This window comes from Bradyrhizobium sp. HKCCYLRH3073 (assembly GCF_051167995.1).
In the GTDB taxonomy this organism is placed as follows: domain Bacteria; phylum Pseudomonadota; class Alphaproteobacteria; order Rhizobiales; family Xanthobacteraceae; genus Bradyrhizobium.
The window spans coordinates 113,494-168,924 of sequence record NZ_JBNPUD010000006.1; the positions used below are offsets into that span (position 1 = coordinate 113,494).

The 55,431-nt window shown below is 65.3% G+C and carries 52 protein-coding genes, 3 tRNA genes and 1 pseudogene (2 of these 56 cut by a window edge); 39 read left to right on the plus strand and 17 right to left on the minus strand.

The features are described 5' to 3' along the window. Together ACQR1X_RS16275 and ACQR1X_RS16280 are read right to left on the minus strand one after the other, a co-directional pair. Positions 1–1,835 carry the 5' portion of a glycosyltransferase gene (locus tag ACQR1X_RS16275; RefSeq protein WP_434899204.1) on the minus strand. Its footprint begins 136 nt before the window's first position, so 1,835 of the gene's 1,971 nt are visible here — the first part of the coding sequence; it begins with the start codon at positions 1,833–1,835; its stop codon lies beyond the left edge, outside the window. Continuing rightward, entirely contained in the window at positions 1,835–3,040 is a 1,206-nt protein-coding gene (locus tag ACQR1X_RS16280; RefSeq protein ID WP_434899205.1) for an HlyD family secretion protein, read from the minus strand. The genes ACQR1X_RS16275 and ACQR1X_RS16280 overlap by 1 nt, the downstream gene beginning before the upstream one ends. Positions 3,041–3,125: 85 nt before the next feature. Here ACQR1X_RS16280 and ACQR1X_RS16285 point away from each other — a divergent pair, with 85 nt between their 5' ends. Together ACQR1X_RS16285 and ACQR1X_RS16290 are read left to right on the plus strand one after the other, a co-directional pair. After that, complete coding sequence (locus tag ACQR1X_RS16285; protein WP_315801139.1) at positions 3,126–3,395, plus strand: hypothetical protein; 270 nt, start codon at positions 3,126–3,128, stop codon at positions 3,393–3,395. 173 nt (positions 3,396–3,568) lie between these two features. Further along, positions 3,569–4,117 (plus strand): hypothetical protein, encoded by a 549-nt coding sequence (locus tag ACQR1X_RS16290; protein WP_316215957.1) that lies wholly within the window; start codon positions 3,569–3,571, stop codon positions 4,115–4,117. A gap of 22 nt (positions 4,118–4,139) precedes the next feature. On the opposite strand, the gene pcaD is transcribed toward ACQR1X_RS16290, so the two are convergent. After that, positions 4,140–4,922 (minus strand): 3-oxoadipate enol-lactonase, encoded by a 783-nt coding sequence (pcaD, locus tag ACQR1X_RS16295; RefSeq protein ID WP_434899206.1) that lies wholly within the window; start codon positions 4,920–4,922, stop codon positions 4,140–4,142. Between the two features lie 232 nt (positions 4,923–5,154). Between pcaD and ACQR1X_RS16300 the strand changes: the two genes are divergently transcribed. The 18 genes from ACQR1X_RS16300 to ACQR1X_RS16385 all read left to right on the plus strand — a co-directional run bounded on the left by ACQR1X_RS16300 (position 5,155) and on the right by ACQR1X_RS16385 (position 22,435). Continuing rightward, on the plus strand, positions 5,155–5,601 hold the full coding sequence (locus ACQR1X_RS16300; RefSeq protein ID WP_315801136.1) for an SRPBCC family protein: 447 nt from the start codon (positions 5,155–5,157) through the stop codon (positions 5,599–5,601). A gap of 131 nt (positions 5,602–5,732) precedes the next feature. Beyond that, entirely contained in the window at positions 5,733–6,218 is a 486-nt protein-coding gene (locus tag ACQR1X_RS16305) for a (2Fe-2S)-binding protein (RefSeq protein WP_006612357.1), read from the plus strand. A 48-nt stretch (positions 6,219–6,266) separates the two neighbouring features. Beyond that, on the plus strand, positions 6,267–7,124 hold the full coding sequence (locus ACQR1X_RS16310; protein WP_316176900.1) for an FAD binding domain-containing protein: 858 nt from the start codon (positions 6,267–6,269) through the stop codon (positions 7,122–7,124). Between the two features lie 31 nt (positions 7,125–7,155). Then, positions 7,156–8,064, plus strand: coding sequence for an AAA family ATPase (locus ACQR1X_RS16315; protein WP_434899207.1), 909 nt, complete (start codon positions 7,156–7,158; stop codon positions 8,062–8,064). 169 nt (positions 8,065–8,233) lie between these two features. After that, positions 8,234–9,439 (plus strand): vWA domain-containing protein, encoded by a 1,206-nt coding sequence (locus tag ACQR1X_RS16320; RefSeq protein WP_315801133.1) that lies wholly within the window; start codon positions 8,234–8,236, stop codon positions 9,437–9,439. Positions 9,440–9,452: 13 nt separating this feature from the next. Continuing rightward, positions 9,453–9,776 carry an XdhC family protein gene (locus ACQR1X_RS16325; RefSeq protein WP_315750017.1) on the plus strand — a complete coding sequence of 108 codons (324 nt, stop codon included), beginning with the start codon at positions 9,453–9,455 and terminating at the stop codon, positions 9,774–9,776. Positions 9,777–9,779: 3 nt separating this feature from the next. Then, positions 9,780–10,481, plus strand: coding sequence for an XdhC family protein (locus ACQR1X_RS16330; protein ID WP_315801132.1), 702 nt, complete (start codon positions 9,780–9,782; stop codon positions 10,479–10,481). Then, the gene (locus ACQR1X_RS16335; protein ID WP_434899208.1) at positions 10,478–12,082 is read left to right on the plus strand and encodes an NTP transferase domain-containing protein; all 1,605 of its coding nucleotides are present in this window, start codon (positions 10,478–10,480) and stop codon (positions 12,080–12,082) included. Before ACQR1X_RS16330 ends, ACQR1X_RS16335 begins: the two co-directional genes overlap by 4 nt. Before the next feature lie 90 nt (positions 12,083–12,172). Continuing rightward, positions 12,173–12,577, plus strand: coding sequence for a DUF4189 domain-containing protein (locus ACQR1X_RS16340; RefSeq protein WP_434899209.1), 405 nt, complete (start codon positions 12,173–12,175; stop codon positions 12,575–12,577). 124 nt (positions 12,578–12,701) lie between these two features. Then, positions 12,702–13,115: a DUF2000 family protein gene (locus ACQR1X_RS16345; RefSeq protein ID WP_434899210.1), complete on the plus strand. Its 414-nt coding sequence runs from the start codon at positions 12,702–12,704 to the stop codon at positions 13,113–13,115. 122 nt (positions 13,116–13,237) lie between these two features. Continuing rightward, complete coding sequence (adhP, locus tag ACQR1X_RS16350) at positions 13,238–14,263, plus strand: alcohol dehydrogenase AdhP (RefSeq protein WP_315801129.1); 1,026 nt, start codon at positions 13,238–13,240, stop codon at positions 14,261–14,263. A 96-nt stretch (positions 14,264–14,359) separates the two neighbouring features. Further along, a complete protein-coding gene (locus ACQR1X_RS16355) occupies positions 14,360–15,640 on the plus strand; it encodes an alpha-glucosidase/alpha-galactosidase (protein WP_434899211.1) in 1,281 nt (426 codons plus the stop codon). Between the two features lie 121 nt (positions 15,641–15,761). Beyond that, complete coding sequence (locus tag ACQR1X_RS16360) at positions 15,762–16,430, plus strand: TetR/AcrR family transcriptional regulator (protein WP_315801127.1); 669 nt, start codon at positions 15,762–15,764, stop codon at positions 16,428–16,430. Then, on the plus strand, positions 16,427–17,218 hold the full coding sequence (locus tag ACQR1X_RS16365) for an HlyD family secretion protein (protein WP_315801126.1): 792 nt from the start codon (positions 16,427–16,429) through the stop codon (positions 17,216–17,218). The genes ACQR1X_RS16360 and ACQR1X_RS16365 overlap by 4 nt, the downstream gene beginning before the upstream one ends. After that, positions 17,215–18,153: an ABC transporter ATP-binding protein gene (locus tag ACQR1X_RS16370; RefSeq protein WP_434899212.1), complete on the plus strand. Its 939-nt coding sequence runs from the start codon at positions 17,215–17,217 to the stop codon at positions 18,151–18,153. The genes ACQR1X_RS16365 and ACQR1X_RS16370 overlap by 4 nt, the downstream gene beginning before the upstream one ends. Then, positions 18,150–19,307 (plus strand): ABC transporter permease, encoded by a 1,158-nt coding sequence (locus tag ACQR1X_RS16375; RefSeq protein WP_315801124.1) that lies wholly within the window; start codon positions 18,150–18,152, stop codon positions 19,305–19,307. Before ACQR1X_RS16370 ends, ACQR1X_RS16375 begins: the two co-directional genes overlap by 4 nt. Before the next feature lie 40 nt (positions 19,308–19,347). Next, positions 19,348–20,658 (plus strand): adenylate/guanylate cyclase domain-containing protein, encoded by a 1,311-nt coding sequence (locus tag ACQR1X_RS16380; protein WP_434892374.1) that lies wholly within the window; start codon positions 19,348–19,350, stop codon positions 20,656–20,658. 91 nt (positions 20,659–20,749) lie between these two features. Next, the gene (locus ACQR1X_RS16385) at positions 20,750–22,435 is read left to right on the plus strand and encodes a tannase/feruloyl esterase family alpha/beta hydrolase (protein ID WP_434890922.1); all 1,686 of its coding nucleotides are present in this window, start codon (positions 20,750–20,752) and stop codon (positions 22,433–22,435) included. Positions 22,436–22,439: 4 nt separating this feature from the next. On the opposite strand, the gene ACQR1X_RS16390 is transcribed toward ACQR1X_RS16385, so the two are convergent. After that, a complete protein-coding gene (locus ACQR1X_RS16390; RefSeq protein WP_316176918.1) occupies positions 22,440–22,901 on the minus strand; it encodes a DUF488 domain-containing protein in 462 nt (153 codons plus the stop codon). Between the two features lie 16 nt (positions 22,902–22,917). Beyond that, positions 22,918–23,742 (minus strand): DUF72 domain-containing protein, encoded by an 825-nt coding sequence (locus tag ACQR1X_RS16395; protein WP_434899213.1) that lies wholly within the window; start codon positions 23,740–23,742, stop codon positions 22,918–22,920. A gap of 157 nt (positions 23,743–23,899) precedes the next feature. Here ACQR1X_RS16395 and ACQR1X_RS16400 point away from each other — a divergent pair, with 157 nt between their 5' ends. The 3 genes from ACQR1X_RS16400 (at position 23,900) to ACQR1X_RS16410 (ending at position 27,099) form a co-directional block, all read left to right on the plus strand. Beyond that, entirely contained in the window at positions 23,900–24,100 is a 201-nt protein-coding gene (locus ACQR1X_RS16400) for a hypothetical protein (protein WP_315801119.1), read from the plus strand. A 351-nt stretch (positions 24,101–24,451) separates the two neighbouring features. Next, the gene (locus tag ACQR1X_RS16405; RefSeq protein ID WP_315801118.1) at positions 24,452–25,585 is read left to right on the plus strand and encodes a glycosyltransferase family 2 protein; all 1,134 of its coding nucleotides are present in this window, start codon (positions 24,452–24,454) and stop codon (positions 25,583–25,585) included. Next, complete coding sequence (locus ACQR1X_RS16410; RefSeq protein WP_434899214.1) at positions 25,582–27,099, plus strand: glycosyltransferase family 39 protein; 1,518 nt, start codon at positions 25,582–25,584, stop codon at positions 27,097–27,099. The genes ACQR1X_RS16405 and ACQR1X_RS16410 overlap by 4 nt, the downstream gene beginning before the upstream one ends. Before the next feature lie 8 nt (positions 27,100–27,107). On the opposite strand, the gene ACQR1X_RS16415 is transcribed toward ACQR1X_RS16410, so the two are convergent. Further along, the gene (locus ACQR1X_RS16415) at positions 27,108–27,905 is read right to left on the minus strand and encodes an FkbM family methyltransferase (RefSeq protein WP_315801116.1); all 798 of its coding nucleotides are present in this window, start codon (positions 27,903–27,905) and stop codon (positions 27,108–27,110) included. A 540-nt stretch (positions 27,906–28,445) separates the two neighbouring features. Between ACQR1X_RS16415 and ACQR1X_RS16420 the strand changes: the two genes are divergently transcribed. The 7 genes from ACQR1X_RS16420 to ACQR1X_RS16450 all read left to right on the plus strand — a co-directional run bounded on the left by ACQR1X_RS16420 (position 28,446) and on the right by ACQR1X_RS16450 (position 33,802). Continuing rightward, a complete protein-coding gene (locus ACQR1X_RS16420) occupies positions 28,446–29,633 on the plus strand; it encodes a tlde1 domain-containing protein (protein ID WP_316176924.1) in 1,188 nt (395 codons plus the stop codon). Between the two features lie 1,197 nt (positions 29,634–30,830). Continuing rightward, complete coding sequence (locus ACQR1X_RS16425; RefSeq protein WP_315801114.1) at positions 30,831–31,019, plus strand: hypothetical protein; 189 nt, start codon at positions 30,831–30,833, stop codon at positions 31,017–31,019. A 42-nt stretch (positions 31,020–31,061) separates the two neighbouring features. After that, a tRNA-Asp gene (locus tag ACQR1X_RS16430) sits at positions 31,062–31,136 on the plus strand. A 42-nt stretch (positions 31,137–31,178) separates the two neighbouring features. Then, positions 31,179–31,715: an HNH endonuclease gene (locus ACQR1X_RS16435; RefSeq protein ID WP_315801113.1), complete on the plus strand. Its 537-nt coding sequence runs from the start codon at positions 31,179–31,181 to the stop codon at positions 31,713–31,715. A gap of 438 nt (positions 31,716–32,153) precedes the next feature. Beyond that, positions 32,154–32,226 (plus strand) — tRNA-Phe (locus ACQR1X_RS16440). A 2-nt stretch (positions 32,227–32,228) separates the two neighbouring features. Further along, positions 32,229–32,294, plus strand: a tRNA-His gene (locus tag ACQR1X_RS16445). A gap of 356 nt (positions 32,295–32,650) precedes the next feature. After that, positions 32,651–33,802, plus strand: a complete 1,152-nt coding sequence (locus tag ACQR1X_RS16450; RefSeq protein ID WP_434895337.1) for a slipin family protein — start codon at positions 32,651–32,653, stop codon at positions 33,800–33,802. Positions 33,803–33,868: 66 nt separating this feature from the next. Here the strand turns inward: ACQR1X_RS16450 and ACQR1X_RS16455 are convergent, their stop codons facing one another. Further along, on the minus strand, positions 33,869–34,849 hold the full coding sequence (locus ACQR1X_RS16455; protein WP_434895338.1) for an invasion associated locus B family protein: 981 nt from the start codon (positions 34,847–34,849) through the stop codon (positions 33,869–33,871). A gap of 100 nt (positions 34,850–34,949) precedes the next feature. Further along, positions 34,950–35,996: an alpha/beta hydrolase gene (locus ACQR1X_RS16460; protein WP_434895339.1), complete on the minus strand. Its 1,047-nt coding sequence runs from the start codon at positions 35,994–35,996 to the stop codon at positions 34,950–34,952. A gap of 299 nt (positions 35,997–36,295) precedes the next feature. On the opposite strand from ACQR1X_RS16460, the pseudogene ACQR1X_RS16465 reads away from it, so the two are divergent. Both ACQR1X_RS16465 and lepB read left to right on the plus strand, forming a co-directional pair. Further along, positions 36,296–36,802, plus strand: a pseudogene (locus tag ACQR1X_RS16465) (RtcB family protein); the annotation flags it as partial. A gap of 158 nt (positions 36,803–36,960) precedes the next feature. Next, a complete protein-coding gene (lepB, locus tag ACQR1X_RS16470) occupies positions 36,961–37,743 on the plus strand; it encodes a signal peptidase I (RefSeq protein WP_315801109.1) in 783 nt (260 codons plus the stop codon). Positions 37,744–37,908: 165 nt separating this feature from the next. Here the strand turns inward: lepB and groL are convergent, their stop codons facing one another. Both groL and groES read right to left on the minus strand, forming a co-directional pair. Next, positions 37,909–39,549 carry a chaperonin GroEL gene (groL, locus tag ACQR1X_RS16475; RefSeq protein ID WP_315719441.1) on the minus strand — a complete coding sequence of 547 codons (1,641 nt, stop codon included), beginning with the start codon at positions 39,547–39,549 and terminating at the stop codon, positions 37,909–37,911. Between the two features lie 147 nt (positions 39,550–39,696). Beyond that, positions 39,697–40,011, minus strand: a complete 315-nt coding sequence (gene groES / locus ACQR1X_RS16480) for a co-chaperone GroES (protein ID WP_315801108.1) — start codon at positions 40,009–40,011, stop codon at positions 39,697–39,699. Positions 40,012–40,391: 380 nt separating this feature from the next. Between groES and ACQR1X_RS16485 the strand changes: the two genes are divergently transcribed. The 3 genes from ACQR1X_RS16485 (at position 40,392) to ACQR1X_RS16495 (ending at position 43,632) form a co-directional block, all read left to right on the plus strand. Beyond that, entirely contained in the window at positions 40,392–40,676 is a 285-nt protein-coding gene (locus tag ACQR1X_RS16485; RefSeq protein ID WP_315801107.1) for an usg protein, read from the plus strand. Between the two features lie 133 nt (positions 40,677–40,809). Continuing rightward, positions 40,810–41,388 (plus strand): cupin domain-containing protein, encoded by a 579-nt coding sequence (locus tag ACQR1X_RS16490; protein WP_434846342.1) that lies wholly within the window; start codon positions 40,810–40,812, stop codon positions 41,386–41,388. A 222-nt stretch (positions 41,389–41,610) separates the two neighbouring features. Beyond that, positions 41,611–43,632 (plus strand): acyltransferase family protein, encoded by a 2,022-nt coding sequence (locus tag ACQR1X_RS16495; protein ID WP_434899215.1) that lies wholly within the window; start codon positions 41,611–41,613, stop codon positions 43,630–43,632. On the opposite strand, the gene ACQR1X_RS16500 is transcribed toward ACQR1X_RS16495, so the two are convergent. Then, complete coding sequence (locus ACQR1X_RS16500) at positions 43,570–44,820, minus strand: NupC/NupG family nucleoside CNT transporter (RefSeq protein WP_434899216.1); 1,251 nt, start codon at positions 44,818–44,820, stop codon at positions 43,570–43,572. The two genes, ACQR1X_RS16495 and ACQR1X_RS16500, sit on opposite strands and share 63 nt — an antisense overlap. A gap of 116 nt (positions 44,821–44,936) precedes the next feature. Between ACQR1X_RS16500 and ACQR1X_RS16505 the strand changes: the two genes are divergently transcribed. Next, positions 44,937–46,163, plus strand: a complete 1,227-nt coding sequence (locus ACQR1X_RS16505) for an MFS transporter (protein ID WP_315801103.1) — start codon at positions 44,937–44,939, stop codon at positions 46,161–46,163. Positions 46,164–46,404: 241 nt separating this feature from the next. On the opposite strand, the gene ACQR1X_RS16510 is transcribed toward ACQR1X_RS16505, so the two are convergent. From ACQR1X_RS16510 to ACQR1X_RS16530, 5 genes are all read right to left on the minus strand, one after another. Beyond that, positions 46,405–47,160, minus strand: a complete 756-nt coding sequence (locus ACQR1X_RS16510) for an SDR family oxidoreductase (protein WP_315801102.1) — start codon at positions 47,158–47,160, stop codon at positions 46,405–46,407. A 34-nt stretch (positions 47,161–47,194) separates the two neighbouring features. Beyond that, positions 47,195–47,953 carry a peptidase gene (locus ACQR1X_RS16515; protein ID WP_434899217.1) on the minus strand — a complete coding sequence of 253 codons (759 nt, stop codon included), beginning with the start codon at positions 47,951–47,953 and terminating at the stop codon, positions 47,195–47,197. Positions 47,954–48,158: 205 nt separating this feature from the next. Beyond that, positions 48,159–49,007 (minus strand): transglutaminase family protein, encoded by an 849-nt coding sequence (locus tag ACQR1X_RS16520; protein WP_315801101.1) that lies wholly within the window; start codon positions 49,005–49,007, stop codon positions 48,159–48,161. 163 nt (positions 49,008–49,170) lie between these two features. Further along, on the minus strand, positions 49,171–50,115 hold the full coding sequence (locus ACQR1X_RS16525) for an alpha-E domain-containing protein (protein WP_315801100.1): 945 nt from the start codon (positions 50,113–50,115) through the stop codon (positions 49,171–49,173). 236 nt (positions 50,116–50,351) lie between these two features. Then, the gene (locus ACQR1X_RS16530) at positions 50,352–51,770 is read right to left on the minus strand and encodes a circularly permuted type 2 ATP-grasp protein (protein ID WP_315801099.1); all 1,419 of its coding nucleotides are present in this window, start codon (positions 51,768–51,770) and stop codon (positions 50,352–50,354) included. Positions 51,771–51,998: 228 nt separating this feature from the next. Here ACQR1X_RS16530 and ACQR1X_RS16535 point away from each other — a divergent pair, with 228 nt between their 5' ends. From ACQR1X_RS16535 to ACQR1X_RS16545, 3 genes are all read left to right on the plus strand, one after another. Continuing rightward, positions 51,999–52,736: a competence/damage-inducible protein A gene (locus tag ACQR1X_RS16535; protein ID WP_434899218.1), complete on the plus strand. Its 738-nt coding sequence runs from the start codon at positions 51,999–52,001 to the stop codon at positions 52,734–52,736. A 37-nt stretch (positions 52,737–52,773) separates the two neighbouring features. After that, the gene (gene gpt, locus ACQR1X_RS16540; protein ID WP_172113853.1) at positions 52,774–53,295 is read left to right on the plus strand and encodes a xanthine phosphoribosyltransferase; all 522 of its coding nucleotides are present in this window, start codon (positions 52,774–52,776) and stop codon (positions 53,293–53,295) included. A gap of 110 nt (positions 53,296–53,405) precedes the next feature. Continuing rightward, positions 53,406–54,023, plus strand: a complete 618-nt coding sequence (locus ACQR1X_RS16545; protein WP_316215975.1) for a hypothetical protein — start codon at positions 53,406–53,408, stop codon at positions 54,021–54,023. Positions 54,024–54,074: 51 nt separating this feature from the next. On the opposite strand, the gene ACQR1X_RS16550 is transcribed toward ACQR1X_RS16545, so the two are convergent. Next, a protein-coding gene (locus ACQR1X_RS16550) for an autotransporter outer membrane beta-barrel domain-containing protein (RefSeq protein ID WP_434899219.1) crosses the window boundary here: on the minus strand, positions 54,075–55,431 show its end. The gene runs 1,880 nt beyond the window's last position; 1,357 of the gene's 3,237 nt are visible here — the last part of the coding sequence; its start codon lies beyond the right edge, outside the window; its stop codon occupies positions 54,075–54,077.

The following is a 55,431-nucleotide window of genomic DNA, read 5'->3' on the forward strand; positions in this document are numbered from 1 at the left end:
CGGTAGCCGTCGTTTGTCGGAGCCGCGACCTTGGTCTGGATATCGCCGATCAGGGGCAGGGTGAGCGTGCCGGTGGTGCCGGTCGCAAGGCCGACGGGACCGCTGACCCGCGCGCCGCCGGGACCGAGATTGACGATCCAGCCGCGTTGCGCCTTGCCGTCGACCGTCAGGGTTATCGGCTCGACGATCTGACGTTGCGGCCGGTTGTAGCGTGGACGATCGATGCAAACGGCGATCGCCACCGACAGCACCAGAATGTTGTAGACCGTCCAGAACATCACGATGATGACGCCGTCTCCCGCGGTCCCCGTGGTATTGAAGACGAAATCGGACGTCAGCGACACGATCAGGCCACCGACCGTCAGCGTCATCAGGATCAGGAAGGGCCGCATCAGCGGCCATTGGACGATGATCTTGGCGCGGTCGCCGCCCTTGGCGGTGACCGAGAATTTGTGTGGGCCGGGGGAGAGAAGGCCGAGAGCGGCGGCACGGAGCACGGGCCAGGCTGCGACGATCTGCGAGACATCGTTGACGATCGGAATGAACAGTCCCTTGGACAGCCAGTTCAGCGTGTACATGATCGAGAGATAATATGGGCCGTAGTACCGGATGATGTCGGCGATCGAGGCATTCACCACGGTCACGCCGCCCCACCAGTAAAGCAGCGGACAGATCAGCGCGACGAGGCGGAACGGATAGGTCGACGTCCAGTAGAGCAGCGAGTCGAGCACGCTGAGCCGGTGGAAGACATCGAGACCATGGGAGCCGAACGGATTGTAGACGTTGCGCGCGATCTGCATGAGGCCGAGGCACCAGCGGCCGCGCTGCACGACGTATTCCGCAAGGCCTTCCGGCGCCAATCCCTCCGACAACGCCTCGTTCAGGTACACGGTCTGATAGCCGTGTGCAGACAGGCGCAGCGTGAGCAGGAAATCCTCGGTGACGCTCTCGGTCGGGACGCCGCCAATCTCCTCCACGGCGGAGACGCGGAATATCGAGGAGGTCCCGCAGCACATGGCGATGCCCCAGGCGTCGCGCGCCGGCTCGACGTTGTCGAAGAAGTGGCGCTGCTCGTCGGGGTAGGCTGCGCCGATGCCGAGATTGTGCTGGATCGGGTCCGGGTTGAAGAAGTGTTGCGGCGTCTGTACGAGGCCGACAGCCGGGTCGTGAAACAGCGCCATCGTCCGCTCGATGAAGTCGACATGAGGCACGAAGTCGGCGTCGAGAACGGCGACGAAGTCCGGCCGGTCCGCATCCGCCGCGCGCAGCCGCAAGGCATTGTTGATGTTGCCGGCCTTGGCGTGCGACTTGTCGGTACGGGCGACATAGCCGATGCCGTGCTCGGCGCAGTAATTCTGGAGCCAGGCCCGGCTGCCGTCGTCGAGGACGAAAACGCGTAATGCCGCATAAGTGATGGCCTTGGCGCCGACGATGGTTCGCTCCAGGACTTCGAGCTGCTCGTTATAGGTTGTGATGAAGATGTCGACCCGAGGCGGCGGCCTCGGAAGCCACCAGCCGGCATGGCGATCAGCTTCCGTCGTCCGCTCCTTGGTCCGGGTCAGGATCAGGAAGGCGAAGGACGACGACACGACGGTGAGCGCTTCGAGAATGGCGAAGCCCCAGCTGAGGATCCCATCCGGCGTAAGGCCAAGCGGGGCAAGAGTCTCCGTGAAGCGCCAGGCGACATAGCGCCAGGCCAGCAGGATCGAGCCGCTCAGGAGCAGGGCCCGCCAGTACCATTTCCTCGGGTCCAGGAGGGGCAACACCAGGAGGCGCAGTCCGATGACGACTGCAATGACTGCGAACGCGGACAGAAATGGTGACAGCGTCGGCATCAGTAGCCGTACCGGGCGACGAAGCGGCGGAATGCCGCGACCGGTCCGCTGGTGAAGATCACCCGGCCGGTGCGCCCGATGGCGCAGGACAGGTCCGGCTGCTTGGCGAGATCTGGCACCGCCACGGTGACGTCGAAGCGCTGCAAGTGCTGCGGCGTCGGGCCGACGGCGAGATTGGCGTAGAGCTGCGAGGCGCCCGAGCCGCCGAGACGTGTCACCGTTCCATCGAATATCCGGTCGTCGCCGAACAGACGGAACTGCACCGGGACACCGATCGACAGGCTGTCGTAGAGCCTTTCGGGAACGCTCGCGGTCACCACGAGACTGTTGCAGTCCACCAGCTTGACGAGATCCTGACCTCGACGGGCATACTCGCCATCGTCGACGAGGAAGTCCCAAGCCATGCCCGGCACGCGGGCCCTCAGCGTCGCCGAGGTCAGTCGATTGATCCGGACGCGCTCGGCGTTGATCTGCTGCTCGTACTGGAGCTGGCGGGATTGGATCTGCTGCTCGTCCACGTCAAGTTCGGCGAGACGCAGGTCGAGCTCGTGGATGCGCTGCATCGAGAACGGCACGTCATTGTAGGAGTCGCCGATGAAGACCCCCGATTGCGCGGAGCCCAGCTCGGTCTCGAAATAGTTGGTGCGCTGCTTCGCGCTTTCGACATCCTGCTTGGCGATGTCGAGCGACACGCTGGCCTGGTCGAGGCTGGCAATCGTCTGGACCCCGCGTTCCTTCAGCTCGTTGGCCCGCGTGAAGGTGAGATCCGCGAGCTTCAGCCGGGCGGCCGCGGCATCTTCTGCCGCCTTTGCCTCGGCGATGCGTGCCGCGATCTGCCGGACGCGGCCGGTCTTGTAGTTGGCCGACTGGGTCGCGAAGGCGGCCCGGGCCTGCTCGAGCGCCGAACGCTGCGCTGGAACCCGCTTGAGCGCGATCTTCTGCTCGTCACGTTCGCGCTCGAGATTGAGCAGGCGCGTGGTGTCGAATCGGTCATCGACGATCTCGGCCATGAGTTCCCCGGCATTGACCCTGGCGCCGATATTGCTCACCCCCAGCGTCACGCGGCCTTCGATCGGCGCGCGCACGACGTACAGCCGGGCATTGACGGTCGCGTCGCCTGAAGTTCCCGCGAAATGCTCGCCGATCAGGATGTAAAGGCCGCCGGCGAGCAGGAGGATGCCGACGAAGATCCGAGCTACTCTCATGCGGTACTCCCGCTCGGCAGCTGCCTGCCGCATCACCATCCCGCTGTGCGAAACGCAGTGGCGCTCGTGTTAAGATAGTATTTAATTGTCCGGCTACTTTGACGCTAGTCAAGAACACCGATGGGGCGGCACAGAATTGCGAGGCGCCTGGGCGATATCAGCGGCTGTTGCCGCGATCGGGCTGCCGGCGCATCGATCGTGCCCTGATGCAGGCGTCGGCGACGGCGGTCTTTCGCCGGAGGAGCCGCATCGCGGGGGTGAAGACCGAGCGGGCGCAATGTTCGATGCGATGCAGATGTTCGAGGACGCGTCGATGGTCGGAAAGGCCGCTGTCACGCGGATATTCGAGGCCTGACCGGCGAGGTCATCAGCACCGTCTCCACGGCGATTGGACGGTGGACTCTCGCGCCCGTCGCCCCCCTGTTAAGGTAAACGAATGGTTTAAATTGCCGTGCGGGTTTGCCGGGCGTTAGCTCGTCTGGAAATCGGCCGGACGGGCGGTTTGTGGGATGCAAAGGTGGGCGTGACATGATCAAGGATTGCGTGATCAGGAATTGGCGGCTCAGCTGCGTCAACGGTGTGCTGCTGGCGCTCTATTTCGTGCCCGCCTGGACCATCATCGCGTTTCAGATCATGGTTTCGCCGATCCAGGGGTTGTTCGCGCGGCCGAATATCGCGGTGGCGCTGTTCATCAGCGACCATCTGCAGCTGTCGGGCATCGAGACGGTCCGTGCCGCCTGGCTGCTTGCGCTGGCGCGACTGACGGTCGCAGGCTTCTTCGCGATGTTCCTGGTGCTGATCCTGGTTCCGCGGGTGCGAAAGGTGGCCGGCTATGTCGAGGCGCTGTCGATCGGGCTCGGCTTCGGCAGCATGCTCGCCTTCTTCAGCATGATCATGGCCGCCAAAGTCGGGGAGCCCCAGGCGTTGCGTCTGCATGCCACGGAACTCCTGATGCTGCTCGGCACGGCCATCGTCATGCTCGTGGAGAAGCCGTCGACGCAGGCCTCGCCGTCCTCCGCATCCGCTCCGCCGAAGATGATGGAGCCCACGGCGACGCCGTCGCCGCAGCAGGCATGACGCCCCGATCCGTCGCGGTGCATCAGCGCTGGGTCAGAAAGCCCAGCACGGCATCGTTGAACTGGCCTGCCGCTTCGACATTCGAGATGTGCGCGGCATCGACGATGGTCATGCTGGCGCCGGCGATCCGGCTGCGGATCGCTTCCGCCATCGCGATCGGCGTCGACTTGTCGTAGCGGCCGGCCACGACGAGGGTAGGGCTCTTGATGGCCGGCAGATCCTCGCGCAGATCCAAGGCGCGCAGTGCCGCGCAGCAGGCAAGATAGCCCTCGACGGGCGTGGCCACGAGCATCGCCTTCATCCGATCGGCGACATCAGGATTGTGATCGCGAAACTCCTGTGTCAGCCAGCCGGCGATGACGGTGTCGGCGATTCCAGCGAGTCCGCTGTCCTCGACCGCCTTGATGCGGGCGTCCCAGATTGCCGGATCGGGGTAGTAGCAGGTGGTGTTGGCGAGCACGAGCTTGCCGACGCGTTCAGGGGCATGGGCGGCGAGCCACTGCCCGACCATGCCGCCCATCGACACGCCGCACCAGTGCACCTTCTCGATGTTGAGGTCATCGAGAATCGCCAGCGCATCGCGGCCGAATCGCTCGATCGAGTAGGGCCCGGGCGGCACTTGCGATTTGCCATGACCGCGCCGGTCATAGCGGATCACGCGGAACACCTGCGTGAAGGCGCGCATCTGCGGCTTCCACATCTGCAGGGTCGAGCCGAGCGAGTTCGACAGCATCAGGGTCGGCCCGCCGTCGCGGCCCTCGACGGTGACATTCAACAGACAGCCGTCGGCATCGATCATCGGCATGGGCGGAATCCTTGTCGCAGGCGGTCGCGCCGCCGGAGGAATCGTGCAGATTTGATGGCGAACTAAGCACCGCCGCCGCCGTCTGCCAATCAAAACCCGACGGCGGCGAGGTCCGGAATGCTGCGGTGCTCCGGCTTTTCTGCAACGCTTCCGGGCGCTGCCCGCCCTTCCTTTTGGGCGTTCGGTGCTTTACTTGAATGCCTCTAACCGCGCCAATCGGGGGGAGATGCACATGGCAATGACGATGACGGGCGAGGTCCAGCTGGCCGCTTCGCGAGAGCAGGTCTGGGACAAGCTGAATGATCCGGAGGTGCTCAAGACCTGCATTCCCGGCTGCGAGGAGCTGGAGAGGACCGAGGATGGCGGCCTCCGCGCCGTCGCCAAGATGAAGGTCGGACCGGTCTCCGCGCGCTTCAAGGGCAAGGTGACCTTGAGCGATCTCGATCCGCCGAACGGCTACAAGATCTCAGGCGAAGGCGAGGGCGGTGTCGCCGGATTCGCCAAGGGCGGCGCGGTCGTCGCGCTGGCGGACAAGGACGGCGGCACGCTGCTGACCTACAATGTCGAAGCGCAGATCGGCGGCAAGCTGGCGCAGCTCGGGCAGCGGCTGATCAACGGCACTGCCAAGAAACTCGCCGACGAATTCTTCGCCAACTTCGCCAAGGCGGTTCAAGGCTGATCGCAACCGACCCATGCGCGGCCGGGGGCGAGGTTGCCCGCCGCCGGGAGCGCCCATATGATGGTTTTCGACTGATTTTGCTGGGCTGCGCTGCAGTGCAACGCTGTGGCGCGGATAATAGAGAGTCCTGAATGGCCAAGATTTCCATGATTGTGAACGGTAATCCCGTCACGGCGAATGTCGACCCGCGGACGCTGCTGGTGCAGTTCCTGCGCGAGAATCTGCGCCTCACCGGCACCCATGTCGGCTGCGACACGTCGCAATGCGGCGCCTGCGTCGTCCATCTCGATGGCAAGGCGGTCAAGTCCTGCACGACCTTGGCCGTGATGGCGGATGGTCACGAGGTCAGGACGATCGAGGGACTCGCTGCCGACGGCGCGCCGCTGCATCCGATGCAGGAGGCGTTTCGCGAGCACCATGGCCTGCAGTGCGGCTTCTGCACGCCGGGCATGATCATGACCGCGGTCGATCTCGTCCATCGCAAGGGACATGAGCTCAGCGAAGAGACCATCCGCGAGGAGCTGGAAGGCAATCTCTGCCGCTGCACCGGCTATCAGAACATCGTGCAATCGATCGCCGCCGGCGCCAAGGCGATGGCCAAATCGGACCTCGCCTAAACGTCTGACCTCGCCTTAGTCGGCCCGCTGCGCACAGGACATTTCCCCATGTACGAATTCAAATATCATCGGCCGGCGACCGTGCGCCAGGCCGCCAATCTCCTCACCAAGAACGAAGACGCCAAGCTGGTCGCCGGCGGCCACACGCTGGTGCCGGTCATGAAGCAGCGGCTGGCCAGCCCGCCGCATCTGGTCGATCTCTCCCATGTCGAGGGGCTGGATACGATCGAGGTCAAGGGCCGCAACCTCGTGATCGGTGCGATGGCGCGTCATGCCGATGTCGCCAACTCCGCAACGGTCGGCGAGGCGATTCCGGCGCTGGCGCATCTGGCGAGCCTGATCGGGGATCCCGCGGTGCGCCATCGCGGCACCATCGGCGGCTCGATCGCCAACAACGATCCGACCGCGGACTATCCGGCGGCGTGCCTTGCGCTCGGCGCAACCATCGTCACCAACAAGCGCAAGCTGAAGGCCGAGGAGTTCTTCCTCGGGCTGTTCACCACCGCGCTGGAGCCGGACGAGATCATCACCAAGGTGAGCTTTCCGCTGGCGAAGAAGGCGGCCTACGTCAAGTTCCGCAACCAGGCCTCGCGCTACGCGCTGGTCGGCGTGTTCGTCGCCCGCCGTCCGTCGGACGTGCGGGTCGCCGTGACCGGAGCCGGCGGCAACGGCGTGTTCCGCGTACCCGCCTTCGAGGAGGCGCTGCAGAAGCGGTTCTCGCCGAAGGTGCTGGAAGGCATTCCGGTCTCGGCCGAAGGCCTCAACAGCGACATTCACGGTAGCGCCGAATATCGTGCTCATCTGATCGGCGTGCTGGCGCGCCGTGCGGTCGATGCGGCCAATACCGGCGCCAAGGCCTCAACCGCGTCGGAGGGAGCCGCCGAACCCGAGGCTCCGGCTTCGTGACGGACGCGTGAAGAAGGAAGCGGTCTCGCCCATGAGTGCTCCGGCCCTGCCAGCATCGGTCGACGCGATGCTCGAATTGTTGTCCTCGCGCGGCTATCTGGCCGAGCGATCGCTGGCGACGGTAACCTATCTGTCGCTGCGCATGGGCCGGCCGCTGTTCCTCGAAGGCGAGGCCGGCGTCGGCAAGACCGAGATCGCCAAGGTCCTGTCGGCGGCGCTCGGCCGCAAGCTGATCCGGCTGCAGTGCTACGAGGGTCTCGACGTCGCCTCCGCCGTCTACGAATGGAACTCGGCGGCGCAGATGATCGCGATCCGGCTGGCGGAAGCGGGCGGCGAGGTCGACCGCGATCAATTGACGTCGGACATCTTCGCCGACCGCTACCTGATCAAGCGCCCGCTGCTGCAGGCGCTGGAGCCGGATGTTGCCGGCGCGCCGGTTCTGCTCATTGACGAGCTCGACCGCGCGGACGAGGCGTTCGAGGCCTATCTGCTCGAGATCCTCTCCGACTTCCAGGTCACGATCCCGGAGTTCGGCACCGTCAAGGCGCCGCATCCGCCGATCGTCATCATCACCTCGAACCGGACCCGCGAGATCCATGACGCGCTGAAGCGGCGCTGCCTGTATCACTGGGTCGACTATCCCTCCGCCGAGCGCGAGCTCGCCATCGTCAAGACCCGGCTGCCCGGCATCTCGCAGCGGCTGTCGCAGCAGATCGTGCGCTTCGTCCAGGCTTTGCGCGACCAGGATTTCTACAAGTCGCCGGGGGTCGCCGAGACGCTCGACTGGGCGACCGCGCTGACCGAGCTCGATGCGCGCTCGCTGAATGCCGAGGTCGTCGGCGACACGCTGGGTGCGCTGTTGAAGTATCAGGACGACATCGCCCGCATGCAGGGCGACCAGTTGCAGAAGGTGATCAAGGACGCGACCAGCGAGACGTAGTTCACGCTGGTGCCTCTAACAAAGGTCGTCATTCCGGAATGCGTGCGCAGCACGCAGGCCCGGAATCCATAACCACGATCGTGAGTATGGATTCCGGGCTCGCCCTTCGGGCGCAACGGAATGACGGTTTCAAGTTGAGGTGTGTCTGGAATGACGAGGGGATAGAGCCATGCCCACCAGCATCAATCACCTCGCGCCGCCGACTGGCGGCATCGCCGACAACATCGCCGGCTTTGCGCGGGCGCTGCGCGCCGCGGGCCTGCCCGTCGGGCCCGGCGCCGTCATCGATGCCATGACCGCGCTCGAGGTCATCGACATCGGCAAGCGGCCGGATGTCTTCACCACGCTCGAATCGATCTTCGTCAAGCGCCACGAGCATGCGCTGATCTTCGCCCAGGCCTTCGACCTGTTCTTCCGTCCCGCCGAGGAATGGAAGTCGATGCTCGATTCGGTGCCGCTGCCGGATCACGCCAAGAAGAAGCCGCCGCCGGCCTCGCGCCGGGTCCAGGAGGCGATGTCGCAGCCGCAGACGCACGAGGAGCCGCAGGCGCAGGAGCAGGACCTGCGGCTGTCGGTGTCCGACCGCGAGGTGCTGCAGAAGAAGGACTTTGCGCAGATGAGCGCGGCGGAGATCGCCGAGGTCACCAGGGCGATCGCCAAGATGCGGCTGCCGCAGGCCGAGCTGAAGACGCGCCGCCACACCACCGATCCGCGCGGCCACCGCATCGACATGCGCAAGACGCTGCGCCAGGCGCTGCGCACCGAGGGCGAGATCATCAATTTCCATCGCCTGGGGCGGATCGAGAAGCCGGCGCCGATCGTGGCGCTGCTCGACATCTCGGGGTCGATGAGCGAGTACACCCGCCTGTTCCTGCATTTCCTCCACGCCATCACCGATGCGCGCAAGCGCGTCTCGGTGTTCCTGTTCGGCACGCGGCTCACCAACGTGACGCGGGCGCTGCGGCAGCGCGATCCCGACGAGGCGCTGGCGAGCTGCTCGGCCAATGTCGAGGACTGGGCCGGCGGCACAAGGATCGCCACCTCGCTGCAGACCTTCAACAAGCAGTGGGCGCGGCGCGTGCTCGGGCAGGGCGCCATCGTGCTGTTGATCTCCGACGGGCTGGAGCGCGAGGCCGACAGCAAGCTCGCCTTCGAGATGGACCGGCTGCACCGCTCCTGCCGGCGGCTGATCTGGCTCAATCCGCTGCTGCGCTATTCCGGCTTCGAGGCGAAGGCGCAGGGCATCAAAACCATGCTGCCCCACGTTGACGAATTCCGCCCGGTGCATAACTTGACCTCGATCGAGACGCTGATCTCGGCGCTGTCGTCGCCGCTGCCGCCGCATCAGCGCAGCGCGATCCGGCCCGCCGCCTGAGAGGGAGATGACCATGCTCAATCGCGACGAAGACATCCTCAGGGCCGCAGAGGACTGGCACAAATCCGGTCACGGCGTGGCCCTGGCCACGGTGGTCGAGACCTGGGGCTCGGCGCCGCGCCCGGTCGGCTCCAACCTCGTGATCAACGACGAGGGTACGTTCCTGGGCTCGGTGTCCGGCGGCTGTGTCGAGGGCGCCGTTGTCACCGAGGCGCTCGACGTCATCTCCAGCGGCCAGCCCAAGATGCTGGAGTTCGGCGTCGCCGACGAGACGGCCTGGAACGTCGGGCTGTCATGCGGCGGCACCATCCGCGTGTTCGTCGAGAAAGTGGGCTGACCGATGCAACTTGCAACGCTGGCAGAACTGAACGCCGAGCGTGCCGCGCGCCGTCCGGCCATCCTCGTCACCGACGTCGCCTCCGGCGCGCAGCGCTTGGTCAAGGCCGCCGCCATCGCCACTGACCCGCTGCGCAACGAGCTGTCGACCCATCTGCGCATGGGCAAGAGCGGCATGGTCGAGGTGGACGGGAAGCGGCTGTTCCTCAATGTCTACGCGCCGACGGCCAAGCTCGTGATCATCGGCGCCGTCCATATCAGTCAGGCGCTGGCGCCGATCGCCAAGTCGCTGGGCTATGACGTCACCGTCGTCGACCCGCGCACAGCCTTCGCCAGCCCCGAACGCTTCCCCGACGTGCCGCTGATCGCGGAATGGCCCGACGTGGCCCTGCCGCCGCTCAACGTCGATCACTACACGGCCTTCGTCGCGCTGACGCATGATCCCAAGATCGACGATCCGGCGCTGCTGCACGCGTTCTCGCGCGACTGCTTCTACATCGGCGCGCTCGGCTCGCGGAAGACGCATGCCAAGCGCGGCGACCGGCTGCGCGCGCAAGGCGCCAGCGATGCCGACATCGCCCGCATCCATGCGCCGATCGGGCTCGCCATCGGCGCGGTGTCGCCGTCGGAGATCGCGGTCTCGATCATGGCCGAGATCACCGCCACGTTGCGGCTGCCGGCCAAGGAGAAAGAGCAGGCGGCATGAAGTTCGGTCCTGCCAGTCCGGCCGATGCGATCGGCGGGGTGACGGTGCACACCCTGCGCAAGGGATCATTGGTGCTGAAGAAGGGCACGTTGATCGGTCCCGCGGAGGTCGAGGCGCTTGCTCGGGAAGGGGTCAAGGAGATCGTCGTCGTCCGGCTCGAGACCGGCGACGTCTCCGAGGACGAGGCGGCCGCCGATGTCGCCAAGGTCGTCGCCGGCACGGGCATTCACGTCGATCGCGCCTTCACCGGGCGCGCCAATCTGTTCGCGGCGCAGGCCGGCGTGCTGATGATCGACCGCGCCGCGGTCGAGCGCATCAACGGCGTCGACGAGGCCATCACCTTTGCGACCCTGCCGGCGTTCAAGCCGGTGGTCGAAGGCGAGATGGTCGGCACCGTCAAGCTGATCCCGTTCGGCGTCGAAGGCCGCCTGCGAGATGCCGCCGTCGCTGCGGCGGGCAGGGGCGCGCTCAGCATCGCCTCCTATGTGATCAAGCGCGTCGGCGTGGTCTCGACGCTTCTTCCTGGGCTCGCGCCCAAGGTCATCGACAAGACGCTGCGCGTCACCGCAGAGCGGCTCGCACCGGCCGGCGCCACCATCATCGCCGAGCGCCGCGTGCCGCATGAGCAGGCCGCGCTGGCGGCTGCGATCAGGGAGCTGCTGGCGCTGGGCGCCGAGCTCGTCATCGTGTTCGGCGCGTCCGCGATCGCCGACCGCCGCGACGTCATTCCCGCCGCGATCACCGGCATCGGCGGGGCCATCGAGCATTTCGGCATGCCGGTCGATCCCGGCAATCTGCTCTTGATCGGCAATGCCGGCGGTGTGCCGGTGCTCGGCGCGCCCGGTTGCGCCCGCTCGCCGGCCGAAAACGGTTTCGACTGGGTGCTGATGCGGCTGCTCGCCGGCATCAAGGTCACCCGCGCCGAGCTGACCGCAATGGGCGTCGGCGGCCTGCTGATGGAAATCGTGACGCGGCCGCAGCCACGCGCCAAGCCGGAGGCCGAGGGCGAACGCAAGGTCGCCGCGATCGTGCTCGCGGCCGGGCGCTCGACCCGGATGGGAGGGCCGAACAAGCTGCTGGCCGAGCTGGACGGCAAGAAGCTGGTGCGGATCGTGACCGAGCAGGCGTTGGCCTCCAAGGCTTGTGAGGTCATCGTCGTCACCGGTCATCAGGCCGAGCTGGTCGAACAGGCGCTGTCCGACCTGAAGGTCCGCTTCGTCCGCAATCCCGATTTCGCCGGCGGCCTCGCCAGCTCGGTGAAATCAGGCATTGCCGCGGTGCCTGAGGGCGTCGATGGCGCGGTCGTGTGCCTCGGCGACATGCCGATGGTTTCCTCGGATCTGCTCGACCGTCTGATCGCCGCGTTCGCGCCCGATCGCGGCAATTTGATCGTGGTGCCCGTGTCCGAAGGACGCCGCGGCAACCCCGTGCTGTGGTCGCGCCGCTTCTTCGCCGAGCTGATGACGCTGGACGGCGACGTCGGCGCGCGGCACCTGATCGCCAAGCACACCGAGGCCGTCGCCGAGGTGCCGGTCGATGGTGACAGTGCGTTTCTCGACATCGACACGCCGCAGGCGCTGGAAGCCGCGCGGCGTGGCTGAGCCCACGTAGCCCGCCCTCAACCTCCCATTCACCAAGTCTCAACGACCCCCGGCTAGATTTGCCGACATTGGGCCTCGGGGGAGGAGAGAGTGATCATTTCGACCGCTGCGCGCCGTGTCGCGCTGTTTGCATTTGGACTGACCGTGATCGTTGCTGCCGCGCGCATCGCGAGCACCAGCGCCATCAGCCCGGCCCACGCCGCCGGCGCCTTCGCCATGGGCCGGTGCGCCGCCTACGGCCAGGCGTTCGACTATCCGGCGGAGCATCTCGCCAAGGCCGCCGCGCTCAAGCAGTGCAAGGGCGACTGCACCGCGGTGACGATGAAGAAGGCCTGCGCCGCGTTCGCGGTCGATCTCACCAATCCCTGCGGCGCCCACGGCTATGCTGTTCGGCCGACGATCTCGACCTCGCTCAACGAGGCGACCCGGGAATGCTACAAATATGGCGGCAAGGAATGCGTCATCCGCGCCTGGGTCTGCGACGCCAAGGGTTGATTCAAGTCTGATGATCTCAACGGCTCGGCTGCCGGGGTTCCACGTCCGCTTTCATTTCGATGCTTCACCCCGAGAACGGCTCGGCTATTCTCGGCGTTCGATGACATCGAACCCCGGAAGTGACATGCAATTCGACACCAAGATCGCGCTGATCATCCGCAACGATCTCGAAGCCTGGCAGAAGCTCAACGTCGCGGCGTTTCTTTCCAGCGGCATCGCCGCCGCGTTCCCCGAATGCATTGGCGCACCTTATGAGGACGGCTCGGCAACCCTGTATCACGCGTTGATCGGGCAGCCGATCCTGATCTACGGCGCGCCGGATCGTGCCGCGTTGGCGCGTGCCCTGGATCGGGCGCTGTCGCGCAGCGTGAAGCCTGCGCTCTACACCGAGGACATGTTCAAGACCACCCATGACGAGGCCAACCGTGATGCCGTGAAGGCGGTGACGCGCGCCGATCTCAATCTGGTGGGATTGGCGTTTCGTGCGGAGCGCAAGGTGGTCGACAAGGTCGTCGACGGACTCAAATTTCACGCCTGACAGAAACGGGCACATTGCGCTGTCATCAAACTGTTACTTCATGCGGCGGCGCGGCTTGATGCCGATCAAGATCGGAATACGCCGACGTCGTTAGTTTGCGCCGCGACATGAGGAGCAGACAGATGCAGACCATGAAAGCCGCCGTCGTCAAAGCCTTTGGCAAGCCGCTGGTCATCGAGGACGTTCCAATTCCTGCGCCGGGACCCGGCGAGATTCTGGTCAGGGTGAAGGCCTGCGGCGTCTGCCACACCGATCTTCACGCCGCCTCCGGCGATTGGCCGGTGAAGCCGGTGCCGCCGTTCATCCCGGGTCACGAGGCGGCCGGCATCGTCGCGGCGCTCGGGCCAGGGGTCACCGACTTCAAGGTCGGCGACGCCGTGGGCGTGGCTTGGCTGCACGATGCCTGCCTGCGCTGCGAGTATTGCGAGACCGGCTGGGAGACACTGTGCGAGCACCAGCACAACACCGGCTACAGCGTGAATGGCGGCTTTGCCGAATACGTGATCGCATCCGCGGCGTTCGCCGCGCGTCTGCCGGCCAATGTGGACTTCGCCAGGATCGCCCCGATCCTCTGCGCCGGCGTCACCACCTACAAGGGCTTGAAGGAGACCGACACGCGGCCCGGCGAGTGGGTGGTGGTCTCCGGCGTCGGTGGCCTCGGTCATGTCGCCATCCAGTACGCGAAGGCGATGGGGCTGAAGGCGATCGGTCTCGATATCGCCGATGACAAGCTGAAACTCGCGCTGGAGGCGGGCGCCGAACATGCCGTCAACGCGCTCGACAAGGATGCCGTGGAGCAGGTGATCCGGATCACCGGCGGCGGCGCTCATGGCGTGCTGGTCACCGCGGTGTCGACGCCGGCTTTTGCCCAGGCGCTGCACATGGTCCGCCGCAAGGGGACGGTCAGCCTTGTCGGCTTGCCGCCGGGCGAATTCCCGACGCCGATCTTCGATGTCGTGCTGAAGCGCATCACCGTGCGCGGCTCGATCGTCGGCACCAGGCGTGACCTCGACGAAGCCATTGCGTTTGCCGCGGACGGCAAGGTGACGGCCGAGGTGACCACGGCGCCGTTGTCGGAGATCAACACCGTCTTCGACCGCATGAAGGCCGGCAAGATCGACGGTCGCGTGGTGCTCGACTTCGGCTGATCAGCATGACCGATTGGTGCGCCGCCGCGCCGAACACTTCGCGGCGGTTTGATCTGGATCAGGAAGGGGGACGCGCGGCGCTGGCACAAATTGTTCATGGCAGCCGTCACCAAGATCGTCTTCCTCGGCGCGAGCAGCGCGTCCTTCGGACTCAGCGTTTTCCGAGACCTGTTCTCGACGCATGATCTCGCCGGTTCGACGCTCGTGCTGATCGGCCGCGATCCGGTCCGGCTTGCCCGGTCGGAAGCACTCGCCCGGCTGCTCAACGACCTCTCCGGCGCCGGCCTCAAGATCGAGGCGACCACGGATTGGCGCGCGGCGCTCGACGGCGCCGGCTTCGTGATCCATGCCACCGCGATCGACCGCAACCGCCTGTGGAAGCTCGATTTCGAGGTGCCGCGCAAATACGGCATCCGACACACGCTGGGTGAGAATGGCGGGCCTGGTGGATTGTTCTTCACGCTCCGTACCCTGCCGGTCGTCTTCGACTTCGTGCGCGAGATGGAGCGGCGCTGTCCGGACGCGCTGTTCATCAACTTCTCCAATCCCGAGAGCCGCATCATCCTCGCGCTCGGGCTTCACAGCCGCGTCGCGCATATCGGCCTGTGCCATGGCATCTTCATCGCGCGCAGCCAGGTGGCCTCCATTCTGGGACTCGCCGAGGAGCGCGTGGACGTGTGGGGCGCCGGGCTCAATCATTTCCAATGCCTCGTGCAGATCCGGGATCGCGACACCGGGGCCGATCTCTATCCACTGCTTCGCGAAAAGGCCGGGAGCCACGACCCCAAGGTCGCGCCGCTGACGCGGGCGCTGTTGCGCGACTTCGGCTTCTGGCTGGGCTGCGGCGACAGCCATGTCGGCGAGTATCTCGCGTATGGCTGGGAAGCGGGCGAGAGCGGGTACGACTTTGCGTGGGACGAGGCGGAGCGGGCCAAGCTGATTCGGCAGATCGACGAGGTCCTGGCGGGCAAAGCCGGCATGCCGGACTGGTGGCGAATGCCATCCGGAGAGCGCGCGGTCACCGTGATCGGTTCGGTGCTGCACGATCGCAAGCAGGTCATCGAGTCCGGCGTCGTTCTGAACCGTCACGTCATTCCCAACCTGGCTGCCGAGGCCGCGGTCGAAGTGCCCGTTGTCGCGGATCGCGTCGGCATTCATCCGGTTTCGCTGGGCCCGCTTCCAGATGCCGTCGCCAAGCTGATGTCGGTGCAGGTCCAGGTACAGCAGCTTTCGGTGCAGGCGGCCATGACGGCCTCCAAGGATCTCGCCTTGCAGGCGCTGCTGATCGATCCCGTCGTCAACTCGGCCGTCGCCGCGCGCCAGATCGTGGACGAGCTTTGGGAGATCAATCGGCCTTACATCAGGTCCTGCGCGTGATCGCGCTGACTTCGTCTGATGAGGGGCCGCGCGCGGTCGGGTCGGGCTCCTGACCCGCGCCGACGGCTCAGCCTTCTCGGGGCCTCTTTACAATGACTGACTAGTCAGTCATAATTGTTCAATGTCGAAGCCGTCGAAATTGTCCGAGCGCAGAGTTGAGCCCGTCAAGCCGGCGGCAGCCGGCGCCTCGCGCCGGGCGGATCGCTCCGCCGAGCGCCGCGCGGCGATCGTGCAGGCGGCGATGGACGAGTTCATCGCCCGAGGCTTCGCGGCGACGCGGCTGGACGACGTCGCCAAGCGGGCAGGGGTCGCCAAGGGGACGATCTATCTGCACTTCAAGGACAAGGAATCGATGTTCGAGGAATTGATCCGGACCGCGATCGTGCCCTTCGTCGGCCGTCTTGCGGCGCCGCCGCCGGCCGGCGGCTCGGTGCGCGACATGGTCGAGGCGTTGGCGCGCATGTTCCTGCAGGAAATCGCCGGCACCCGGCGGGCCGATCTCGTCCGGCTCATCATCGCGGAAGGGCCGCGCTTTCCGTCCATTGCCGATTTCTACTATCGCGAGGTCGTCTCCCGCGGTCTCGCGGCCATGCGTGCGCTGATCCAGTTGGCGATCACGCGCGGCGAGATCCGCGAGCCCAAGCTGGCGCAACATCCGCAACTGATGATCGCGCCGATGATGGTCGCGGTGATCTGGAAGAGCCTGTTCGAGCGTCATGCGCCGCTCGATGCGGAAGCGATGCTGCAGACGCATCTCGATCTGATCTTTGGCGCGAGGAGGCCGACATGAGTCTGCTGCACTGCCTCGCCGTGCTGGTCACGGCCTTCACGTTCAACGGTTGCAAGGAGACGCGCGATCCCGGCTATCAGGGCTGGGTCGAGGCCGACATGATCTTCGTCAGCCCGGACGAAGCGGGCCGGATCACGAAGCTCAACGTGCATGAGGGGGACGTGGTAAAGATCGGCGATCCGCTCTATTCGGTCGACGACGATCTGCAGCAGGCCGATCTCAACCAGACCAAGGCGACGCTGGCCAATGCGCAGCAGACCTATGACCGCGCCGCCGCCTTGAGCAAGACGGGCGCGGGGACGCAGGCGACGCTCGACTCCGCCGTTTCGGCGCTGCGCGTCGCCGAGGCCCATCTCGTGACCTCACAGACGCGGCTGGCAAGGCGCAAAGGTGTGGCGCCCGTCGCGGGGACCGTCCAGCAGATCTACTTCCGCGAGGGCGAGATGGTCGCGGCGCAGCGGCCGGTGCTGTCGATCATGCCGCCGGGCAACATGAAGCTGCGCTTCTACGTGCCCGAGCCTGATCTGCCGAAACTCGCCATCGGCGACGAGGTCCGCGTCACCTGTGACAATTGCGCTGATGATCTGACCGCCAGAATCTATTTCCTCGCGACCTCGGCGGAATACACGCCGCCGGTGATCTACAGCCTCGATGAGCGCAACAAGCTCGTCTATCTGATCCAGGCGCGGCCGTCGCGGCCGGACGCGCTGCGCGTCGGCCAGCCGGTCAGCATCTATCCAAACCTCAAGACTCCCGATCGGAAGACTCCGGTGGCGGACAAGCAATGAACGGGGCGGGACCGGCCGAGATCGCGATCGACGTCCAGGGACTGACCAAGTCCTTCGACGGCCGCGAGGTCGTGCATGATCTGTCGATGCAGGTGAAGCGCGGCTCGATCTACGGCTTTCTCGGCCCGAACGGCTCGGGCAAGACCACGACCATCCGGATGCTGTGCGGCCTGCTGACACCCGACGGCGGCGAGGGCACCTGCCTCGGCTTCGACATCCGTCGCGACGCCGACAAGATCAAGCGCCGGGTCGGCTACATGACGCAGCGCTTCAGCCTCTATCAGGACCTCTCGGTGCGGGAGAACCTCGAATTCGTGGCGCGCCTCTATGGCATGTCCGATCCGCGCCGGGCTGCGCGCGACATGGTGCAGCGGCTCGGGCTTGCCGGCCGCGAGCGGCAGCTCGCCGGCGAGCTGTCGGGCGGCTGGAAGCAGAGGCTGGCGCTCGGCGCCTGCACCCTGCCGAATCCGCAACTGTTGCTGCTCGACGAGCCCACCGCCGGCGTCGATCCCAAGGCGCGGCGCGATTTCTGGAACGAGATCCATGCGCTCGCCGGCGAAGGGCTGACCGTGCTCGTCTCGACCCACTACATGGATGAGGCCGAGCGCTGTCACGAGATTGCCTACATCGCCTATGGTCATCTGCTGGCGCACGGCACCGTCGCCGAGGTGATCGCGCAATCGGCGCTCACGACCTACACGGTCAGCGGCGACGATCTGCGCGAGCTCACGGCTGACCTCACCGGCAAGCCGGGTGTCGACATGGTGGCGCCGTTCGGCACCAGCCTGCACGTGTCCGGCCGCGACCGCAACGCGCTGGACGCGGCGATCGCGTCCTGGCGCGACAAGGCCGGTCTGCACTGGCAGCCCGCCGCGCCCTCGCTCGAGGACGTCTTCATCGACCTGATGAACCGTTCGCGGGACAACTTCCAATGAGCGATGCGGCCGTCCATCCCACGTCTTCCGAGCCGCGCTTCGGCTTCTGGCGGCGCACCTATGCGATGCTCGTCAAGGAGTTCATCCAGCTCAAGCGCGATCGGGTCTCGTTTGCGATGATCGTGATGATCCCGGTGATGCAGTTGATGCTGTTCGGCTACGCCATCAACACCACGCCGCATCATCTGCCGGCGGCGGTGCTGCTGCAGGAGGACAGCGACCTCGGCCGCTCGATCCTGAAGGCGATGGAGAACACCGCCTATTTCCGCTTCACCCGGGAAGTCAGCAGCGTCGCTGAGTTCGACGATCTCCTGCTGTCCGGCAAGGTCCTGTTCGGCGTCGAGATCCCCCGCGGCTTCGAGCGCGCGGTCCGCCGCGGCGACCGGCCGGCCTTGCTCGTCGCGGCCGACGCGACCGATCCGGTCGCGGCGTCCTCGGCACTGTCCTCGCTCGGCATGATCGTGCAGACCGCGCTGGCGCATGATCTCTACACCGGCAATCCCGTCACCACGCCGTTCGAAATCAGGGCCCATGCCCGTTACAATCCGGCGGCCTCGTCGCGGCTCAACATCGTGCCGGGCCTGGTCGGCACCATCCTGACCATGACCATGCTGATCTTCACCGCGCTCTCGGTGACGCGCGAGATCGAGCGCGGCACGATGGAGAGCCTGCTGTCGATGCCGATCAAGCCGGTCGAGGTCATGCTCGGCAAGATCATCCCCTATGTGATGGTCGGCTTCCTGCAGGCGACGATCATCATCGGAATCGGCGTGCTGCTGTTCGGCGTTCCCATCATGGGCAGCTTATTGCTGCTGGCGCTGCTGTCGACGCTGTTCATCGCGACCAACCTCTCGATCGGCTACACCTTCTCGACGCTGGCGCAGAACCAATTGCAGGCGATGCAGCTGTCGATGATGTTCTTCCTGCCTAGCATCCTGTTGTCGGGATTCATGTTCCCGTTTCTCGGCATGCCGCAATGGGCGCAGGTGCTCGGTGAATGCCTGCCGCTGACGCACTATCTGCGCATCGTGCGCGCCATCATGCTCAAGGGCTCGACGCTCCAGAACCTGCAGCATGACACGATCGCCCTGTTCGGCCTCATGCTGTTCGCCATGACGGTCGCCGTCTTGCGCTTCCGCCGCACCCTCGATTGAGGCACAATGGCGGCCGGGCTCAGAAGACGGCTGGGGCAGGATGACGATCTCGTGGGAAGGGCAGGCCGGCAAGGAGCCGGCGGCGTCGGCTACGTTCAACCAGGCGCTGATGCGCCAGACGTTGAACACCGAGCTGTTGCGCGTGAGGGTGCTGATCAGCACTGCGGCGCTGTTTCTCGTGATATCGGTGCTGGTCGAAACCTTCGAACCCAAGATCTCGGAGTGGATCTGGCCGAGCCGGATCGGGGTCCTCTACGTCTACGCGATCATCGTGGTCTTCATCGGCTTCGAGACTCTCATCCTGTTCAGGATCAAGTCGGACATCCGCCACGGCCGTGACGTGCCGGTGATCTGGCGCTATGTCAGCGCGCTGGTCGAGACCTCGCTGCCAACGTTCGTCCTCGTTCTGCAGATCGAGGGCATCGGTCACGACAAGGCACTGGGCTTCGGCGCGCCACTTGTCTATTTCATCTTCATCGTTCTCTCGACGCTTCGTCTCGATTTCTGGCTGTCGAGCTTCACCGGTCTGGTTGCCGCGGTAGAGCTGCTGGTGGTGGCGCTGTTCGACCGGCCTTCGATCGATCTCAGCCAGAATCCGGAGATCTACTATCACGGTGAGCGCAGCTTCATCATCCTGCTGTGCGGGATGCTCGCTGGTGCTGTCAGCGTGCAGCTGCGACGCCAGTTCGCGGCGAGCATCGAGGCCGCGTCGGCGCGCGACCGCGTCACCGATCTGTTTGGCCAGCACGTCTCGCCCCAGGTCGTCGAGCGCCTGATGAAGGAGGGGACGGCGGAGGCACGCGACATCCACGAGGTCGCGGTGATGTTCGTCGACTTCCGCGGCTTCACCGCGGCGGCGCGGTCGAAGACGCCGCAGGAGGTCGTTGACCGGCTCGACGGCGCATTTGCTGTTCTCGTCGAGATTCTCGAGCGCCATGGCGGCATCGTGAACAAGTTCCTCGGCGATGGCTTCCTGGCGCTGTTCGGCGCGCCGTTCGAGTCGCGCGATGCGGCCCCGCAGGCAGTCGCGGCGGCCCGCGAGATGGTCGCCGCCATGGACCGCGTCAATGCGATGTCGTCCTGGCCGCTGCGGATCGGGATCGGTGTTCATCTCGGCGAGGTCGTTGCCGGCAGCATCGGGTCGCCGCGGCGGAAGGAATACACCGTCATCGGCGATACCGTGAACTTCGCCTCCCGCCTCGAGGCGCTGAACAAGGAGCTCGATTCGCGCCTCCTGATCTCGAGCGCGGTGCGGCAGGCCGCCGGCGACGGGGCGCGCGACGCCGTCTTCCACGGCGCGGTGTCGGTGCGCGGCTACGATCGGCCGTTCGAGGTCTGGCAATTGCACTGACTGGCAACCCGTCGCTCGCTGTCGGAGATTTACATTGCACGGTCTCCGCGTTTAACTGACCCCAATGAGAAGCATCATCAGGGGGGAATGCATGATCCGAACCGGGGCGCTGTTTTTGGCTGGGGTAAGCCTCGCGTGCGCAGCCGGCGGGGGGCCAGCGGGAGCCGAGGATGTTGCCTGCAGCAAGGTGACGGCAGAGGCGCTGAAGGTCCCAGGGCTGACCCTGACGGGATCGAAGCTGCAGGAGGCCGCCGACGGGTTGCCGCGGCATTGCATCCTCTCCGGCAAGGTCAATGAGCGCACCGGCGTCGACGGCCATGCCTATGCGATCCAGTTCGAGATCCGGCTGCCGGAGAATTGGAACGGCCGCTTCCTGCATCAGGTCAATGGCGGCAATGACGGCGTCGTGGTGCCGGCGCTCGGCGACAAGGCCGATGGTCTCGTCAGCGGTGGCATCACGCCGCTGGCCCGCGGCTTCGCGGTGCTGTCGTCCGACAGCGGCCACTCCGGCAACGATCCCGCCAACAAGCCGCGCGGGCTTGCGTCCGGCTCCGCCTTCGGCCTCGATCCGCAAGCACGCCGCGACTACGGCTATTCGGCCGACATCACGCTGGCGCCGATCGCGAAGGCGATCATCTCGGCGCATTACGGCAGGAAGCCGGATTATTCCTACATCGCCGGCTGCTCCAATGGCGGTCGCCACACCATGGTCGCTGCCGAGCGCATGCCCGAGCAGTATGACGGCTTCCTGGTCGGCAACCCCGGCTTCAACCTGCCGCGCGCGGCCGTGCAGCACGCCTGGGACGTGCAGGCGCTGACCAAGGCCGATGCCGATATTCGCAAGTCGATCACGCGGGACGATGCCAAGCTGATTGCCTCCAGGATCACGGAGGTCTGCGACGGGCTCGACGGCGCCAAGGACGGCCTCACGGCCAACCTGAAAGCCTGCCAGAAGGCGTTCAATTTCGACAGCCTCCGCTGCGCCGCCGGCGCGACCGACGCCTGCCTGCCGGCCGCCAAGGTCGATGCTTTGAAGAAAGTGTTCGCTGGCCCACACAATTCCAAGGGCGAGCCGCTGTATTCCGACTGGCCGGTGGATGGTGGCGTCGGCACCGGCAATTGGCGCGCCTGGAAGGTCGAGAGCCCGGTGGCGCCCTGGAACAACCTTCCGATCATCGCCACCATGGGCGGCGCCTCGCTCAACTACATCTTCTCCACGCCGCCGGTCGAGATCGAGGGCTCGCCCGACAAGCTCGTCGAGAAGCTGCAGACCTTCGACTTCGACAAGGACGCGCCGAAGATCTACGCCAAGGAAGGCCCGTTCACGGAGTCGGCGATGGACTTCATGGCGCCGCCCGCGGTCGATAACCCGACCTTGCCGGCGTTCCAAAATGGGGCCCGCAAGATGCTGATCTACCACGGTCAGGCCGATCCGGTGTTCTCGATCAACGACACGATCCGCTGGTACGAGAAGCTCGATGCCAACGTGCAGGGCAAGGCCGAAACGTTTGCGCGCCTGTTTGCATTGCCCGGCGAGACCCATTGCGGCGGCGGCGTCACGCTGGAGAAATTCGATGCGCTGGGCGCGCTGATGGACTGGGTCGAGAAGGGCAAGGCGCCGGAGGCGATCACGGCCTCGGTCAATGCGGCCAACAAGGAGCTGCCATCGACATGGAGCCCGCAGCGAACGCGGCCGCTGTGCCCGTGGCCGACATTCGCCAAATATGTCAGCGGCGACGTCGAGCAGGCGTCATCCTTCACCTGTGCGGCGGAGTGAGGCGTCAGACCTGCGGCGCGACCAGGTTCTTCACCTTGACCTGGTCGCGGTCCTCGATGATCTCGGCGATCCATTGCCGGTGGCAATGAGCGTGGTCGCGCTCGTAGCAGAGCAGGCAGACGGGACCGGCGCTCTTCACCAGCGCGGCCAGCTCGTCCATCTGCTCCTTCGCCTGCGGCGTCTTCAGGTGCGCGCTGTAGATCTTGTGCAGCGTGTCGTAATGGCCGCTGCGCGCGGCTTCGCGGCCCTCTTTCGGCGTGCCGAGCCCGCGCAGATGGACGTAGCCGATGCCGCGCTCGTCGAGCCCGGCGGCGAGCTGGCTCTTGGAGAAGCCCGGCCGGCGCGAGGCCGCCACCGCGCGCACGTCAACCAGCAGCTTGACGCCGGCCGATTGCAGCTCGTCGAGCACGGCTTTGGCCGGCGTGTGCTCGTAGCCGATGGTGAACAGGGTCTTGCTCTTGGCCATCGTGCGTCCTCTCGCGTCAGCTCACGCGCTCGATGAGCTCCATCGCCCCGGCTGGCGCGCGCACCTTGCCCTCGTGAATGACATAGGCAAACACGTCGCGCGGCATCTTCTTCGCCGGCTTGTCGTCAACCCGGGGCAGGTCGTCCGGTTCGCTGCCGCTGGCCCAGAGCTGCAATCGCTTTGCCCAGGCGTCGAGCTGCTTCGGCGGATAGCACGTCGTAAGCTCGTCATTGCCCTTCTGCAGCCGGGCATAGACGAAATCACCCACGACATCGGCGATCGCCGGATATTTGCCGTGCTCGGCGAAGACCACCGGCGTCGCGAACTCGCGCAGCAGCGCGACGAAGCCGGGGACGCAGAAACTGTCATGGCGGACCTCGACGACGTGACGCAGCTTGCGGCCGTCGAGCTCACGCGGCAACAGCTCGAGGAACTTGCCGAAATCAGCCTCGTCGAACTTCTTGGTCGGCGCGAACTGCCACAGCACCGGTCCGAGCCGATCGCCGAGCTCGAGCACGCCGGTGTCGTAGAAGCGCTTCACGGAATCGCCGGCTTCGGCAAGCACGCGGCGATTGGTCGCGAAGCGCGGTCCCTTCAGCGAGAAGATGAAGCCGTCCGGCGCCTCGCGCGCCCATTTGCGGAAGCTCTCCGGCTTCTGCGAGCCATAATAGGTACCGTTGATCTCGATCGAGGTCAGCTTCGAGGCGGCGTATTCGAGCTCTTTCGATTGCGGCAGCTTGTCCGGATAGAACACGCCGCGCCACGGCGCGAAGGTCCAGCCGCCAATGCCGATGTAGATGTGGCTCTTGGATTGCGAGGCGCGTGCGGGGGCTTTGCTCACGGACCGATTCCGATGCTGATTGCCGAGGGTGTTGCGGTACGGAGACGATAGTCAACCGGACCGGTTCTGGCCAGTTCGGCGCTGTTGGGGCGTCGCTCTTCCCGTGCTCCGGAGGCTCGTGTATCCAGGACGTGGGCCGGGAAGGGGAGATATGGCAATGAGAGCGGAATCGGTCGGTGGCCTGCTGGGCGCGATCGTCGGGGCCGCCGTGCTGGCGGCAGCCTTCTATTATGTTCCCGTCGGGCCGATGGCCCGTCAGATGCAGCCGGCCAAGGTCGAGCTGCCGCCCACGCCGGTGCAGACCGTCCCAGTGGCCCCGGCGGTGCGGGGACCGGTCGTCCGCGAGGTTCCGAACTAGGCTGGCTTTCGTAGCCCGGCTGAGCGGAGCGATATCCGGGGTCTCCCGAAGAGTTCGCGTGAACCCGGATGTCGCTGCGCTCAGCCGGGCTACGGCGGACGGCCCTTGCATTTCGGCCGGCGCACCCCATTTGGGGAGGGAGGGTGACGTCGAGCTCAACGGCTCCGGCACCGAGACGACCACGGCAGAGCGGCTGCGCCGGATGTACGCGCGCCCTTTGTTTGTGGTCGTTGGCGTTTTTGGGCCGGATTCGCGGCGGTGCACGGCGGCACCACAGTTCGCCCTTTTTGCAGTTTCCGGCGGCCGTCGCGCTTGGCAGTGTGGAACGCGGCGGATATACGCATCCGCACCATGACCGACGCCCTCCGACCGGCCCCGCAAGTGGCCCAGCAAACCGTTGAAATTCCGATCGTTTCGGTGGTCGTTCCGACCTTCAACGAGCGCGACAATGTCACCACGCTGTATCGGCGGCTGGAGGCGGCGTTCAAGGACGTGCCGTGGGAGGTCGTGTTCGTTGACGACAACTCGCCGGACGGCACCTGGCAGGTGGTGCGCGAACTGTCGCGCAACGACCAGCGCGTCCGCTGCATCCGCCGCATCGGCCGGCGCGGCCTGTCCGGCGCCTGCATCGAGGGTATCCTGGCTGCCAGCGCGCCCTATGCGGCTGTGATCGACGCCGATCTGCAGCACGACGAGACCCAGTTGCCGAAGATGCTGTCGCTGCTGCAGAGCGGCGCGGCCGAGCTCGTGGTGGGCAGCCGCTACATCGAGGGCGGCAGCGCGGCGAGCTTCGACAGCAAGCGGGCCGGGGCCAGCGCCTTCGCCACCGAGATCGCGCGCCGCGCGCTCAAGGTCGAGGTCAACGACCCCATGAGCGGCTTCTTCATGATCCGCCGCGACCGGTTCGAGGAGATCGCGCCAAAACTGTCGACGCAGGGCTTCAAGATCCTGCTCGACATCATCGCCAGCGCCGAGGGCGGTCTGAAGACGGTCGAGGTGCCCTATACGTTCGGCTCGCGCCTGCATGGCGAGAGCAAGCTCGACTCGATGGTCGCGCTCGACTTCCTCGGCCTCGTGCTGGCCAAGATGACCAACGACGTCGTGTCGCTGCGCTTCCTGCTGTTCGCCATGGTCGGCGGCACCGGCCTGGTGGTCCATCTCGCCACGCTGTTTCTCGGTCTCAATTTGTTCGACATGCCGTTCGCCGAGGCACAGGCGCTCGGCGCCTTCGTGGCGATGACCTCGAACTTCATCCTCAACAACTTCCTCACCTATCGCGACCAGCGGCTGAAGGGCTTTGCCATCCTGCGCGGCCTGCTCGTGTTCTATCTGGTCTGCTCGGTCGGGCTGCTCGCCAATGTCGGCGTCGCCTTCTCGGTCTATGACCAGGAGCCGATCTGGTGGCTGGCGGGCGCGGCCGGCGCGCTGATGGGCGTGGTGTGGAATTACGCGATCTCCGGATTGTTCGTCTGGCGCAAGCGATGACCTCTGCGGCAGGCGCCGACGACGCCCGGCTGGTCCGCAATGTCTGGCTGACCATCGCGGGCCTCGTCATTGTCAGGCTGATCGCGGCCGCGGTCACGCCGATCACCTTCGACGAAGCCTATTACTGGATGTGGTCGAAGCATCTCGCCGGCGGCTATTACGACCATCCGCCGATGGTGGCGGTCGTGATCCGGCTGGGCACCTTGATCGCCGGCGACAGCGAGCTCGGCGTGCGGCTGGTCTCGATCCTGCTCGGCCTGCCCATGAGCTATGCGGTCTATCGCACGGCCGAGATCCTGTTCGGCGGCGTGCGCGTGGCGGCGACCGCGGCGCTGCTGCTCAACGTCACCCTGATGGCGGCAGTCGGCACCTTGATCGTGACCCCCGACGCGCCGCTGCTGGTCGCCTCCAGCTTCGTGCTGTTCTTCTGCGCCAAGCTGCTGGAGACCGGCAGGGGCGTCTGGTGGCTCGCCGTCGGTGCTGCGGTCGGCGCGGCGCTGCTGTCGAAATACACATCGCTGTTCTTCGGCGCGGCGATCCTGATCTGGCTCGTTGCCGTGCCGAGGCTGCGCCATTGGCTGGCCTCGCCCTGGCCCTATCTCGGCGGCCTCGTCGCATTGGCGCTGTTTTCGCCGGTGATCCTGTGGAATGCCGATCACCAATGGGTGTCGTTCATCAAGCAGCTCGGCCGCGCCAGGGTCGAGGCGGTCAGGCCCGTCTACATCGCCGAGATCATCCCGACGCAGTTCGCCTTCGCCACCCCGCTGGTCTTCATCCTCGGCGTGATGGGCCTCTATGGCCTGGCCCGCCGCCGGGCAGGGGACGCGGCGGCACGCGTCCTGATCGAGGCGATGGTCTGGGTCATCGTCGCCTATTTCGTGTGGCATTCGCTGCATGCCCGCGTCGAGGCCAACTGGTTCGCGCCAATCTATCCGGCCTTCGTAGTGGCTGCTGCGGCGGCGGCCCATCTCGTCGCCTGGTCGGCGCGCGAGCAGCGCACCGCGGCATTCTGCCTGCGCTGGGCGCTGCCCGCCGGCGTCGTGATGTTCGTCGCGCTGATCGTGCAGGCGAACACGGGCCTGCTGTCCGGTTATCGGCGCGATGCCACCGTCCGCAGTGTCGGCGTCGGCTGGCGCCCGCTGGCCGCCGAGATCGAGGCGGCACGCGTCCGCGTCGGCGCCTCCTGCGTGCTGGCGATGGATTATGGCACCACCGCCTGGCTGTCGTTCTATCTCCCGCCGGGGACCTGCGTGCTGCAGCCGATCCAGCGCATACGCTGGGTCAATTTCCCGGAGCCGGATCCGGCCAAGCTCGCGGGCACGCAACTGTTCGTGGATGAGGCACAGATCGCGACGCGGGTCTACGTGAGCAACACGTTCGGCCGCATCGAGAAGGTCGGCGAGGCCGCGCGCAAGCGCGGGCCCTTGACCATCGAGACCTACGCGTTCTACTCGCTCGGCGAGCCGAAGGCCGAGCTCCTCGACCGCACGCCGCCGCCGGAGCTGCAGCGCTGACGCGCGCCTCAAGCCTGCGGGATGATATCGGCCAGCGCCTTGTCCCGGCCGTGGATCGCGACCATGTTGATATCGGCGTCGACGGTCTTGTAGCCGCGGCGATCGAACCATTGCCGCAACTGGTCGGCATCGGTCTTGATCTTCTCGACCAGCATGATCGGCGTGCAGCGCTCGATCGTCGCCGCCGCCCCTTCGAGCGCCTCGAGCTCCATGCCCTCGACATCGAGCTTGATCAGGTCGCAGCGCGGCAGGTTGAAATCGTCCAGCGGAAGCTTGCGCACCTCGACGGTATCGTTCGCGTAGTCGATGGCCTGGCCGATGAACTCGGTGTTGGGACGCTGGCGCAGCTCGAGGCTGCCGAAGCTCGACGGGGTCAGATAGTTCGGGCTCGGGATGTTGAGCACGCCGCGCTCCGAGGAGACCGCGGCATGGATCGCGATCGCGTTGAAGCAGTTGTTGATCGCGATATTGCCGGCGAGCGCGTAGTAGATCCGCTCCTGCGCCTCGATCGAGAGCACGGATCCCCAGCCGGTCATCGCCTTCGCCCATTCGACGGTGTGGACGCCGATATTGGCACCACAGTCGATTGCGACCGCGCCGTCGCCATAGTGCCTGCGGCGCACGCCGAGCAGGCGGACGGCGAGCTGCACCTCTCCCGGATCGAACGCGCCGGTGTTGAGGATCTGGAAGCCGACACCGTAGCCGCGGTTGGCGTCGATCATGCGATAGTCGAGCCGGTTGACGATCATCGTACCTTGATTGGTCGAGGCCAGCACGAAGGCCAGCTTCCGGTCGGGGATCTGCATGGAGAGGTCCTCTCGTGTCGTCTCGGCAGGGAGCGGACGCGGTACGATTCGCCGACGGAGTGTCGCAGAGAATCGCCCCGTACCATACTGCCGCCAGCGGCCACAGCGCCTGTAGCTCCGGGTTGCTACGGATGCGCTTGTCGCGCCCGGCCTGCCGGAGCGGGGGCTTTCGACCGGCGAGACCTGCGGCCTTTACCTCGTCAGCGCGCGCAAACGAGAGATCATCGATCGCGCGCCGCCGCCCCGGCCCAATCGTTAACGCGGCGTGCGCTGTTTTACGGATCGGCGCAGCCGACGGATGCTGCCTCTCCGGATTTTCCCGGTACGGTAATATTGCATGTGGCTGCAGTTTTGCCCTGTTTCCGCCCTCTTTGACGGCAAAACAGGCCCTGAAGGTTAACCCGCCCCTAATCCGCCAAAACTTAATCAGCATTTAACTAAAAGTCGCCTTAATGAAGCTCTGTGCTTCTGCGAGATGCAAAGCGGGTGTCCGTGGCGCATCGAGCGAGAGTTGTCGAGTATTCGTTCGGGCGTGAGTGAATGAGTAACAGTCGAGCTGCGTTGGCCGCACGAAATCGCAGGAAGTCCTCCCTGATCGCGTTCTCTCACAAATTGATCGGTGGCGCGGCAATCGCATGCCTGATCGGGGGCTGCGCCGTGACGGTCTATACCAAGATCATCGCGGCCGACGCCTATCCGACCCTGGGCAGCATCGAGCAGGACGAGCCCGTCGTGCGCCCTGCGCCGCGGCTCGCGACGCGCAGCGCCGCCGAAGCGGTGGGCGACGCCTTCTCGGCATTCCCGGAATCTCCCCCCGTCACCACGGTCGCCGCCATCACGCCGCAGATGTTCAACGACCGCTTCGGCGCGGCCGTGCCGCAGGGCGTGGCCTCCAACGCCGCGAACGGCGCGCCGCCGCTGTCCAAGCTCGCCGAAGCCGCGCCGCCCAGGCCCGTCGAGGCCAGGCAGATCGAGACGAAGCCGTCCGAAGCCAAGTCGGCTGAGCCTGCGAAGGTTGCCGAGGCGCCGAAGAAGGATGCCCGGCCGCCGATGCAGCTGGCGCTCGCCAATACCAAGCCGGCCGCGCAGCCGCAGCAGCCCGTGACGCCGGCGCAGGCTGCCGAGGCCAATGCGCCGAAGAGCAGCGGCTTCTCGCTGCGCGCGATGACCGAGCGCGCCAAGGCGGCGGTGCTGTCGATCGCGGGTGATCGCCACTCGATCCAGGAAAAGCTCTGGGGCAAGCCGGAGAATCAGGATGGCGGGCTCCTGGCCTACGCCTCGGCTGATTCCAACATCACCGCCAGCATCGCCAAGGATCCGACCCGCGGCGGCCGGCCGCCGTATGATTTGAGCACCGCGGTCTACGACATCTCGGCCAAGGCGGTGTATCTGCCCGACGGCACCAAGCTCGAGGCGCATTCCGGCCTCGGCGAGAACCTCGACAAGCCGAGCTCGGAGAAGATCAAGATGCGCGGCGTCACGCCGCCGCATATCTATGAGCTGAAGCCGCGCGAGGCGCTGTTCCATGGCGTGCCGGCGCTGCGGCTGAACCCGATCGGCGGCGAGGACGCCATCCACGGCCGCAACGGCCTGCTGGCGCACACCTTCATGCTCGGCCCGAACGGCGACTCCAACGGCTGCGTGTCGTTCCGCGACTACTACGCGTTCCTCGATGCCTACAAGAACAAGGGCATCCGCAAGCTCGCCGTGCTCGCCCGCATCGAGTGAGCGGCGCCGGCCACGTTCTGCCGTTGTCATAGCGCCGACTCGGTCCTCTTCGTCATTTCGGCACCGGATTTTCGTCTGCTCTCTCCGCATCGTCATTCCGGGGCAGCCCGCAGGGCTGAGCCCGGAATCCATAACACGATCGGAAGTATGGATTCCGGGCCCAGCCGCTGCGCGGCTGTCCCGGAATGACGAACTGAGAGAGCCGCCGCACAGGCGCTTCGCTCACAATGATGCCCGGCATGCGTCATCAGCCTCGCACCCGCTTTCGCGTTCGAGCCTTGGCTTTGGATCACCCTCTGCAAACAAGAGGGCGCGGGGAATGCCGGGTGAGGGCCTCACCCATGGCCCGCCTGCAACAAAGAAAGCAGGCGGCAGTCACCACAGGTTCAGCCGCATCATCCGGCATTCCCCGCGCGATGGATTGACGGCTTATACGTGGTCTCCCTGGTGCGCCGGCTGTCTGGCCACCATCGGTCGGAGCATTCGTCTCTCTCGACCTTGACACCAGCGTCGGGGTGTCAGGACATCACGACTTCGCCGTGCGCATCTCCGCGTTCGTCGGCATGACCGAAGTCACGCTGCGAGGCGATGCGCCCACCGCATCCCGCCCTCCACGTTCATGACGATCGCGAAGCGCCCCTCTCATGAGGGCGGGACCGGCATAGAATGCATGATTTCTGATTTTTGGAAAGAGGAAAATGTTCGGGCTCGGCGGTGAGCGTGGTGATCCCATTGGCTGTGCTCGACAAATGAGCTTCCGCGCGCACGCATTTTCGATCGCTCGAATGACCATTTGCGACCTTGTAGCTCGCGAGAATGCGCAACTGATTTGCCCGACGAGCAGTCTGGTTGTTGCAAATCTGTCGCGGTGCAGGGGACTGCAACGCCATCGCTTCGCGCTGCGGCCTTGACGGCTTCGGGAAATTCTGCGCATAGCTCTGCCCCATCGAAATCGATGCGCCGTTTGCCGGCGCGCTCTTGAGGACCACGACCGTGTTGAGCCTACGCTCACATCTCGCGAACGCCCCCGCCAACGAACGACCGTTTACCTGGTCGCGCGATGGGTCCGGCATGGGCGTCGCCTGTCAGGGGCCTGCCAATCTCGTGCTGTCCCTGGACAAATCGGGACTGCGAATTCCAGCACAAGTATAACTCGCGGCGGGATCTTGACCCTCCGCACCAAGAGCGGAGGGTCTGATGACCCGCATGATGAGCCCAGATTCCGAGACAACCGACCACACGCGAGCACTGTGCTCGCCGGTGGCGCTTGCCTTCGTGCGCATCGTCATGGCCTGCCGCGGCGTCACCGAGGCGCGCGCTCGCCAGATCTATCTCGACTACATCAATGGCGTTCGGCCGGAGCATGCTCCGGCTGGATTCGACTGATTGACCATGATCGTGCCGGCGCAGGCCGGGCGCGACGAACAGGCCCAGGGTCCCATCTGGCGAAGGGACCGGACTGTCGATCCGGTAAGGCGGGTTCGATTCCCGTCATGGGCGCCAACATGACCCGATGAGATCACGAGCCGAGAGAGGAGGTCGACGATGTCAGCAACAAATCCGGCGCTGGTTCTCAACGCCGACTTCCAGCCGCTGAGCTACTTTCCGCTGTCGGTGTTCAGCTGGGAGGATGCCGTCAGGGCCGTGGTCGGCGGATCGCACGTCGTCGTTGCCGAGTACGATCGCGTCGTCCGCAGCCCGAGCGTGACGATGCGGTTGCCGTCGGTGATCGCGCTGCGCGACTACGTCAGACCGGCGACGCGGGTGCCGTTCACGCGCTTCAACGTCTTCCTGCGCGATCGCTTCACGTGTCAGTACTGCGGCGGCCGTTATCTCCACGGCGAGCTGACGTTCGACCACGTGGTGCCGCGCGCCGATGGCGGCGAGACGTCGTGGAGCAACATCGTCGCCGCCTGCAGTCCCTGCAACGCGCGCAAGGACCGGCGTCACCTCAAGCCGCGGCGGCCGCCGTTCGAGCCGACGCGGCACGAGCTGATGGCCGCACAGCGCCTGTTCCCGCCGAGATTCTTGCACGAGACGTGGCAGGACTATCTCTACTGGGACGTGGAGCTGGAGCGCTGACGATGGCCGTGGTGCCCAGATGAACTCACGTCGTCGCCCGTCGGGCGGCGGCGTGAGCGACATGCGGTGTTCAACGAGCTGCGCGTGTGAGCCCGGATGTCGCTGCGCTCATCCGGGCTACGTGGTGGTCACGTGCTTGTAGTGGCGCGTTTGTAGCCCGGATGAGCGCAGCGATATCCGGGGTATCACGAGCTGCGTGTATGAGCCCGCATGCCGCTTCGCTCATGCGGACGAAATTCTTTGATGATCGAGAGATCGAACTGTATTTAATTAGTAACGACGAGGTCGGCAGTGAAAATGAGCGAGATGTTTGTCTTGCGTAAAATGGGAATTGCATGTAGCAGAACGATCCTTCGTGATGACTTTGGTTCGGGCTCGCTGAGATCCCGACTGGCGCGGCCGGTGTCCGGTCCCGTGTTCCGTCGTCGCAAAGAGCAAGGAGTCTGTAGCTCATGGAGAGCGTCGGGTTGAAGGCCCGAAGGCATCGGTTCGATTCCGGTCGACACCACCAAAGGATAGCTCAGTTGGATAGAGCAGATGATTATGATTCATCGGGTCGCGGGTTCGACTCCCGCTCCAGCGCTTCGGTTTAGCCTGAAAAGCTAATCGCCTCTGACGAGGACCGGACGCGCGCTTCAGTCGCGGTCCGGCCGTTTTGCCCAAGAAAATTTCGAGGGCATTTCGACCAGATCAAAGACACTGCAGAGCCGGCTCTGCGCCGCGGTGGATACCGCGTCCGAAGATGTCGGGAAGGCTGCGCAAGGACGCTCGGACTTATGGTTCGCGCGACCGCGCGCGTGCGCCCGGCATCGTCAGACGCTCAAGCCTCGGCCCGCTCAGTTCACGCAGGAAGCGTCGTCCGGTCCTCACGTCCTTTGATCGATGACATCAGCATTCTGGCCGATGGGCCGGAAAGCAAACCGTGGGAGTGTGTTGTGACTTGGCATCTGGTGACGAAGACCGTGACGGTGGAGGATGGCGAGCGGGCGCTGGTCTGGCGCGACGGCCAGCTCATGCGGGTGCTCGTGCCGGGGCGCCATGTGCTGCTCGATCCGCTGCACCGGCTGAAGGTGCAGGTGTTCGACGTCGTCCGCACCGAATATACCACCGAGCGCTACGCGGTGCTGAAGGCCGCACGGCCCGATCTCGCCGCGGAGCTGTTCGAGGCGGTGGAGACCGGCGCGAACGAGATCGCGATCGTCAGCCTCGACGGCCGGCCGACGCATCTGCTCACGCCCTGGCAGACCCGCGTCTACTGGACGGTCGCGACTGATGTCGAGGTCGAACGCATCGACATCACCAGCGACGTGCGCGTGAGCGCGCGGCACCTGGCGATGATCGAGCGCAACCGGCCGGGCATCGTGACCGAGGCCGTGGTCGAGAACCACGAGGCCGGTCTGCTCCATGTCGACGGCAGGCTGACCGAGCGGCTGGCGCCGGGCCGGCATGCCTTCTGGGCGGTCGGCCGCAAGATCGAGGTCAAGCGCCTCGATCTCAGGCCCACGGTGCTCGAAATCACCGCGCAGGAGATGCTGACCAAGGATCGCATCGCGCTGCGGGTGACGCTGACGGCGTTTCGCCGGATCGTTGATCCGGAGGCGGCGCTGGCGACGTCGCCCGACGTGGACGCGTGGCTGTACCGGCTGGTGCAGTTCGCGATCCGGGAGGCGGTGGCGTCGCGCACGCTCGACGAGGTGCTGGCGGCGAAGGCCTCGCTCGACGCGGAGCTGCGCGACTACGTGCGCGCGCGGCTCGACGGCTCGGGCGTGGAGATCGCGGAGCTCGGCGTGAAGGACGTGATCCTGCCCGGCGAGATCCGCGACCTCGTCAACAAGGTGGTCGAGGCGGAGCGGCTGGCCAAGGCCAACCTGATCCGCCGCCAGGAGGAGACCGCGGCGACGCGCTCGCTCCTGAACACCGCCAGGCTGATGGAGGAGAACCCGCTGCTGCTGCGGCTCAAGGAGCTGGAGTCGCTGGAGCGCCTGGTCGAAAAGGTCGGCCGCATCGACCTGCACGCCGGTGAGGGGGCCGGCCTCGACGCGCTGCTGACGCGGCTGGTGCGACTGAAGGCGCCCGATGCGGCGTGATGGACAAGAGAGGCCGCCCACGGGCGGCTTCTCATGCTTGCACAAGAACGCCTACCTCGTTGAGGGCTAACGAGATGACTTCGGACGATGGTAGGGCACTTCTGTACTAGAAAGCGGAGCGACAGCCACCTTGGCGTCATCTCCCTCGGTGGGAACAAGTCCGGCCGGGGCTACCTCGCTTACAACACCATAAACTGACCAGAGCGGCGCGCGATCGAGACCTGACGCGCGATCGGAGTCGGCGCTATGCTGCCGGACCCACACAGCCGAATTGTCGCACTCCTTGGATTTCTTGGCCCAATCGCGTACTTCATCTCGCTGCCGAATTGTTAGATCTTGCGATACGAAAACTACCTTGGTCGCAGGTAGCTCGCGACAAGTCTTCAATGGTGCCTTCCAGTCGCTAGTCCCAGCATTCGCGGCGAGTTCAAACACTCGCCGCTCTAGCAATACCTTGGCGTCGTGCATCTGCCGTCGACGGTCAGCAGACGCGACAACCTCCGAGCTCAGACCAGTTCCTTTTTCCAGGGCTTTGAGGGCGTCTCGCATCTGAGCCAGATCGAGGAAAATCACAATGCCCCTCGCTTCTTGAATTTGATATTCAATGGACAATTGCCGCCTCGTAGCAACTTGATCCATTAGAGTTTCATTCAGCGAAATGATGCTCTCGCAAGATGAAATCGAGCACGTATCTATGGGAGCCCTTACCGCTTGTCGACCATCAAACCCCAATGAGATGCCGTTTCTAAAGTATTTTAGTAACGGTGTTCTGATCGTCATCTCAACCTCACCGGAGGGGCCGACTAGCGTTATAGCGACCTTCGTCCAGAGTTTTGGATCGTCGGGCGCAAGGGCGCCGTTAGTGAGGGAGCATTTTTCATAGTTGCTGCCGTCGACATCTTTCAGGCAGTAGAGGGACCAATCGCCATATTTCCCCTTGAGTTCGACTTCCTGTCCTGAAGCAGGGAAACTCATTATTGAAAACACAACAACAAGAAAAACAGCGCAGGCGCGGCTGGCTGACGCCGATTTTGAAATCGCTTCCATGGCAGTTCTCCCTGCCTCTCCGTGTTAAGGCAAATAGTCCTTGACAGTAGCAGAATCAACAGGCGACTTTTCGAATTTTGCCCCAGATCCCCTGGTCAAGCTATCGATAGTTGAGGAAGATTTCGCGGTAGGGAACTCGCTGCATATCGTCAAGCGCGCGCCCGAAAAGCGCACGTTTCATGTCCGATAAAATTTCAGGGGTATTTCGGTAGTAGGAGTGGCTGAAGACATCTCTATAGTTGCCAAGGACTCGGATGAATTCAACGCCCTCTATATAGTCCTTGGGTTGTTTTGGTGTGCCGCAAAAACCTAGGCGCTCTTCGTGGTTCACCCAATAAGACAGCATCAATGCCCTATCAAGACCGCAGTAGATTGTGAGGCGTCTGGATTTTCGAACAAACCGTTCGCGAACCTTAGAAAAATACTTTACTCCAATGTCTGGCGCAGCGAGCACCACGTTTGGGGCAGGGTCGTATTGCGACGCTTGATTGACCACAGGCGAACGTTGTGCCAGCACATCAAGAGCTAACAATGTACCCATACTATGGGCTACCAAATCAAAGTGGTCTCCGTCACTCGAGAGAAAATCGTCGATCGATTGACGCAGTGCGGGCTCGGACGATTGAGCCATTTCGAGGGTTGCACGATAGGCATCGTCTGCCGCTGTGCTAACTGTCACTGGCGTCCGATCTGCGGGCCAGCTAAAGAGCAGCGGAACGCCTTTGACCTCCAAATCCACGACTAACTGCGCTAGGCCTTCAGCGCCATCTCGGAAGCTTTCGTTGATTCCGTGTACATAAATTAGCGCGCGCTCACCGTCAGGAAATCGCTGGTCTTGCCCTAAGTAGCGCGCAGCATCACGAGAAGCAACAAATCCATATCGTTCGATACTGAAATACCGGAAAGAATTTGGTCCATTCGGCCATGAATAGTAGTTTTGGTCGGCTAGGTTTCGATTGTCAGGATACCCGACGTCTGCCCAGCCGTAGGCTAGAGAGGGGCTGCGTGATGTGGAAAAGACCTCGTCGATCGCCAACGACACGCCGCGTTTGGTGAATGAAGGGGGTGCGACAATCAGTCGGTTAGTTGCAAATAATATCCGCTGATGATTCACGTAAAGGCGTTCGCCAGGTAGCAGAGACTGCATGTCTAATGCCGGAGACGTACTCGATGTCTCTTGCCTCTCGGCCGCGGCCGAAGGAGCTACTCCAACAAAGATGAGCAGCACTAAGCTGCGAATTAACGATAAATCCGAGAGATGAGAGCGACTGATCTGAAACATTTTTTCTGAAAATTGTGCGATTAGTTTAATCAATAATACTAAAGGTTGTGAGTGTGCGCAAGGGCAGGTGCGTTTTAATAGAAGAAAGAGAGACCAGTTCGCGCAGCTTCGCCTGCTGGAAATAAAGCTACCCTCAATGTCACTTTGAAGCCAATCGGTGTTGTAACACCGAAGCGATCCATGACCTCGCGGCGGCGAAGCTCGGCAACGCCGTCACGGACCGGTTCTGGAACGAGCACAACTTCGTTTTCCAGAAGAGCGACGGCCTGTTCTATCACGGCAAGGGGGCGACGCCGAACTGGTCCGGCTTCTCGGCCGATGATGACAGACGCACCATCGTGCCGCTCAACATGGCCGAGCCGGTGCTGATCCTGAAGCACCGGGACAACAAGGACGCGCTCGGCTTCGCGCCACATGGCGCCGGGCGCAATCTCGGGCGGAAGGCTTTTCTGCGCGAGAATCGTCCCGAGCTGCCTGATGGCATCGACGCGCGCTTCTATTGCGGCAAGCCCGATCTGTCGGAGCTGCCGCAGGCCTACAAGAACGCCGCGTCGGTGCGGGCGCAGATCGCACGCTACGGGCTCGGCGAGGTGATCGACGAGGTGATCCCTTACGGCTCGATCATGGCCGGCGACTGGGAAGCCGACGCGCCGTGGCGAAAGGGACGGTGAAAGCTACGATCAGGGAGAGGTCGCCCACGGGCGGCCTCTCGTTGACGAATGGGCAGGGGCTGGAGATCATCGGCAGCCGCGTGGCTTCCGGTTCATTTGGTGATTGCGCAGGCTCGGGCCTTCCCTCATCCTCAGGGTGTGAAGAGGGGGAAGACGCGATGACGAGCCTGGAGGTGGGCGCGACCGGGCCGAGGCGCGAGCCGTGGTGGGCGATCGTAGCGATCTTCATCGCGGGCTTCGTGGCTCTTTGCCTGCTGCTGGCTTCGCCGGTGCTGATCCGCACCTTTCTGTTTCAGCCGTTCAACATTCCTTCATCCTCGAACATTCCAACGCTTCTCGTCGGCGATATCTTCTTCGTGTCGAAATATCCCTATGGCTACAGCCGCTTCACTTGGCCGTTGTCATGGCCTTCGTCGCTGCCGCCGTCGGCGCGGATCTGGGGTGCGACGCCTGCGCGCGGCGATGTCGTCGCGTTCTTCCTGCCGAAAGACAATGCGACCGTCTATATCAAGCGCGTCGTCGGACTGCCCGGCGATCGCGTCCAGATGAAGGACGGAGTGCTCTACATCAACGATACGGCCGTCGCGCGCGAGCGGGTCGAGGATCTGACCGGAGAGGCGGCCTGCGGGGGCGATGCGACCGAGCGCGTCAAGCGCTGGCGCGAGACCTTGCCGAATGGCGTGAGCTACGAGACGCTGGATTGCGTCAGCAACGGCTTCTTCGACAACACCAATGTCTTCGTCGTGCCGCCCGGCCGGCTGTTCATGCTCGGCGACAACCGTGACAACTCGACCGACAGCCGCGTGCTGTCCCAGATCGGCTATGTGCCGATCGAGAATGTCATCGGCCGCGCCGCCATGATCTTCTTTTCGGCCGCCGGTGCCGGCAAAGGCAGGCCCGGCCGCATCCGCTTCGAGCGGATCGGGACGATGGTGAGGTAGACCGGTCGCGGATGTCGTAGCCCGCATGAGCGAAGCGACATGCGGCACTGCCGACTCTCCTTCTCGAGACCCCGGATATCGCTTCGCTCATGCGGGCTACGCTCTGAGCAAAGAAAAGGGCGCGGCTTTCGCCGCGCCCTTGGTATCTTCGCGAGGAGGCCGGACTTAGAAGTCCATGCCGCCCATGCCGCCGCCCGGAGGCATCGCGGGGCCGCCGGCGTTCTTCTTCGGCAGCTCGGCGACCATCGCCTCGGTGGTGATCAGCAGGCCGGCCACCGACGCGGCGTTCTGGATCGCGGCGCGCACGACCTTGGTCGGGTCGATGATGCCCTTGGAGACCATGTTCACGTAGTCGCCCGACTGCGAGTCGAAGCCGTACGCATACTGCTCCTTCTCGAGGATCTTGCCGACGATGACCGAGCCGTCCTCGCCCGCGTTGATGGCGATCTGGCGGGCCGGGGCGGAGAGCGCCTTGCGGACGATCTCGATGCCGGTCTTCTGGTCCTCGTTCTTGGCGCGGACGCCCTTGAGCTGCTCGGAGGCACGGAGCAGGGCGACGCCGCCGCCCGGCAGGATGCCTTCCTCGACAGCCGCGCGGGTCGCATGCATCGCGTCATCCACGCGATCCTTGCGCTCCTTCACCTCGACCTCGGTCGCGCCGCCGACGCGGATCACCGCGACGCCGCCCGCGAGCTTGGCCAGACGCTCCTGCAGCTTCTCACGGTCGTAGTCCGAGGTGGTCTCCTCGATCTGCGCCTTGATCTGCTGAACGCGCGCCTCGATGTCGGCCTTCTTGCCGGCGCCGTTGACGATCGTGGTGTTCTCCTTGTCGATCATCACCTTCTTGGCGCGGCCGAGCATGGAGAGGTTGACGTTCTCGAGCTTGATGCCGAGGTCTTCCGAGATCGCCTGGCCGCCGGTCAGGATCGCGATGTCCTGCAGCATGGCCTTGCGGCGATCGCCGAAGCCCGGCGCCTTGACGGCAGCGACCTTCAGGCCGCCACGCAGACGGTTGACGACGAGCGTGGCCAGAGCCTCGCCCTCGACGTCCTCGGCGACGATGACCAGCGGCTTGCCGGTCTGCACCACGGCCTCGAGCAGCGGCAGCAGCTCGTTCAGCGACGACAGCTTCTTCTCGTTGATGAGAATGTAGGCGTCGTCCATCTCGACGCGCATCTTGTCGGCGTTGGTGACGAAGTAGGGCGAGATGTAGCCGCGATCGAACTGCATGCCCTCGACGACGTCGAGCTCGGTCTCGAGCGACTTGGCTTCCTCGACGGTGATGACACCCTCGTTGCCGACCTTCTTCATGGCGTCGGCGAGGAACTTGCCGATCTCGGAGTCGCCGTTGGCGGAGATGGTGCCGACCTGGGCGATCTCGTCGTTCGACGTGACCTTCTTGGAGTTCTTGACGAGATCGGCGACGACCGCCTCGACCGCGAGGTCGATGCCGCGCTTCAGATCCATCGGGTTCATGCCGGCGGCAACCGCCTTGGCGCCTTCGCGGACGATGGCCTGGGCCAGCACGGTCGCGGTGGTGGTGCCGTCGCCGGCCGCGTCAGCGGACTTCGAGGCGACTTCGCGCACCATCTGCGCGCCCATGTTCTCGAACTTGTCGTCGAGCTCGATCTCCTTGGCGACGGTGACGCCGTCCTTGGTGATGCGCGGCGCGCCGAACGACTTGTCGAGGACGACGTTGCGGCCCTTCGGACCGAGCGTGACCTTCACGGCATTGGCGAGAATGTCCACGCCGCGCAGCATGCGGTCGCGGGCTTCGACGCCGAACTTTACGTCTTTCGCTGACATATTGGGTTTCCCTGGTTTTGATCGAGATCCTCGTCCTGAGGAGCCCGCGCAGCGGGCGTCTCGAAGGACGAGATGAGGAGGTGGTTGGGGCCTCATCCTTCGAGACGCCGGCTCAAGCCGGCTCCTCAGGATGAGGGGCAACGGCGCTTAGGCGGCCTTCTTCTTGGCCGCGGTGTCGGTGAGAACGCCCATGATGTCGCTCTCCTTCATGATGAGCAGCTCCTGGCCGTCGATCTTGACCTCGGTGCCCGACCACTTGCCGAACAGCACGCGGTCACCGACCTGAACGTCGAGCGGGACGAGCTTGCCGCTCTCGTCGCGGGCGCCGGGGCCCACCGCGATCACTTCGCCCTGCGAGGGCTTTTCCTTGGCCGAGTCGGGGATGATGATGCCGCCAGCGGTCTTCTCTTCGGCGTCGATGCGCTTGACCACGACGCGGTCGTGAAGCGGACGGAAAGCCATACAGTCCTCCTAAGGTATTGAAGCGATTGTCAGTTTCTGGAGATTTGGCAGTCGGCGCCGGCGAGTGCCAGCACGCGGGCTGGATTTAGGGGAGAGTTTTATGCCGGGCAAGGCCTTGTAGCAGAAAAATTAGCAGTCGATCGCGGGCTCTGCCAAAGCGTTCCGACAGCGTTAACGGAGGCGGAACGAACCGCGAAACCCCGTATTAGCACCTGGGCTAAGTGGCTGCTAATGCAGCATTTTTCAACATGTCGTTAAACATTTAAGCTTGAGATGGGTTGAGGACATGCGTCACATTTCTAGGCAGTGAGCGCATCGTTGCCGGGTGGCTCCATCCCCGGTTGGCCACACGGACATGCGCTCCAGAAACGGAGGTTGGCATGGTGTCGAGGGTTGAGGTTTCCGAGGACTTTCGGAAACAGGTGCTGGGTTACGGGCTGACGACCGCGCAGATCCTGTATCGGATGCCGGACCATCGCTCGCTGCTGCAGACCTATGTCTGGCAGAACTACGACCTGTTTCCGAAATTCCCTGCGCTGCAGGACTTCCTGGCGTTCTGGGAGGAGAAGATCGAGGGCCCGCTGTACTCGGTCACCGTGGCGCATTCCAAGCTGATCAAGCCCGCCGAGCTGCGCGCCGTCGACGGCGTGTTCGTGCTGCATTGAGCTGACAACCCCGCCATCGGTGTCATTCCGGGCTCGTGCTGCGCACGCCCCGGAATGACGACCTTTGTTGGAGCTCTGCCGAGTCCCCCCAATTGTGATAGCCTCTGACCCGAGGACTCGCAGGGAGAGCGCCATGGCCAAGAAGAGCCGCAGCACCACATCATCATCACGCGCCGCCGCGAAGGCTGCGCCGCGTAAGGTCGCAAAGACAAGGCCGACGGCGAAGACTGCCGCCAAGACAGCCGCCAAGCCAGGCAGGGCGGCTGCACCGTCCGCGCGCAAGGCGCTCGTGAGCAAGGGGCGGCCAGCGCCGGCGCCGCGCCGGCGCAAGCAGAAGGTCGCGATCAGCCATCACCGCGAGGAGGATTTCAGGGCCGACGGCCTGCGCGCCTATGCGCATTATCGCGACCTCGGCATCGCCGACGCGACGCACGGCCTGGCGCGCGCGCATGTCATCCGCATGCTGCCACCGTGCAATCCGCAGGAAGTCTCCAAGCTGCACACCCATGCGGTCGACTTCCAGATGGTCTATGTGCTCAAGGGCTGGGTGAAGAGCTACCTCGAAGGCGTCGGCGAGACGCTGATGAAGGAGGGCAGCTGCTGGACCCAGCCGCCGAAGATCCGCCACATGATCCTCGACTATTCCGACGACGTCGAGCTGCTCGAGGTGATCCTGCCGGCCGACTTCAAAACCGTCGAACTGTCGACGTAAAGCCGACAGAAATGGATGGAAACATCCGCGACGCGGTGGACGGCGGTCCCATCGCGCGTGTGTGTTGACATCCGGTCTCGCGTCATTGGGACGGATGGGCCGGCGACGAATCCGTCGGACGTGTTCGTCGCGGGCTTGCGTAAAGGCGTACCCGTCCCGTTGCCGCGCTTCGTCGTCCAGTTCGCTCCGACCATTGCGTGCGCGCCTCGCACGCGTGCATCGATGCAGCCTCGCATCGCCAACGCGGGCGCCGGCTCGGCTTCAGGTGCAGGCCATCGCGAGGACATCGACTGGCTGCGCGCCATCGCGGTGCTCTCCGTCGTCGCATTCCATTTCGAGGCGCCGGCGATCTTCGGCGGCTTCGTCGGCGTCGACATCTTCTTCGTCATCTCAGGATACCTGATCACCGGCATCATCGCGGCAGAGATGGCGCAGGGCCGCTTCTCGTTCGCGCAATTCTACGAGCGGAGGGTGCGGCGGCTGCTGCCGGCGCTCTACGCCATGGTGGCGTTCGCGGCGCTCCCGGCGTCGCAGGACATGCTGGGCTCCGAGCGCGCCGAGTTCCTCCGTTCCGCGGCCGCCGTCGTCACCTTCACCTCGAACATCTTCTTCTGGCTGCAGTCCGGCTATTTTGACCACGCGGCGGTCGAGAAGCCGCTGCTGCATACCTGGTCGCTGGCGGTCGAAGAGCAGTTCTATCTGGTGCTGCCCGTGGTGGTCTGGGCCGTGCTGCGGCTGGCGCGCGGCCACAGGCTCGCGCTGCCGGTCACTCTCGCGCTGCTTGCCACAGGCTCGTTCGCGCTCGGCCTGATGCTGATGCGCGGCGGCGCGTCCGCGAGCGCGTTCTTCCTCAGCCCGCCGCGCGCCTGGGAATTCCTGCTCGGCAGCCTGGTCGCGATATCCGGCCTTCCCGCGCCGCGGCCGGGTCTCGTTCAGCGCGGCGCCCGCGCGCTGTCGCTGCTGCTGATGGCGGTGCCGATCCTGGCGCTGCGCCCCGGACCGGGCTTCCCCGGCGTCGACGCGCTGGCGCCATGCCTCGGCGCGGCGCTGTTCCTGTGGAGCGGCGCCGGCGTGGCCAATGTGCCGCGCAGCCCGCTGTCGCCGCTCGGCGTGGCGGCGTTCTTCGGCCGCATCTCCTATTCGCTGTATCTCTGGCACTGGCCGCTGTTCGCCTTCGCGCGCTTCGCCAAGCCCGGTCTCGCGCTCGACGGCTGGGAGCGGGCGGCCCTGTTCGTCCTCACGGTCGCGGTCGCCACGCTGTCCTGGCGCTTCATCGAGCAGCCGTTCCGCAACCGCCGGCTCGCGGCGACTCCGCGCGCCGCGTTCGGTCTTGCGGCGCTGGCGAGCCTGCTGCTGCTGGCCGGCAGCGGCGTCGGCCTGCTGCGCGCCGGCGCGGTGTCTGACAACGACCGCGCGGCGCAGCGGCTGGACGCCTACAATGCCTACGACATGAAGCCGGTCTATCGCTACGGCACCTGCTTCACGACACCGGACGGCCGGGTCGCCGAGGATTGTCTGCAGGCGGTGGCCGGCAAGACCAATGTGCTGCTGTGGGGCGACAGTTTTGCGGCCCACTACTATCACGGCCTCAGGGCCCAGCTCGATCCGGACACCGTCAACATCATGCAGGCGAGCCAGCCCACCTGCATGCCGACCTTCAGCGCGGAGACGCAGGGCGTCGCGGCCTGCCGCGCCCTGGCGAGCCAGATGCGCGACTATTTCGCGCAAGCGCGGCCCGACCTCGTGGTGATGTCGGCGGACTGGCTGGAGAACGCGCGCCCGCCGCGGTTCGCCGGCATGGTGCGCGACCTCAAGCAGACGCTGCAACGGCTGCAGGAGGCCGGCATTCCGGTGGTCCTGCTCGGTCCCTCCGTGCAGTTCCGCGCGCGGCTGCCGTCGATGCTGGCACGCGCCACCCTGCGCGGCGTGACGCCCGATCCCGCGGCATTCGTCCGCTCGGACATCTTTGCGCTGGATGCCGCGATGCAGGCTGCGCTGCCGAGTGGCGAGGGCTTTTCCTACGTCTCGATCCTGTCGGCGGTCTGCGAGGACGGCCGCTGCCCGCTCACCGCCGGCGACGTCCCGCTGTCCTTCGACCACGCGCATCTCACCGCGGCGGGCTCGCGCCATGTGATGGCCCGGATCGCGCCGCTGCTGCTTCCGCAGACGACGGAGCTCAGCTTACGTCAGCAGGCCGACGATCGCACCCATCAGACAGGTGGTGAGGGTGCCCGAGACGATTGACTTGAGGCCGAGCGCGTTGATCTCGTCGCGCCGCGTCGGCGCCATGGTGCCGAGGCCGCCGATCATGATGCCGAGGCTGGCGAAGTTGGCGAAGCCGCACATCGCATAGAGCATGATCAGCCGCGCGCGCGGATCGAGCGCGCCTGCATCGAGCTTCGCCAGCTCGACATAGGCGATCAGCTCGTTCAGCACCGTCTTGGTGCCCATCAGGCTGCCGGCGGTGACGGCCTCTGACCATGGCAGGCCCATCAGCCAGCACACCGGCGCCATGACGAGGCCGAGCAGCCGCTGCAGCGAGACGTCGGCGCCGCCGATGGCGGGCAGCAGCGACAGGATCGCGTTGGCGAGATGCACCAGCGCGACCAGCACCAGCAGCAGCGCCACGATGTTCATCAAGAGCTCGAGCCCGGCGCTGGTGCCCTTGACGATCGCGTCCATGGTCGAGGTGGCCTCGGTCCCGGGATCTGCGAGCGCGCCGCCGGTGAGCTGCTTCGAGGTCTCTGGCACCATGATCAGGCTGATCAGGATCGACGCCGGCGCGCCGAGCACCGAGGCGATGACGAAATGCGCGGCAGCGTCGGGGATCAGCGGCGCCAGCAGCGTGGCGTAGAGCACCAGCACGGTGCCGGCGATGCCGGCCATGCCGCCGGTCATGACGAGAAACAATTCGCTGCGCGTCATCTGCGCCAGATATGGCCGGATGAACAGCGGCGCTTCCACCATGCCCAGGAAGACATTCGCGGCCGTCGACAGGCCGACCGCGCCGCCGACGCCGAGGGTGCGCTCCAGCAGCCAGGCCATGCCGCGCACCAAGGGCGGCAGAACTCGCCAGTAGAACAAGAGCGTCGTGAGCACGCTCATGACCAGCACGATCGGCAGCGCCTGGAAGGCGAGCACGAAATCGGCACCGGGCGCCTTCAGCTCGAAGGGCAGGGCGCCGCCGCCGACATAGCCGAAGACGAACGAGGTGCCGGCCCGGGAGGCCGACGAGATGGCGCCCACGACATCGTTGATGGCGCCGAACGCGCGGGCGACGGCGGGGACCTTGAGCAGGACGATCGCCGTCACGAGCGTCACCACCAGCCCGAGCCCGGCCTGTTTCAACGACACCGCGCGCCGGTTTTCGCCGAGCGCCCATGCGATCGCCAGCAGCGCGACGATCCCGAACCCCGATTGCAGCTGAAGCATCAGATCCCCCGAACCCCGTTTCATTATGAGCGCAGGGAACTGCCGCGTGCAATGCCGCGCGGCCATGCGGGGCCCGCGATTGACAAGCCATGAGGGCTGCGTCACGCAGGCGCATCATGTCGTCCACCGTCCCGATCGGCGCGCGCGATCTCCTGAAGCAGAGCGCGTTCCTGTTCTTCCTGTCGTCCCGCAGCCTGTCGCGCTTCGCGAGCCAGATCGCGGCGGTGGCGATCGGCTGGCAGATCTACGATCTGACCGGGCGCGCCTTCGATCTCGGCATGGTCGGGCTGATCCAGTTCCTGCCAACGGCCCTGCTGGTGTTCGTCGCCGGCAGCGCCGCCGACCGATTCCAGCGCAAGCGCGTCGTGCAGCTCTGTCAGCTCGTCGAGGCGCTGACCGCGCTCTATCTGTGCTGGGGCGCCACTACCGGCCAGCTCGGCGAATTCCAGCTGTTCGCGGCAGTCTTCGTTCTCGGCATTGCGGGCGCGTTCGAGAGCCCCGCGACCGCGGCGCTGCTGCCGCTGATCGCGCCGGCCGGCACGTTACAGCGGGCGAGCGCGCTGTCGAGCGGTGCCGCGCAGCTCGCGACCATCGCGGGGCCTGCGATCGGCGGCTTCGCCTATGCCGTCGCGCCCGGTGTGCCCTACGGCATCATGATGCTGTTCTGGATCGGAGGCATGGCCCTGACCGGCCTGATGCAGGTGCCTGATGACGTGCCGGCCGAGCGGCTCGAGGGCAGCAAGGACGATCTGTTCGCCGGCGTCCGCTTCATCCGCGCCAATCCGGCGATCCTCGGCACCATCTCGCTCGATCTGTTCGCCGTGCTGCTCGGCGGCGTCACTGCGCTGCTGCCGATCTATGCGCGCGATATCCTCGACACCGGGCCGTTCGGGCTCGGCGTGCTGCGCGCCGCGCCCGCGGTCGGCGCGCTGGCGATGACGGCGGTGCTGGCGCGCTACACCATTCGGCGGCGCGTCGGCCTGCGCATGTTCCAGGCGGTCATCGTGTTCGGTGCGGCGACGGTCGTGTTCGCCGTTTCGCAGGTGATGTGGATTTCGGTCGCAGCGCTCGCCATTCTCGGCGCCGCCGACACGATCAGCGTCGTGATCCGTTTCTCCCTCGTCCAGCTCGCCACGCCCAACGAGATGCGCGGCCGCGTCGGCGCGGTGAACTTCCTGTTCATCAACGCCTCCAACCAGCTCGGCCAGTTCGAGAGCGGCGTCACCGCCGCGCTGTTCGGCGCCATGCCGGCCGCCATCCTTGGCGGCCTCGGCACGATCGCGATCGCGCTGGCGTGGATGAAGCTGTTTCCCGAGCTGAGGAAGGTCGAGCGGTTGGAGTAGCGGGCCAGCATCGGCTCGCGTCGGGGGAGAGAACGGGTTGTGACGACGGTTTCTCCGTCATTCCGGGGCATCGCGCAGCGATGAGCCCGGAATCCATAATCGCGACACGTCGTGTGGCGGAGAAGAGCGCCGCATCCATCTCGCACCAAATAACCGCTCGCGGCTATGGATTCCGGGCTCGCGCTTCGCGCGCCCCGGAATGACGTGAGGAGAGAGCGGGGGCCGTGATCGGAAACGGCGATCAGCCGCGTCCGACGAACGGCATCTTCGTCGCCATCACGGTGATGAACAGGACGTTGGCGTCGAGCGGCAGGCCGGCCATGTAGGCGACGGCGTCGCCGACGGCCTTCACGTCCATCCGCGGCTCCGGCATCATGCGGCCGTCGGGCTGCAGCACGCCGCCGACCATGCGCTCGGTCATCGGCGTCTCGGCATTGCCGATGTCGACCTGGCCGACCGCGATGTCATAGGCGCGGCCGTCGAGATTCGAGGCCTTGGTCAGGCCCGTGATCGCATGCTTGGTCGAGGTGTAGGGCGACGAGAACGGACGTGGCGCATGCGCCGAGATCGAGCCGTTGTTGATGATGCGGCCGCCGCGCGGCGACTGGCCCTTCATGATGCGGAACGCGTGCTGCGTGCACAGGAACGGCGCGGTGAGATTGGTGGCGACCACCTGCTGCCATTGCTGCAGCGTCAGGTCTTCGAGCGGCACCGGCGGCGCGCCCATGCCGGCATTGTTGAACAGCACGTCGAGCCGGCCGTAGGTCGACTTCACGGTATCGAACAGCGCCGCGATCGAGGCGGGGTCCGTCATGTCAGCCGGCACGGCGAGGCTCATGCCGGACGGACCGAGCTTGGCGGTTTCCTCCAGCATCTCCTTGCGGCGCCCTGCCAGCACCACGGTGAAGCCGGAGTTCATCAACGCCAGCGATGCGGCGCGGCCGACCCCTGTGCCTGCGCCCGTCACCAGCGCGATCTTCTTTGCCGCTTCAGCCATGTTTCCTCACCTTCAATTCAAGCGTTTTGCAGTTTCAGTGTTTTGACTCGCTCTGAGTCTTATAGGGCGGCCGCGGGATGTTGTTATGCGCCGCGCGCAGGGCCGCCGACCAGCGCGAGCGGAGGTCGTGGAAATAGGGCTCGCCGGCCTCGATGCGGTGGTTGAGGTCGGCCTCGCAGGCGTCGGCGCGGACCACCAGCACGTCGATCGGCAGGCCGACGCCGAGATTGGAGCGCATCGTCGAATCCATCGAGATCAGCCCGGTCTTGAGCGCCTCGTACAGCTCGACGTCGTAGTGCATCGCGCGATCGAGCACCGGCTTGCCGTATTTGTGCTCGCCGATCTGCAGATAGGGCGTGTCGGTGGTGCATTCGATGAAGTTGCCGGCGGTGTAGACCATGAACAGCCGCATCCGCGAGCCCTTGATCTGGCCGCCGAACAGGAACGAGACGTCGAAGGAGATGTCCTCGGCCTTCAGCGCCGGCCCTTCGGTGGCGTGCACCATGCGGATCGCCTTGCCGATCCGCTGCGCCGCCTGGAACATGGTCGGCGCGTTCATCAGCGTCTCCACCTCGCCGGTGTCGGGGTCTTCCATTCCTTCGGTCAAGGTCGACAGCACGGACTGGCTGATGGCGAGATTGCCGGCGCTGGCGACCGCCACGATGCGCTCGCCCGGATTGGAGAAGATGTGCAGCTTGCGGAAGGTCGAGACGTTGTCGAGACCGGCATTGGTTCGGGTGTCCGCGATCATGACGAGGCCGTCACGCACCAGAATTCCGCAGCAATAGGTCATCTCAGTCCCCTCGAGCCATTGCGCGAATTACTAGCGAAAATCGACGGTCCCTCCAACCCCGCAGTGCTGTAGCCCGGATGAGCGGCAGCCGGCGCCCGTAGGGCGCTGGTGGGAGCGATATCCGGGATCTCACGCGCTTTCTCGGAGAACCCGCATGTCGCTTCGCTCATGCGGGCTACGGGGCTACGGGCGCGCGTTCCGGAATTCAGGACTGGCGCTGCGACTGTGATTGGGACTGGCCGCCGCGGCCGACCTGCTCGACCTTCACCTTGACGGTGAGCGTCTCGGTGCCGCCGCCATAGCGGGTGCCGCGCACCGGCGCCGCGCCGAGATAATCGAGCCCGATCGCGACCCGGACATGGGCGTCGGTGGTGCAGATGCAGTTGGCGGCGTCGAAGCCGACCCAGCCCAGATCCGGCACATAGGCTTCCGCCCAGGCATGGCCGGCCTCCTGGTGCACCGCACCATCGGAGCGCAGGAAGTGGCCGGACACGAAACGCGCGGGGATGCCGGCGGCGCGCGCGCAGGCGATGAAGATGTGCGCATAGTCCTGGCAGACACCGCGCTTCAGCCCGAAGGCTTCCGCCGCCGAGGTGCCGCTGTGGGTCGGATCCTCGTCGAAGGTCATGTGCTCGTAGACCTGCGTCATCAGCGTGTGCAGAAGACCGAGCACGTCGCTCTCGGACTCCGCGCGCAGATCGCGCACGACTGCGGCCATGGCGGCATTGGCGGCCGTAAGCGGCGTCTGCCGGAGGAAGAAGCTGGGCGGGAAGCGCTCGTCCGCTCCCTTCAGCACGCCGCCGGTGTCGTGGGTCTCGACCAGACCCTCGGCCGTGATTGTGAGATCCTCGAGCGCGCCGTGCGTGATCACATGGGTGACGTTGCCGAATGCGTCCTCATGCATGTCGAGGCGGGAATCGGTCGACACGTCGATCTGCCACTCCGCCACATATTGGCCGTCATTGCTGCCGGGCGTCATGCGGATGATCTGGATGACGCCGGTCGCCGCCGGCTCGTAGCGGTAGGTGGTGGAATGGGAGATACGCAGGCGCATGGCGGTCGACCAGTCTTCGTCAGATGTGCTGTCCGCGGTAGCTCGTTTCACCTCTCCCTGAAAGGGGGGAGGAGGATCCCTCGGGCGGAGGGCAGGGCGCCGGGTGCCGGACGTGGTCTCGCAGACACAGTCCAGCGGGCCGCGATCGCTGTCTCCACTGCGCTCAGATCAGGTACTGCTTGGTGATGATCTCTCCGAGCCGCGAATTGTCGGCGATGAACTCCTGGATGAACTCGTGCACGCCATGCTGGAAGATGTCGTCCATGTTGGAGTGGTCGAGCCGGTTGCGGACGCCGCGGGCATGGCGCTGCGCCGCCCCCTGGCGGCCATAGGCGACGCCGATCTGGTCGAGATTGCGGACGAGGTTGCCGTAGCAGCTCGCCAGCGAGCGCGGCAGCGTGTCGTTGAGGATCAGGAGGTCCGCGATCAGCCAGGGCTTCAGCGTCTCGCGATAGACCCAGTGATAGGCCGTGAGCGCCGACACCGAGCGCAGGATCGAGGTCCACTGATAGTAGTCCAGCGGGCCGCCGACATGCTCCTCCTCGGGCAGCAGCACGTGATATTTGACGTCGAGGATGCGGGCGGTGTTGTCGGCGCGCTCGAGATGCAGGCCGAGCCGCGAGAACCAGTAGGCGTCGTTGCGCAGCATGGTCCGGTAGGCCGAGCCGTCGAAGCGCAGCGAGGTCTCCTGCACGAAGCGCAGGAAGCGCGCCAGCTCCTCGCGCGTCTTGGCGCCCTTGCTCCAGACTTCCTGCAGCTCGATCCAGGATCCGTTGAGGGTGTCCCACATCTCCGACGTCAACGCGGTTCGCACCGAGCGGGCGTTGAGACGGGCGGCCTCGATGCAGTTCTTGATCGAGGACGGGTTCGACTGGTTGAACGAGAGATATTCGACGACGTTCTGCTCGTTGGCCTCGGAGTAGTGCTCGTAGAAGCTGACATTGACGCCGGCGGTCATCAGCGCCGATTCCCATTCATTGGTCTTGCCGATATAGGCCGCGGGAAGCGCCGTGACGCGCAGGGTGGCGTCGATGGTGCGGGCAAGGTACTCGGCGCGCTCGACGTAGCGGGCCAGCCAGTACAGGTTTTCGGCGGTGCGCGACAGCATGGGCAATCTATGAGGTGCGGAGGAGACGGTGCGCTCCCTCTCCCCGTTCTTCACGGGGAGAGGGCTGGGGTGAGGGGCAGCCGCACGGGTGGTGCGAGTTGATGGACCTGTACCCCCTCACCCGGATTGCATCTTTCGATGCAATCCGACCTCTCAGCGCGAGCGAAGCTCGTCGCGCCCCCGCAGGCGGGGAGAGGTTGCAGCGAGCAAGCTCAGAACCCTGTGCAAACCAACTCTTACTCATCCAGCACCCATGTGTCCTTGGTGCCGCCGCCCTGGCTGGAATTCACCACCAGCGATCCCTCCTTCAGCGCCACGCGGGTGAGGCCGCCGGGCACGATGGTGGTGCGGTCGCGTCCCGTCAGCACGAACGGCCTGAGATCGACATGGCGTGGCGCCAGGCCGGACGCGACGCAGGTCGGGCAGGTCGACAGCGCGAGTGTCGGCTGGGCGATAAAACCCTCCGGCTCGCGCTTCAGCTTGTCGCGGAACGCCTCGATGGTCGCCTTGGTGGCGGCCGGGCCGATCAGCATGCCGTAGCCGCCGGAGCCGTGCACCTCCTTGACGACGAGCTCGCCGAGATGGTCGAGCACGTAGGACAGATCGGCCGGCTCGCGGCAGCGCCAGGTCTGCACGTTCTTCAGGATCGGCTCCTCGCCGAGATAGAACTTCACGACGTCGGGCATGTAGGAGTAGATCGCCTTGTCGTCGGCGATGCCGGTGCCGACCGCGTTGGCGAGCGTGACATTGCCGGCAACATAGGCCGACATCAGGCCGGGCACGCCGAGCGCCGAATCCGGTCGGAAGGTGAGGGGATCGAGGAAGTCGTCGTCGACGCGGCGGTAGATCACATCGACCCGCTTCAGCCCCTCGGTGGTGCGCATGAACACCTCGTCGTTCTTGACGATGAGGTCGCGGCCCTCGACCAGCTCGATCCCGAGCTTGTCGGCCAGGAACGAGTGCTCGTAATAGGCGGAATTGTAGATGCCGGGCGTCATCAGTGCGACGGTCGGCTCGGCCGAAGCGCTGAGCGGCGCCACCGAGCGCAAGCACGACAGCAATTCGTCCGGGTAGCGCTCGACCGGTGCGACGCGGTGGCGCGCGAACAGGTCCGGAAACAGCCGCATCATGATCTCGCGGTTTTCCAGCATGTAGGACACGCCCGACGGCGTGCGCGCATTGTCCTCGAGCACGATGAAGTCGTTGGCGTCGACGCGGACGATGTCGATGCCGGCGATGTGGACGTAGACGTCGTGCGGCACGTCCTGGCCGTTCATCTCCGGGCGGAAGACCGGGTTCTGGAAGATCAGGTCATCCGGCACCACGTTGGCGCGGAGAATGTCGCGGCCGTGATAGATGTCGCGCAGGAACATGTTCAGCGCCTTGACGCGCTGCTTCAGCCCCTTCTCCAGCAGGATCCATTCCTTGCCGGAGAGGATGCGCGGGATCACGTCGAACGGGATCAGCCGCTCCTGCGCCTCCGCCTCGCCATAGACCGCGAAGGTGATGCCGATTCGCCGGAACAGCAGCTCCGCCTCGTGGCGGCGATACTCCAGCGCCTCCGGCGGCGTTTCCTTCAGCCACCGCGACAGCTCCTGATAAGCCTGACGGACGTCGCCGCCCGGCTCGTTCATTTCGTCGAACGCAACTGCCATAGATGCCCGTGTGTCCCAGCCTCGCCATACACTGCATGACTCCTTGGGATGGTAGCAAGGGGCGGGCCAGCGCGATATGCATTCTCCTGCGGCATTTCGTGGGGGGCGCGAAAGCCGTGCCCGAAAAACCGGCTGCGTGGTGCTCAAATCCGCGGCATAGACTGCGACGTTCCGGATGACATTGGCGCCGTGGCGGGCCAAAAGAGACGGCAGATGCGAGGAGAAACCATGAGCGAGATCGTCACCGCGGGGTTGCTGGTCATCGGCGACGAGATCCTGTCCGGCCGGACCAAGGACAAGAACATCGGCTTCATCGCCGAATACCTCACCAATCTGGGCATCGACCTCAAGGAGGTTCGGGTGGTCTCCGACGACGAGCCCGACATCATCGCCGCGCTCGATGCGCTGCGGCATCGCTACACCTATGTGTTCACCACCGGGGGCATCGGACCGACCCATGACGACATCACCGCGGATGCGATCGCAAAGGCGTTCGGCGTCGGCATCGACCACCATCCCGAGGTCGTGGCGCGCTTCCGCGAGCGCTGGAGCGAGCAGGAGCTCAACGAGGCGCGGCTGCGCATGGCGCGCATCCCCGACGGCGCCGAGCTGATCCAGAGCGCCACCATCCTGGCGCCCGGCTTCAAGCTCGGCAACGTCATCGTCATGGCCGGCGTGCCGTCGATCATGCAGGCGATGATGGACATCGTCGCGCCGAAGCTGAAGTCCGGCGTGCGCATGCTGTCGGAGACCGTCCGCGCCAATGCCCGCGAGGGCGACATCGGCGGTCCCCTGCGCGAGATCGCCAAGGCGCACCCGGACACCATCATCGGCAGCTATCCCTTCATCGACGAGGACCAGAAGCCGAATACGCATCTCGTCGTGCGCTCGCGCGACCAGGACAAGCTGACGGCGGCGATGGCGGCGGTGAAGGAGATGCTCGCCGGGCTCAACGTGACGCGCTAAAGCAAGTGTAATTTTCAGAGAGCCACGGACGAGAGCAATGGCGGACAAGACCTTGAGCGCAGAGGAGCGGGCGGGCCGGGCCTTCCCGGTGTCCTGGGACCAGTTTCATCGCGATTGCCGCGCGCTGACCTGGCGGCTGAACGAGATCGGGCCGTTTCACGCCGTGGTGGCCATCACCCGCGGCGGACTGGTGCCGGCAGCGATCGTGGCCCGCGAGCTTGGCGTGCGCGTCATCGATACGATCTGCATCGCGAGCTATGACCACACCAAGCAGGGCGAGCTGCAGGTCCTGAAGGGCATCTCGGCTGACACGGCGCAACTCGGCGGCGGCACCGGCAAGGGGCTCCTGATCGTCGACGATCTCGTCGACACCGGCAAGACCGGACGCATGGTTCGCGAGATCCTCCCCGACGCCCATTTCGCCACCGTCTATGCCAAGCCGAAGGGCCGACCGCTGGTCGACACCTTTATCACCGAGGTGTCGCAGGACACCTGGATATTCTTCCCCTGGGACACCGCGCTGTCGTTCGCACCGCCGCTGCGTGACGGGGCGGCGTGAGCTCAACGTCGTCATTGCGAGCGACGCGAAGCAATCCAGAGCTGTGGACGGGACTCTGGATTGCTTCGTCGCTTCGCTCCTCGCAATGACGGCTGGTGGGGAGCGCCGCCATGCCGCTGCAGAACCGTGTCACCCCGACCGGCGACATCGTCGCCACGCCGCATCGCGGCCTGTTCACCGGCAATCGCGGCATCATCCATGATCCCGCGACGAAGACGCTGCTGAACAAGCGCTGGTCGAGTCCTGCCTGGCTGGTCTGCCTGTGCGACTTCCGCGGCAAGCGCCGCGAGGTGATGGCACGGCAGAGCTGGACCGAGCTGTTCTTCCTCGACGAGGCCACCGCGCTCGCCGCCGGCCATCGCCCCTGCTTCTACTGCCGCCGCGACGACGCCAAGAGGTTTCGTGCGGCGTGGGAGGAGGGCAACGGCGTCGGGGCTCTGCGCATCTCCGAGATTGATCGCGTGCTCCATCGCGAGCGCCTCGATCGCGGTCGCAAGCACCTGCATCCGCTGCCGACGCCGCTCGCCGCCTTGCCTGACGGGGCCATGGTGCAGGCAGGCGAGGAGAGCTTTCTGATCCGAAAAGGCAGGGCGCTGCCCTGGTCGGCGGCGGGCTATGACGCGCCACGCGCAGGGATCACCGATGCGTTGCTGCTGACCCCGCCCTCGACGCTGCGCGCGATCAAGGCGGGCTACGCGCCGGTGCTGCATCCGAGCGCGATGACCTGACCGTCGGGTGATCGGAGCGCCGTACGGATGCGCCGCGCGCAGCTCCGCGCGTCACCACGTGTAGCGCACGATGCCCTTGCCGCCGTAGCTGCGGGTCACATCCGAGAACTCGCCCTCGAAGCTCGCGGCGGCCGACCAGCCATTCCGCCACTTCATTTCAGCGGAGACCGTGGTCAGCGCTGAATTCTGCGCCTGCCGCGCGCCGTTGACGACGAAGGATGCGCCCGGAAGGGTCTGGAACGTGGCCCCGGCCGACCGGCTGGGGTTGAAGTCATAGGCCCAGGCGAAGCGGCTGCGCAGCGTGAAAACGCCATCGGCCAGCGCATAGGCCTTGTCGGTGCGCAGGCCCAGCTCCGACCGCGTATCGGTGACGTTCTGCGATCCAAAGCGCAGCGCGAACGTGTTGGCGCCGGAGACCGCATTCTCCGCGTAGCCCGGCAGGCTGAACGTCGTGAACTGCGCTGCGGCGTAAGGCGTGATCCCGAACCCCATCCAGGGCGACACGAAGCGATAGCCGCCTTCGACCCGGCCGGCAAAGGTGTTGGCGTCGAAATTGGCCCGGAGCTGGTCGACGCCGGCCACGGTCACGGTGCGGTTGGTGGTGATGTTCTGCCAGCCATATGCCAGTGCCCCCGAGATATAGCCTGCGCCGATATTGTGCCTGACGAAGGCGCCGGCCTGGAACAGGTCGGATCGGCCGCTGCCGCCATTGGCGACGCTGAACGTGGTGCCGCCGCCGGCCATCGAGAACCCGGCGATCGTAAACGGCGACAAGCGATAGTCGGCGCCGACGGCCGTGCCGTAGAGGTTGCTGGTCGTGTTGTTCGAGCCCAGCGCGGTGTTGCCATCGGTGGTCTGCGAGCCGCCGAAGCCGGCTGCCCACACGCTCCAGCCCGGCCTGGCCACGGGCGCGGCCGGCGCCTTGGTGTAGATCGCGGCCAGCGCGTCGTTCGGATTGCGCTTGGACGCAAAAGCGAGCGTCTCCTCCGCGTAGCCGATCGCGCCGCTGGGCGCAGAGCCCTGGTCGCCGCGGCCGCCGACGAACGGATCGGTCATGACGCCCATGAATTGCGTCATCGCATTGAACGTCGTCTGCTGCGAGCCGGTCGCGGTCTCGCCCGAGATCTGCGTCAGCCCCGCTGGCGTCAAGCCGGTGAAGACGACGGGAATGCTGCCGTTCGTGTTGAAGTAGTTGCTGAGCGCGTTGCTGACGTTCTGCTGGTTGACGCTCGCCGACGACGTGCCCATCGAGAGGTTGAGGAAGACATCGTTGCTGTCATAGCTCAACGTCGAGGTGAACCCGGCTGGGAGGTTGGTGTTGGTGATGCCGCTGAACGTGCCGCTGACGCCGCCGGTGGCGGTGAGAATGGTGTATTGCTTGGAGATGTAGCTGCCGTTTGCGAAGGTC

Excerpts from the sequence above, each read along its gene's own strand:
- ACQR1X_RS16280 (WP_434899205.1), bottom strand. The coding sequence starts at position 3,040 with ATGAGAGTAGCTCGGATCTTCGTCGGCATCCTCCTGCTCGCCGGCGGC.
- ACQR1X_RS16290 (WP_316215957.1), top strand. The coding sequence starts at position 3,569 with ATGATCAAGGATTGCGTGATCAGGAATTGGCGGCTCAGCTGCGTCAAC.
- pcaD (WP_434899206.1), bottom strand. The coding sequence starts at position 4,922 with ATGCCGATGATCGATGCCGACGGCTGTCTGTTGAATGTCACCGTCGAG.
- ACQR1X_RS16300 (WP_315801136.1), top strand. The coding sequence starts at position 5,155 with ATGGCAATGACGATGACGGGCGAGGTCCAGCTGGCCGCTTCGCGAGAG.
- ACQR1X_RS16305 (WP_006612357.1), top strand. The coding sequence starts at position 5,733 with ATGGCCAAGATTTCCATGATTGTGAACGGTAATCCCGTCACGGCGAAT.
- ACQR1X_RS16310 (WP_316176900.1), top strand. The coding sequence starts at position 6,267 with ATGTACGAATTCAAATATCATCGGCCGGCGACCGTGCGCCAGGCCGCC.
- ACQR1X_RS16315 (WP_434899207.1), top strand. The coding sequence starts at position 7,156 with ATGAGTGCTCCGGCCCTGCCAGCATCGGTCGACGCGATGCTCGAATTG.
- ACQR1X_RS16320 (WP_315801133.1), top strand. The coding sequence starts at position 8,234 with ATGCCCACCAGCATCAATCACCTCGCGCCGCCGACTGGCGGCATCGCC.
- ACQR1X_RS16325 (WP_315750017.1), top strand. The coding sequence starts at position 9,453 with ATGCTCAATCGCGACGAAGACATCCTCAGGGCCGCAGAGGACTGGCAC.
- ACQR1X_RS16330 (WP_315801132.1), top strand. The coding sequence starts at position 9,780 with ATGCAACTTGCAACGCTGGCAGAACTGAACGCCGAGCGTGCCGCGCGC.
- ACQR1X_RS16335 (WP_434899208.1), top strand. The coding sequence starts at position 10,478 with ATGAAGTTCGGTCCTGCCAGTCCGGCCGATGCGATCGGCGGGGTGACG.
- ACQR1X_RS16345 (WP_434899210.1), top strand. The coding sequence starts at position 12,702 with ATGCAATTCGACACCAAGATCGCGCTGATCATCCGCAACGATCTCGAA.
- adhP (WP_315801129.1), top strand. The coding sequence starts at position 13,238 with ATGCAGACCATGAAAGCCGCCGTCGTCAAAGCCTTTGGCAAGCCGCTG.
- ACQR1X_RS16355 (WP_434899211.1), top strand. The coding sequence starts at position 14,360 with ATGGCAGCCGTCACCAAGATCGTCTTCCTCGGCGCGAGCAGCGCGTCC.
- ACQR1X_RS16360 (WP_315801127.1), top strand. The coding sequence starts at position 15,762 with ATGTCGAAGCCGTCGAAATTGTCCGAGCGCAGAGTTGAGCCCGTCAAG.
- ACQR1X_RS16365 (WP_315801126.1), top strand. The coding sequence starts at position 16,427 with ATGAGTCTGCTGCACTGCCTCGCCGTGCTGGTCACGGCCTTCACGTTC.
- ACQR1X_RS16370 (WP_434899212.1), top strand. The coding sequence starts at position 17,215 with ATGAACGGGGCGGGACCGGCCGAGATCGCGATCGACGTCCAGGGACTG.
- ACQR1X_RS16375 (WP_315801124.1), top strand. The coding sequence starts at position 18,150 with ATGAGCGATGCGGCCGTCCATCCCACGTCTTCCGAGCCGCGCTTCGGC.
- ACQR1X_RS16380 (WP_434892374.1), top strand. The coding sequence starts at position 19,348 with ATGACGATCTCGTGGGAAGGGCAGGCCGGCAAGGAGCCGGCGGCGTCG.
- ACQR1X_RS16385 (WP_434890922.1), top strand. The coding sequence starts at position 20,750 with ATGATCCGAACCGGGGCGCTGTTTTTGGCTGGGGTAAGCCTCGCGTGC.
- ACQR1X_RS16390 (WP_316176918.1), bottom strand. The coding sequence starts at position 22,901 with ATGGCCAAGAGCAAGACCCTGTTCACCATCGGCTACGAGCACACGCCG.
- ACQR1X_RS16400 (WP_315801119.1), top strand. The coding sequence starts at position 23,900 with ATGAGAGCGGAATCGGTCGGTGGCCTGCTGGGCGCGATCGTCGGGGCC.
- ACQR1X_RS16405 (WP_315801118.1), top strand. The coding sequence starts at position 24,452 with ATGACCGACGCCCTCCGACCGGCCCCGCAAGTGGCCCAGCAAACCGTT.
- ACQR1X_RS16410 (WP_434899214.1), top strand. The coding sequence starts at position 25,582 with ATGACCTCTGCGGCAGGCGCCGACGACGCCCGGCTGGTCCGCAATGTC.
- ACQR1X_RS16415 (WP_315801116.1), bottom strand. The coding sequence starts at position 27,905 with ATGCAGATCCCCGACCGGAAGCTGGCCTTCGTGCTGGCCTCGACCAAT.
- ACQR1X_RS16420 (WP_316176924.1), top strand. The coding sequence starts at position 28,446 with ATGAGTAACAGTCGAGCTGCGTTGGCCGCACGAAATCGCAGGAAGTCC.
- ACQR1X_RS16425 (WP_315801114.1), top strand. The coding sequence starts at position 30,831 with ATGACCCGCATGATGAGCCCAGATTCCGAGACAACCGACCACACGCGA.
- ACQR1X_RS16435 (WP_315801113.1), top strand. The coding sequence starts at position 31,179 with ATGTCAGCAACAAATCCGGCGCTGGTTCTCAACGCCGACTTCCAGCCG.
- ACQR1X_RS16455 (WP_434895338.1), bottom strand. The coding sequence starts at position 34,849 with ATGGAAGCGATTTCAAAATCGGCGTCAGCCAGCCGCGCCTGCGCTGTT.
- ACQR1X_RS16460 (WP_434895339.1), bottom strand. The coding sequence starts at position 35,996 with ATGCAGTCTCTGCTACCTGGCGAACGCCTTTACGTGAATCATCAGCGG.
- lepB (WP_315801109.1), top strand. The coding sequence starts at position 36,961 with ATGACGAGCCTGGAGGTGGGCGCGACCGGGCCGAGGCGCGAGCCGTGG.
- groL (WP_315719441.1), bottom strand. The coding sequence starts at position 39,549 with ATGTCAGCGAAAGACGTAAAGTTCGGCGTCGAAGCCCGCGACCGCATG.
- groES (WP_315801108.1), bottom strand. The coding sequence starts at position 40,011 with ATGGCTTTCCGTCCGCTTCACGACCGCGTCGTGGTCAAGCGCATCGAC.
- ACQR1X_RS16485 (WP_315801107.1), top strand. The coding sequence starts at position 40,392 with ATGGTGTCGAGGGTTGAGGTTTCCGAGGACTTTCGGAAACAGGTGCTG.
- ACQR1X_RS16490 (WP_434846342.1), top strand. The coding sequence starts at position 40,810 with ATGGCCAAGAAGAGCCGCAGCACCACATCATCATCACGCGCCGCCGCG.
- ACQR1X_RS16495 (WP_434899215.1), top strand. The coding sequence starts at position 41,611 with ATGCAGCCTCGCATCGCCAACGCGGGCGCCGGCTCGGCTTCAGGTGCA.
- ACQR1X_RS16500 (WP_434899216.1), bottom strand. The coding sequence starts at position 44,820 with ATGCTTCAGCTGCAATCGGGGTTCGGGATCGTCGCGCTGCTGGCGATC.
- ACQR1X_RS16505 (WP_315801103.1), top strand. The coding sequence starts at position 44,937 with ATGTCGTCCACCGTCCCGATCGGCGCGCGCGATCTCCTGAAGCAGAGC.
- ACQR1X_RS16510 (WP_315801102.1), bottom strand. The coding sequence starts at position 47,160 with ATGGCTGAAGCGGCAAAGAAGATCGCGCTGGTGACGGGCGCAGGCACA.
- ACQR1X_RS16515 (WP_434899217.1), bottom strand. The coding sequence starts at position 47,953 with ATGACCTATTGCTGCGGAATTCTGGTGCGTGACGGCCTCGTCATGATC.
- ACQR1X_RS16520 (WP_315801101.1), bottom strand. The coding sequence starts at position 49,007 with ATGCGCCTGCGTATCTCCCATTCCACCACCTACCGCTACGAGCCGGCG.
- ACQR1X_RS16525 (WP_315801100.1), bottom strand. The coding sequence starts at position 50,115 with ATGCTGTCGCGCACCGCCGAAAACCTGTACTGGCTGGCCCGCTACGTC.
- ACQR1X_RS16530 (WP_315801099.1), bottom strand. The coding sequence starts at position 51,770 with ATGGCAGTTGCGTTCGACGAAATGAACGAGCCGGGCGGCGACGTCCGT.
- ACQR1X_RS16535 (WP_434899218.1), top strand. The coding sequence starts at position 51,999 with ATGAGCGAGATCGTCACCGCGGGGTTGCTGGTCATCGGCGACGAGATC.
- gpt (WP_172113853.1), top strand. The coding sequence starts at position 52,774 with ATGGCGGACAAGACCTTGAGCGCAGAGGAGCGGGCGGGCCGGGCCTTC.
- ACQR1X_RS16545 (WP_316215975.1), top strand. The coding sequence starts at position 53,406 with ATGCCGCTGCAGAACCGTGTCACCCCGACCGGCGACATCGTCGCCACG.